The sequence below is a fragment of the Moraxella oculi genome, from assembly GCF_023336735.1.
GTDB classification, from domain to species: domain Bacteria; phylum Pseudomonadota; class Gammaproteobacteria; order Pseudomonadales; family Moraxellaceae; genus Moraxella; species Moraxella oculi.
In genome coordinates, this window is sequence record NZ_JAMBAQ010000012.1 from 1 (window position 1) to 57,671 (window position 57,671).

General features: G+C 42.6%; 51 protein-coding genes, 1 tRNA gene and 1 riboswitch. Of the genes, 27 read left to right on the forward strand and 25 right to left on the reverse strand.

Annotation, left to right across the window (positions count from 1 at the left end; translation table 11 throughout):
• The first annotated feature begins 22 nt into the window (after positions 1–22).
• A tRNA-Asp gene (locus M2R47_RS06585) sits at positions 23–99 on the forward strand.
• Positions 100–213: 114 nt separating this feature from the next.
• Here M2R47_RS06585 and metG read toward each other — a convergent pair.
• The 10 genes from metG to mrdA form a co-directional block, all read right to left on the reverse strand.
• Positions 214–2,256: a methionine--tRNA ligase gene (gene metG / locus M2R47_RS06590; protein WP_249100694.1), complete on the reverse strand. Its 2,043-nt coding sequence runs from the start codon at positions 2,254–2,256 to the stop codon at positions 214–216.
• Positions 2,257–2,403: 147 nt separating this feature from the next.
• Positions 2,404–2,784: a stringent starvation protein B gene (locus tag M2R47_RS06595; protein ID WP_249100697.1), complete on the reverse strand. Its 381-nt coding sequence runs from the start codon at positions 2,782–2,784 to the stop codon at positions 2,404–2,406.
• A 31-nt stretch (positions 2,785–2,815) separates the two neighbouring features.
• Positions 2,816–3,463 carry a glutathione S-transferase N-terminal domain-containing protein gene (locus M2R47_RS06600; RefSeq protein WP_249100700.1) on the reverse strand — a complete coding sequence of 216 codons (648 nt, stop codon included), beginning with the start codon at positions 3,461–3,463 and terminating at the stop codon, positions 2,816–2,818.
• Between the two features lie 208 nt (positions 3,464–3,671).
• Positions 3,672–4,394 carry a cytochrome c1 gene (locus M2R47_RS06605; RefSeq protein ID WP_249100703.1) on the reverse strand — a complete coding sequence of 241 codons (723 nt, stop codon included), beginning with the start codon at positions 4,392–4,394 and terminating at the stop codon, positions 3,672–3,674.
• Complete coding sequence (locus tag M2R47_RS06610) at positions 4,394–5,611, reverse strand: cytochrome b (RefSeq protein WP_249100706.1); 1,218 nt, start codon at positions 5,609–5,611, stop codon at positions 4,394–4,396. The genes M2R47_RS06605 and M2R47_RS06610 overlap by 1 nt, the downstream gene beginning before the upstream one ends.
• 23 nt (positions 5,612–5,634) lie before the next feature.
• The gene (gene petA, locus M2R47_RS06615) at positions 5,635–6,219 is read right to left on the reverse strand and encodes a ubiquinol-cytochrome c reductase iron-sulfur subunit (RefSeq protein ID WP_249100856.1); all 585 of its coding nucleotides are present in this window, start codon (positions 6,217–6,219) and stop codon (positions 5,635–5,637) included.
• A gap of 450 nt (positions 6,220–6,669) precedes the next feature.
• Entirely contained in the window at positions 6,670–7,056 is a 387-nt protein-coding gene (gene rpsI, locus M2R47_RS06620; protein WP_249100709.1) for a 30S ribosomal protein S9, read from the reverse strand.
• Positions 7,057–7,066: 10 nt separating this feature from the next.
• On the reverse strand, positions 7,067–7,498 hold the full coding sequence (rplM, locus tag M2R47_RS06625) for a 50S ribosomal protein L13 (protein WP_249100712.1): 432 nt from the start codon (positions 7,496–7,498) through the stop codon (positions 7,067–7,069).
• Positions 7,499–7,709: 211 nt separating this feature from the next.
• Positions 7,710–8,312, reverse strand: coding sequence for a 16S rRNA (guanine(966)-N(2))-methyltransferase RsmD (rsmD, locus tag M2R47_RS06630; RefSeq protein WP_249100716.1), 603 nt, complete (start codon positions 8,310–8,312; stop codon positions 7,710–7,712).
• Positions 8,313–8,353: 41 nt separating this feature from the next.
• The gene (mrdA, locus tag M2R47_RS06635; protein WP_249100718.1) at positions 8,354–10,348 is read right to left on the reverse strand and encodes a penicillin-binding protein 2; all 1,995 of its coding nucleotides are present in this window, start codon (positions 10,346–10,348) and stop codon (positions 8,354–8,356) included.
• Positions 10,349–10,679: 331 nt separating this feature from the next.
• Between mrdA and M2R47_RS06640 the strand changes: the two genes are divergently transcribed.
• The 6 genes from M2R47_RS06640 (at position 10,680) to adk (ending at position 17,343) form a co-directional block, all read left to right on the forward strand.
• On the forward strand, positions 10,680–11,990 hold the full coding sequence (locus M2R47_RS06640) for a DUF445 domain-containing protein (RefSeq protein WP_249100721.1): 1,311 nt from the start codon (positions 10,680–10,682) through the stop codon (positions 11,988–11,990).
• A 214-nt stretch (positions 11,991–12,204) separates the two neighbouring features.
• Entirely contained in the window at positions 12,205–14,199 is a 1,995-nt protein-coding gene (locus M2R47_RS06645; RefSeq protein ID WP_249100725.1) for a heme lyase CcmF/NrfE family subunit, read from the forward strand.
• Positions 14,200–14,201: 2 nt separating this feature from the next.
• Positions 14,202–14,783: a DsbE family thiol:disulfide interchange protein gene (locus M2R47_RS06650; RefSeq protein ID WP_249100728.1), complete on the forward strand. Its 582-nt coding sequence runs from the start codon at positions 14,202–14,204 to the stop codon at positions 14,781–14,783.
• Between the two features lie 9 nt (positions 14,784–14,792).
• The gene (locus M2R47_RS06655; protein ID WP_249100731.1) at positions 14,793–15,275 is read left to right on the forward strand and encodes a cytochrome c-type biogenesis protein; all 483 of its coding nucleotides are present in this window, start codon (positions 14,793–14,795) and stop codon (positions 15,273–15,275) included.
• Positions 15,272–16,531 carry a c-type cytochrome biogenesis protein CcmI gene (gene ccmI / locus M2R47_RS06660; protein ID WP_249100734.1) on the forward strand — a complete coding sequence of 420 codons (1,260 nt, stop codon included), beginning with the start codon at positions 15,272–15,274 and terminating at the stop codon, positions 16,529–16,531. Before M2R47_RS06655 ends, ccmI begins: the two co-directional genes overlap by 4 nt.
• A 152-nt stretch (positions 16,532–16,683) precedes the next feature.
• Positions 16,684–17,343, forward strand: a complete 660-nt coding sequence (adk, locus tag M2R47_RS06665; RefSeq protein ID WP_249100736.1) for an adenylate kinase — start codon at positions 16,684–16,686, stop codon at positions 17,341–17,343.
• 46 nt (positions 17,344–17,389) lie between these two features.
• On the opposite strand, the gene M2R47_RS06670 is transcribed toward adk, so the two are convergent.
• Complete coding sequence (locus M2R47_RS06670; RefSeq protein WP_249100739.1) at positions 17,390–18,040, reverse strand: hypothetical protein; 651 nt, start codon at positions 18,038–18,040, stop codon at positions 17,390–17,392.
• A gap of 158 nt (positions 18,041–18,198) precedes the next feature.
• Here M2R47_RS06670 and M2R47_RS06675 point away from each other — a divergent pair, with 158 nt between their 5' ends.
• Positions 18,199–18,618, forward strand: coding sequence for an HIT family protein (locus M2R47_RS06675; RefSeq protein WP_249100742.1), 420 nt, complete (start codon positions 18,199–18,201; stop codon positions 18,616–18,618).
• Between the two features lie 86 nt (positions 18,619–18,704).
• Here the strand turns inward: M2R47_RS06675 and M2R47_RS06680 are convergent, their stop codons facing one another.
• Positions 18,705–19,478, reverse strand: a complete 774-nt coding sequence (locus M2R47_RS06680; RefSeq protein ID WP_249100744.1) for a ferredoxin--NADP reductase — start codon at positions 19,476–19,478, stop codon at positions 18,705–18,707.
• A 196-nt stretch (positions 19,479–19,674) separates the two neighbouring features.
• On the opposite strand from M2R47_RS06680, the gene tsaA reads away from it, so the two are divergent.
• The 4 genes from tsaA to M2R47_RS06700 all read left to right on the forward strand — a co-directional run bounded on the left by tsaA (position 19,675) and on the right by M2R47_RS06700 (position 23,684).
• Entirely contained in the window at positions 19,675–20,412 is a 738-nt protein-coding gene (gene tsaA / locus M2R47_RS06685; RefSeq protein ID WP_249100747.1) for a tRNA (N6-threonylcarbamoyladenosine(37)-N6)-methyltransferase TrmO, read from the forward strand.
• A 55-nt stretch (positions 20,413–20,467) separates the two neighbouring features.
• Positions 20,468–21,563 (forward strand): peptide chain release factor 2 gene (gene prfB / locus M2R47_RS06690; RefSeq protein ID WP_249100750.1). Its coding sequence is split into 2 segments (ribosomal slippage): positions 20,468–20,539 and positions 20,541–21,563, totalling 1,095 coding nucleotides; the frame shifts between segments, so codons are not numbered across the junction.
• A gap of 17 nt (positions 21,564–21,580) precedes the next feature.
• Positions 21,581–22,063: a DUF302 domain-containing protein gene (locus M2R47_RS06695; protein ID WP_249100753.1), complete on the forward strand. Its 483-nt coding sequence runs from the start codon at positions 21,581–21,583 to the stop codon at positions 22,061–22,063.
• Positions 22,064–22,169: 106 nt separating this feature from the next.
• Complete coding sequence (locus M2R47_RS06700) at positions 22,170–23,684, forward strand: acetyl-CoA hydrolase/transferase family protein (protein WP_249100756.1); 1,515 nt, start codon at positions 22,170–22,172, stop codon at positions 23,682–23,684.
• A 175-nt stretch (positions 23,685–23,859) separates the two neighbouring features.
• Here M2R47_RS06700 and M2R47_RS06705 read toward each other — a convergent pair whose 3' ends face one another.
• Positions 23,860–24,390, reverse strand: coding sequence for a tRNA (cytidine(34)-2'-O)-methyltransferase (locus M2R47_RS06705; RefSeq protein WP_249100758.1), 531 nt, complete (start codon positions 24,388–24,390; stop codon positions 23,860–23,862).
• A 179-nt stretch (positions 24,391–24,569) separates the two neighbouring features.
• On the opposite strand from M2R47_RS06705, the gene M2R47_RS06710 reads away from it, so the two are divergent.
• The gene (locus tag M2R47_RS06710) at positions 24,570–24,716 is read left to right on the forward strand and encodes an entericidin A/B family lipoprotein (RefSeq protein ID WP_249100761.1); all 147 of its coding nucleotides are present in this window, start codon (positions 24,570–24,572) and stop codon (positions 24,714–24,716) included.
• 97 nt (positions 24,717–24,813) lie between these two features.
• Here M2R47_RS06710 and hemW read toward each other — a convergent pair whose 3' ends face one another.
• From hemW to M2R47_RS06730, 4 genes are all read right to left on the reverse strand, one after another.
• Positions 24,814–26,019: a radical SAM family heme chaperone HemW gene (gene hemW / locus M2R47_RS06715; protein WP_249100764.1), complete on the reverse strand. Its 1,206-nt coding sequence runs from the start codon at positions 26,017–26,019 to the stop codon at positions 24,814–24,816.
• A complete protein-coding gene (locus tag M2R47_RS06720; protein WP_249100767.1) occupies positions 26,019–27,281 on the reverse strand; it encodes a DEAD/DEAH box helicase in 1,263 nt (420 codons plus the stop codon). The genes hemW and M2R47_RS06720 overlap by 1 nt, the downstream gene beginning before the upstream one ends.
• 24 nt (positions 27,282–27,305) lie before the next feature.
• Positions 27,306–27,770: a hypothetical protein gene (locus tag M2R47_RS06725; protein WP_249100769.1), complete on the reverse strand. Its 465-nt coding sequence runs from the start codon at positions 27,768–27,770 to the stop codon at positions 27,306–27,308.
• A 125-nt stretch (positions 27,771–27,895) separates the two neighbouring features.
• Positions 27,896–28,105, reverse strand: a complete 210-nt coding sequence (locus tag M2R47_RS06730; RefSeq protein ID WP_249100772.1) for a cold-shock protein — start codon at positions 28,103–28,105, stop codon at positions 27,896–27,898.
• A 305-nt stretch (positions 28,106–28,410) separates the two neighbouring features.
• Here M2R47_RS06730 and aroQ point away from each other — a divergent pair, with 305 nt between their 5' ends.
• Positions 28,411–28,893, forward strand: a complete 483-nt coding sequence (aroQ, locus tag M2R47_RS06735; protein WP_249100775.1) for a type II 3-dehydroquinate dehydratase — start codon at positions 28,411–28,413, stop codon at positions 28,891–28,893.
• 154 nt (positions 28,894–29,047) lie between these two features.
• Here the strand turns inward: aroQ and gcvP are convergent, their stop codons facing one another.
• From gcvP to gcvT, 4 genes are all read right to left on the reverse strand, one after another.
• Positions 29,048–31,894 (reverse strand): aminomethyl-transferring glycine dehydrogenase, encoded by a 2,847-nt coding sequence (gcvP, locus tag M2R47_RS06740; protein WP_249100777.1) that lies wholly within the window; start codon positions 31,892–31,894, stop codon positions 29,048–29,050.
• A gap of 13 nt (positions 31,895–31,907) precedes the next feature.
• Positions 31,908–33,383 carry an HAD-IA family hydrolase gene (locus tag M2R47_RS06745; RefSeq protein ID WP_249100780.1) on the reverse strand — a complete coding sequence of 492 codons (1,476 nt, stop codon included), beginning with the start codon at positions 33,381–33,383 and terminating at the stop codon, positions 31,908–31,910.
• A gap of 169 nt (positions 33,384–33,552) precedes the next feature.
• Complete coding sequence (gene gcvH, locus M2R47_RS06750; protein WP_249100785.1) at positions 33,553–33,933, reverse strand: glycine cleavage system protein GcvH; 381 nt, start codon at positions 33,931–33,933, stop codon at positions 33,553–33,555.
• A gap of 545 nt (positions 33,934–34,478) precedes the next feature.
• The gene (gene gcvT, locus M2R47_RS06755) at positions 34,479–35,579 is read right to left on the reverse strand and encodes a glycine cleavage system aminomethyltransferase GcvT (RefSeq protein ID WP_249100787.1); all 1,101 of its coding nucleotides are present in this window, start codon (positions 35,577–35,579) and stop codon (positions 34,479–34,481) included.
• 248 nt (positions 35,580–35,827) lie between these two features.
• Positions 35,828–35,941, reverse strand: a riboswitch (glycine riboswitch).
• 115 nt (positions 35,942–36,056) lie between these two features.
• Here gcvT and M2R47_RS06760 point away from each other — a divergent pair.
• The 5 genes from M2R47_RS06760 to rplI all read left to right on the forward strand — a co-directional run bounded on the left by M2R47_RS06760 (position 36,057) and on the right by rplI (position 38,269).
• The gene (locus M2R47_RS06760) at positions 36,057–36,377 is read left to right on the forward strand and encodes a YcgL domain-containing protein (RefSeq protein ID WP_249100790.1); all 321 of its coding nucleotides are present in this window, start codon (positions 36,057–36,059) and stop codon (positions 36,375–36,377) included.
• 94 nt (positions 36,378–36,471) lie between these two features.
• Entirely contained in the window at positions 36,472–36,957 is a 486-nt protein-coding gene (locus M2R47_RS06765) for a hypothetical protein (RefSeq protein ID WP_249100793.1), read from the forward strand.
• A 172-nt stretch (positions 36,958–37,129) separates the two neighbouring features.
• Entirely contained in the window at positions 37,130–37,531 is a 402-nt protein-coding gene (rpsF, locus tag M2R47_RS06770; RefSeq protein ID WP_249100795.1) for a 30S ribosomal protein S6, read from the forward strand.
• A 17-nt stretch (positions 37,532–37,548) separates the two neighbouring features.
• Positions 37,549–37,776 carry a 30S ribosomal protein S18 gene (gene rpsR / locus M2R47_RS06775; RefSeq protein WP_049235696.1) on the forward strand — a complete coding sequence of 76 codons (228 nt, stop codon included), beginning with the start codon at positions 37,549–37,551 and terminating at the stop codon, positions 37,774–37,776.
• A 16-nt stretch (positions 37,777–37,792) separates the two neighbouring features.
• Positions 37,793–38,269, forward strand: a complete 477-nt coding sequence (rplI, locus tag M2R47_RS06780) for a 50S ribosomal protein L9 (RefSeq protein WP_249100798.1) — start codon at positions 37,793–37,795, stop codon at positions 38,267–38,269.
• 279 nt (positions 38,270–38,548) lie between these two features.
• Here the strand turns inward: rplI and M2R47_RS06785 are convergent, their stop codons facing one another.
• Positions 38,549–39,427, reverse strand: coding sequence for a hypothetical protein (locus tag M2R47_RS06785; protein ID WP_249100801.1), 879 nt, complete (start codon positions 39,425–39,427; stop codon positions 38,549–38,551).
• 137 nt (positions 39,428–39,564) lie between these two features.
• Entirely contained in the window at positions 39,565–40,878 is a 1,314-nt protein-coding gene (locus tag M2R47_RS06790; RefSeq protein WP_249100803.1) for an MFS transporter, read from the reverse strand.
• 155 nt (positions 40,879–41,033) lie between these two features.
• Here M2R47_RS06790 and M2R47_RS06795 point away from each other — a divergent pair, with 155 nt between their 5' ends.
• Positions 41,034–43,811: an autotransporter assembly complex protein TamA gene (locus tag M2R47_RS06795; protein ID WP_249100806.1), complete on the forward strand. Its 2,778-nt coding sequence runs from the start codon at positions 41,034–41,036 to the stop codon at positions 43,809–43,811.
• 70 nt (positions 43,812–43,881) lie between these two features.
• Positions 43,882–48,822 (forward strand): translocation/assembly module TamB domain-containing protein, encoded by a 4,941-nt coding sequence (locus M2R47_RS06800; RefSeq protein ID WP_249100808.1) that lies wholly within the window; start codon positions 43,882–43,884, stop codon positions 48,820–48,822.
• Between the two features lie 159 nt (positions 48,823–48,981).
• Here M2R47_RS06800 and hemP read toward each other — a convergent pair whose 3' ends face one another.
• A complete protein-coding gene (gene hemP / locus M2R47_RS06805) occupies positions 48,982–49,149 on the reverse strand; it encodes a hemin uptake protein HemP (RefSeq protein ID WP_089540655.1) in 168 nt (55 codons plus the stop codon).
• 272 nt (positions 49,150–49,421) lie between these two features.
• Here hemP and M2R47_RS06810 point away from each other — a divergent pair, with 272 nt between their 5' ends.
• The 6 genes from M2R47_RS06810 to M2R47_RS06835 all read left to right on the forward strand — a co-directional run bounded on the left by M2R47_RS06810 (position 49,422) and on the right by M2R47_RS06835 (position 56,309).
• Positions 49,422–50,429, forward strand: coding sequence for a thiamine phosphate synthase (locus tag M2R47_RS06810; RefSeq protein ID WP_249100810.1), 1,008 nt, complete (start codon positions 49,422–49,424; stop codon positions 50,427–50,429).
• A 112-nt stretch (positions 50,430–50,541) separates the two neighbouring features.
• Complete coding sequence (locus M2R47_RS06815) at positions 50,542–51,879, forward strand: glyceraldehyde-3-phosphate dehydrogenase (RefSeq protein WP_249100813.1); 1,338 nt, start codon at positions 50,542–50,544, stop codon at positions 51,877–51,879.
• Positions 51,880–52,049: 170 nt separating this feature from the next.
• Positions 52,050–53,261 (forward strand): Obg family GTPase CgtA, encoded by a 1,212-nt coding sequence (gene cgtA, locus M2R47_RS06820; protein ID WP_249100816.1) that lies wholly within the window; start codon positions 52,050–52,052, stop codon positions 53,259–53,261.
• Positions 53,262–53,395: 134 nt separating this feature from the next.
• Positions 53,396–54,463, forward strand: coding sequence for a uroporphyrinogen decarboxylase (hemE, locus tag M2R47_RS06825; protein ID WP_249100862.1), 1,068 nt, complete (start codon positions 53,396–53,398; stop codon positions 54,461–54,463).
• A gap of 227 nt (positions 54,464–54,690) precedes the next feature.
• Positions 54,691–55,512: an enoyl-ACP reductase FabI gene (locus M2R47_RS06830; RefSeq protein ID WP_249100819.1), complete on the forward strand. Its 822-nt coding sequence runs from the start codon at positions 54,691–54,693 to the stop codon at positions 55,510–55,512.
• Between the two features lie 119 nt (positions 55,513–55,631).
• Positions 55,632–56,309 carry a YoaK family protein gene (locus M2R47_RS06835; RefSeq protein WP_249100824.1) on the forward strand — a complete coding sequence of 226 codons (678 nt, stop codon included), beginning with the start codon at positions 55,632–55,634 and terminating at the stop codon, positions 56,307–56,309.
• A gap of 95 nt (positions 56,310–56,404) precedes the next feature.
• On the opposite strand, the gene tgt is transcribed toward M2R47_RS06835, so the two are convergent.
• Complete coding sequence (tgt, locus tag M2R47_RS06840; protein ID WP_249100828.1) at positions 56,405–57,538, reverse strand: tRNA guanosine(34) transglycosylase Tgt; 1,134 nt, start codon at positions 57,536–57,538, stop codon at positions 56,405–56,407.
• Positions 57,539–57,671: the final 133 nt, after the last annotated feature.

Genomic DNA, 57,671 nt, shown 5'->3' on the forward strand with positions numbered 1-57,671 from the left:
TCCGTTACCGCCCACCATGTTCGCAGCGGTAGTTCAGTTGGTCAGAATACCGGCCTGTCACGCCGGGGGTCGCGGGTTCGAGCCCCGTCCGCTGCGCCATTTTTTATCCCCAAGTCTCCCCTGTCTTGGGGTTTTTTTTGATTTTTTTAATGTATTCATTAAACAATTTACAATAAAAAAAACAGGGTGATGACCCTGTTTTTTATTGATTAATTAAGCCAATTTTGCACCAGCTGGTACGCCATCAGGCAATGTTATGACTGTCAGCTGCCCATCTTTTTCAGCAGATAGAATCATGCCTTCGCTTAATCCAAATTTCATCTTGCGTGGGGCAAGGTTGGTTACACAAATTACCGTTTTTCCAGTCAGTTCTTCTGGTCGGTAGAATTTTGCGATGCCGCTAAAAACATTTCTGGTTTCATGTTCACCGACATCTAAAGTGAATTGCAATAGTTTGTCTGCTCCTTCCACTTGATTGCACGCCAAAACTTTGGCGACTTTCATTTCTACTTTGGCAAATTCATCAATGTTGATGAATGTGGTGTGGTCATTGTTCATGTTGGTCTGTTCTTTTTTGGTGGTTTTTGTTGCAGGTTGCAAGCTTTCTTTAGAATCGTCTATCATCGCTTGTACTTTTTTAGGATCGATGCGTTGCATGAGTGGCTGAAATTCATTAATTGTGTGTGTTAATATGTCAAATCGTGCATCAAAGTTTAGGTGATTTGTATTTAAAAATTCTTGAGATGCCTTCGCCAAGTTTGGTAAAACTGGTGAGAGATAAACCATGATTTTATGAAATAAATTAAGACCGACCGAGCAAATCTCTTGAATTTCTATGTCATTTGGATTGTGTTTGGCAATCGCCCATGGTTTTTTCTCATCAATATATTGATTTGCCATGTCAGCAAGTGCCATGATCTCACGAATGGCGGTACTAAATTCTCGGTTCTCATAGTGTTTGATGATGCTGTCACCAGCATCAATAAAGTGCTGCATGAGAGGGTTTTGACAGTCTTTGGACAGCTGGTGATCAAACTGTGCATTAATGAATTTAGCACAGCGACTGGCAATATTCACTACTTTACCCACTAAGTCAGAGTTGACTTTGGCAATAAAATCGTCCAAGTTTAAGTCTGAGTCTTCTACTTTATCAGATAGTTTGGAGGCAAAATAATAGCGTAAGTATTCAGGATTTAAATGGTTAAGATAGGTTTCAGCTTTGATGAAAGTACCACGAGACTTGCTCATTTTTTCACCATTAACAGTCAAAAACCCATTCACAAATAATGAAGTTGGTGTGCGATAATTGGCACCTGTCAACATGGCTGGCCAAAATAAAGCGTGAAAATAGACGATGTCTTTTCCGATAAAGTGATACACTTCATTCGTACTATCGGCTTTCCAATAATCATCAAAAGTAAGTTCTGGTCGTTTGGCATTGATGTAATTTTTAAAACTTGCCATGTAACCGATCGGAGCATCTACCCAAACATAAAAATATTTATCTTCGGCGTCTGGGATTTTAAAGCCAAAATAGGGCGCGTCACGACTGATGTCCCACTCAGCAAGTCCTGCTTCAAACCATTCGTCAAGTTTATTTGCGATGGAGATGGGCAGTCTGCCCTCATCTCGTGTCCACTGTTGTAAAAATTCTTTGAAATTTGGCAGATTAAAAAAGTAATGATCCGATGTTTTTTCTACAGGTGTTGCTCCGCTGAGCGTGGAGCGTGGGTTTAATAATTCGGTGGCGTTGTAAGTTGTGCCACATGACTCACAAGAATCACCATACTGATCGTCCGTTTGGCATTTTGGGCAGGTTCCTTTAATGAAGCGGTCGGATAAAAACATTTGTTTTTCTGGATCGAATAATTGTGTTACAGGGCGAATGCTGATATTTCCTGCCTGCTGATTTGCCAGATAAATCTCTTTAGACAAAAGCTGATTGGTGTCTGAATGAGTGCTGTCGTAGTGATCAAATGAAACACCAAAACCTGCAAAATCTCTCTTGTGCTCTGCTTGTACATCCTTAATCAGTGTTTCTGGTGTGATGCCATTTGCTTCGGCACGCAACATGATGGCGGTACCGTGTGCGTCATCAGCACAGACATAGATGACATCATGACCCATGGAACGCATGGCACGCACCCAAATATCGGCTTGAATATAACCGAGCAAATGCCCCATGTGAATTGACCCATTGGCATAGGGCAGGGCATTGGTTACTAGGATTTTTCTTGGTTTACTATTGGTTGTCATGGCATACCTTACTGAATGCTGTGTTTGATAAAAATGTCGTTAAAAGTCATTAATTTTACCGTAAATTTGCCATAAAATCACGCAAAAAAATCAAGCCTTATTTAGGTTGGCTTGATTTTTGTGGAATGACGATGGGATTGATTTGCGTTAATCGACAAATTTTAATCCCGAGCCTTTTGTTGGTTGAGACTCACTTTCAATCTGTGCATATTCATTGGGATCGAAAAATAGCCCTTCACTTGGATCTTCTTTGGCATAAATGCCTAAAATTGCCGCCATCGGAATCCATAAATCTTGCGACACGCCGCCAAATCGTGCAGCGAATGAAATGGCATCATTGTCAATATGCAAATCTTTAGTGGCTTGATAAGATGCGGCCAATACCAATCGCCCATCAACGGCAAACTCTAAGGGTGCGACAACATCAGCATGCGTAGCATCAACCATGATGTAGGCAGTCAATTCATTATCTTCTAGCCATTCATGTAATGCACGAATGAGATAAGGTCTTTTTGGTGTTGTATTCATGAGTGCTCCATGTGTTGTTTTGAGTCCGGTACTATGTGTCCAAGCGGTCTAGGTAATTAACTCGGCTTTTTAGACTGTTTTTAAAACTTGGTCGTGAAAACAGTCGAGTCTGATACTGTAATAAGGGCTTACAAAGTTGAGTTGGTAACTCAATACCCATGCTTGGTAATCTCCACAGCAAAGGTGCTAAGATGACATCACACCAACCAAAATGATCTGATAAAAAATAGTCATGCTTTCCAAAAATTGGAGACAGGGTGATTAAAGAATCCTGAAGGGATTTTTTGGCGTGTGAAGCAGAGATTTTATCAAAGCTGTCTGGGTGAGTAAGTAGGACTTTACCTAAGGCAAGCCAATCGTTTTGAAGTCTCCATGCCAGCTGTCTGATGATGGCTCGTTCTTTGGGCGTGTCTGGCAACAGCTTGCCTGCACCGTGTCTTTCTTCCAGATACTCAAAGATGGTATTGAATTCGTACAAGGTAATGTCCCTTCCTACCAAAATAGGCAGTGTGCCATAGGGATTGAGTTCGGCAAGTTCATCTGGTCGCTCATCTTCAATAAAAGCAAGCTCATAGGACAACTGCTTTTCTTCTAGCAGCAACCTTATTGCATGACTGTCGTAGCCATCATCACCATACAGGATGAATTGTGTTGGTAGAAGATGAGAAAAGTCCGCCATGCGATTGGGTCAAGATTATTTAAATGCCCTAGTTTAGCAAATTTTTTAATACATGTGTTGATTTTTCTGACATTTTATGATGATCAAGAATTTTTTTTCATACCGACCGATTGGTATGTTAATTATTCGGTGATTTTCATCTGTTGATTGATGTAAAAGACATGAATAAAAAAAGCCAGCATGTTCACACTGGCTTTTTTGTTAGGGGTTACTTCACATCTTTCCAAAACTCTTTATTGAGTAGATATACTGGAATCAGTAAAATTAATAGGAATAAAATCACGAATGCACCATAGATTTTACGATCATGGCGGACGGGTTCTGCCATCCATGCCATGAAGTTCACTAGGTCGCCGATGCGTGCTTTGTACTCTTCTTCCCCAAGCTCTTTTTGTAGGTTGTGTAGTACATGTGGCATGGCAGCATTTGCCAGTACTAGGTTATTTGATCCCCAAGGGCGACTGGGGTCTTCATAGAATGATAGTAGGTAGGTGTATACCCAATCATCACCACGCAAGCGAGTTTCTAATGATAAATCTGGTGGCTGTGCACCAAACCATGATTTTTGCAATTCAGGATCGATACCAGCGGTAACATGATCACCAATTTGCTTTGCACTGACCATCAAGTATTTTTCCATCAGTTCTGGAGGAATGTCCAAATCTTTGGCAATGCGTGAATGGCGTACATACTGGGCTGAATGGCAACCAACACAATAGTTCATGAACATTGTTGCACCGCGTTGTAACGAGCCTTTATTCGTCAAGTCAATAGGAGCTGTGCTGCACTCTAAGGTAATTTTTGTGCCGTCAGCTTCGGTGTATTCTCCACAACCATGACCACCACCAGCCAAAGCTGATGGGCTTGATGCGATACCAGCACCTACTAAAAGCAGACCTGCACCTAGGGTTTTTAGGTTAAATGCTTTCATCAGTGACCTCCGGTTACGCGTTCTGGTGGTTGTTTGCATTTTTCAATTGATGTATAAAATGGCATCAATAAGAAATACAAGAAGTATAGAATGGTACAAATACGACCAACAATGGTGCCTGTCGGTGTGGAACTGACTCCGCCCAAGTAGCCTAGAATCAGAAAGCTTGCCACGAAGATGGCTAACGCAATTTTAGACAGAGTGCCTTTATATCGAATTGAGCGTACGGGCGAACGATCAAGCCAAGGCAGTACAAATAAAATGGCGATGGCACCAAACATCACAATCACACCAGGTAGGGCAGAACCAAACATGGATGGTGTTGCACGAAGCATGGCATAGTAGGGCATGTAATACCAAACTGGGGCAATGTGTGCGGGGGTTTTTAGAGCATTTGCTACTTCAAAGTTAGGTTTTTCTAGGAAGTAACCGCCGCCTTCTGGTGCGAAGAATACAACTGCAAAGAAGAAGATGAAGAACACCACAATGCCCACCATATCGTGTACGGTATAGTAAGGGTGGAAAGGTACACCATCTAATGGCACGCCATTTTTATCTTTTAACTTCTTAATATCGATGCCGTCTGGGTTGTTAGAGCCGACATGATGCAGGGCAACCAAGTGCATGAAGACCAGCCCAACCAAAATCAACGGAATAGCCACAACATGCAACGCAAAGAAGCGATTTAGAGTGATGCCTGAGATGATATAGTCACCTTTCACCCATTCGCCTAAAGCATCGCCAATAAATGGAATGGCAGCAGGTAGGTTTAGAATGACTTGTGCACCCCAAAAAGACATGTTACCCCAAGGTAATAAGTACCCAAAGAAGCCTTCAGCCATCAAGCAAAGATAGATTGCCATGCCAATGATCCATACCAGCTCTCGAGGTTTTTGGTAAGAGCCATATAATAAGCCTCGGAACATATGCAGGTAGACGACGACGAAGAAAGCAGACGCACCTGTTGAGTGCATGTAGCGAATCAGCCAGCCGCCTTTAACATCACGCATGATATATTCTAGTGAGGCAAAAGCACCTTCTGCACTTGGATTGAACATCATGGTAAGCCAGATGCCTGTTACCAGCTGGTTTACCAAGACCACCATAGACAAAACACCAAAGAAATACCAAAAGTTAAAATTCTTTGGTGCGTAATATTTAGACATATGGTATTCATAAGTCTCGGTCGCTGGGTAGCGTGCATCAACCCAACTCATAAATTTCTTAGCAATACTCATGATTAAGCCTCTCCAACGGTCAAGGTTGTGCCATCAATGCTGTATTCTGGAATCGGTAGATTCAGGGGTGCCGGCATGCCACTATAGACACGACCTGACAAGTCATACATTGAACCGTGGCAAGGGCAGAAAAAACCGCCAAACCAATCAGAACCACCCAGATCGGCTGCACCAACCTCAGGACGGAACATTGGGGCACAACCCAAATGTGTGCAGACACCCTCAACAACCAAAATGCTTGGCTCAATGGAGCGTGTTTCATTCTTGCAGTATTCAGGTTGAACAGAAGATTCAGATGTTGGATCGGCAAGCTTTGGGGTGACTTTCGCTAGATTTGCGACCATTTCATCAGTACGCTTGACAATGAATATGGGCTTGCCACGATATTTTACGGTAATCATTTGACCATTTTCAACGCTACTGATATCAGTAACAACGGCAGCACCGGCAGCTTCTGCTTTTGCACTTGGATACCAAGAGCGTACAAATGGGGTGGCGATCGCACCTACGCCAACTGCACCAATGGCAGCTGTGGTTGCGATTAAGACTCTACGGCGTTTAATATTCACGCCTTCGGCATGGCTCATTAAAACTTCCTCCAGAATAAAGAATGGGAAAAATCCCATACTGGGTGTGTGCATATTTGATGAAGGGAGTTGATCAAACATGCACATTTGCTGTGCCTATTTACTAGTTTTGAAAACATGTCTATTTTAAGCTATTTTTACTTTAAAATAAATTGTTATGTTGCTATCTTGTGAAAAAAAGTCGCAAAATTTTTAATGAATTAACAAAAAATGAGATTTTTTTTGTAAATATGATGAAATATCCAACCGTTAAAGTGGGAATTGATGCTTGATTCATCGAATCAGAACTAAGATTTTTTTACCAAAAGTTAGTATCGTTTTATGGGCTGCGTACTCAATTAATCCGTCATCGAATACTAGATGAGGCTTTTTAATTAAATATTGATAAGGACTGCATATGAAAAAACTCTCGAAAAACGAGAGTTTTTAAAATCTGCAAATCGTAATAAATTAACGCTTTGAGAATTGTGGGCGACGGCGTGCCTTGCGTAGACCCAGTTTTTTACGCTCAACCTCACGAGCATCACGAGTAACGAAACCAGCTGCTTTTAGAGCAGGTTTTAAAGTTTCGTCAGATTCGATCAATGCACGAGTGATGCCATGACGGATTGCACCTGCTTGACCGCTTGCACCACCACCAGTAACAGTGATATACAAGTCGTATTTGTCAGCTGATTCTAGCAATTCTAGTGGCTGACGAACAACCATGCGAGAAGTTTCACGACCGAAGTATTCGTCTAGTGATTTGCCATTGATGATGATGTTGCCAGTGCCTTTAGACAGGAAAACACGGGCAGTAGAAGTCTTACGGCGACCTGTACCATAATTGCGTTCCATGTTTGTCTCCTTAGATGTCTAAAACTTGTGGTTGCTGTGCTGCGTGTGGGTGTTCAGTACCCGCATACAGTTTTAGCTTCTTGATCATCGCATAGCCCAAAGGACCTTTTGGCAACATGCCTTTAACGGCTTTGAACAATACATCTTCTGGCTTGCGCGCTAGCAGTTTGGTGAAGTTGGTCTCTTTGATACCTCCTGGGTAACCAGTGTGACGATAGTACTTCTTGTCTTGAGCTTTTTTGCCAGTAACGGCAATTTTGTCAGCGTTGATGACGACGATGTAATCGCCAGTATCAACATGTGGAGTGTACGATGGCTTGTGTTTGCCACGCAGACGAGAAGCGATTTCGGAGGCTAGGCGACCTAGCGTTTTGCCTTCAGCGTCCACGACATACCAGTCATGTACAACTTCAGCGGGTTTGGCACTGATAGTAGTAGTCATATAAAACCTATTTAGTTGAGTTTGAGAGTGGACAAATAAAATCAAGCTGATGATTATTTGCTTTTGAGTTGGGAAACGAAGGGCTCTCAAAAAAACATCATGCATTATAGCCTAAATTTTGCCAGCATGCAATAATATTTGACAATAAAAATTTTGAATGTTTGGCGTTTGTTGGGTTTGATGAAATTTGTTGAGTTTGATGAAAAAAAAGTCATTCGACCGTTAATTGACCTAAAAAATTCATGCTTGGCTTAGTAAGGTATGCAAATATTTGACCGATGTTGGTGTGCTTTATGATGTCTAGTCCAAACTGATTGATTAATTCTTCTAAAGACTGATTGCTTTCTAGATAAATGAGTGAGTGAGTATGTATCAAGCGGTGCTTGATGATGAGTGTTAGAATTTGTGACCAAAGATTCAAATCGTATGGTGGATCAATAAAAATCACATCAAACGCTGTGTTTAGGGTGGGTAAGGCGTTCTGTGCGGTGTCATGAATGATACGAATGCTGGACTTGTTAAGTTTTAAGACATCGGCATTGCGTCTAAGTTCAGATGATTGGGCCTGATTGGCTTCAATCATGACGACAAAAGACGCACCACGAGACAGGCACTCAAAGCTAAGTACGCCTGAACCTGCACAGACATCAAGGACTGTTGCGTCTTGTAAATCACCCATTAGCCAATTAAAGATCGTCTCACGCAAGCGGTCTGGAGTGGGGCGTAATCCTTTGGCGTCAATAAAGCTGATGTTACGACGCTTGAATTGCCCACTGATGATTCTGACTTGATTGGTGGTTTTTTTTGTGTTCATTTTTTTATGGTTGATTTGACTTGACTGATTTTTCATAAATTTCATTGTGTTTTTTCGGTGGCTTTTTTGGCTTGCTCCGCCTGCTTTTCTTGTTCTTTGGCAGCCACATAAGCATTGATTTTTTTCTGCATTTTGGCATGCTTCTCAGCTCGAATGAGGTGCATCTCACTGTCGCTTGGTGGTAAAATCGGTTTCCTGTGGCGTTCAATCATCCAATAATCAAATAATGCACGCCCAATCGGTGCAGCAACTTTGCCACCGCCACCGCCATTTTCTACCAATATTGCCAATGCGATTTCAGGATTTTCAACAGGGGCGAAGCCCATGAACCATGCGTGATCCCAATGCCGTTCGTTTAAAGCGGCTTTGTTGTAGGATTTGCCTTGTGCGATGGATTTGACTTGAGCCGTACCTGTCTTTCCAGCACTGCGATACCGCGTGGTGTAGGCTGCTTTACCAGTACCAAACTTTAAAGTATCTTCCATGGCTTGGTGCATGCGTAGCCAATCAGCTTCTGTGCCATTGAATTTAACATGACTTGTGGGTTTGTCTGGAATTTCCACAGTTTTGGCACCCTCTGAATGTTTCAAAAAATGAGGTATGGTGATCAATCCTTTGCTGGCGGTAGTGGCGGTGGCAGCAGCAACTTGCAATGGCGTCGCCAAAAAGGCACCTTGACCAATAGAAACGGAAATGGTCTCACCAGGCAGCCAGTCTTTATGGTAGGTTTCTTTTTTCCATTTTGGTGATGGCATGAGTCCTGCTTTCTCATTGGGTAAATCAATGCCTGTTTTCTTGCCAAAACCAAAGCCTGTCATCCAGTCGTGCAAACGGTCAATGCCCATGGTGTATGAGTTTTTGTAATAATAGGTATCCACCGACATGATGATGGATTTTGCCATATTGACTGTGCCGTGTCCGCCTCGCTTCCAATCACGAAAGCGATGACTGTCGCCCGGTAAGCTAAAATAACCTGGGTCAAAGATGGTATCCTCCCACCCCATGATGCCATAATGTAGAATGCCCATTGCTTCAAAGGGCTTGATGGTCGATGCAGGGGGGTAGAGTCCTTGTAATGCTCGATTATAAAGTGGCTGATCAATATCGTCTCTGAGTGTGCCGTAGGCTTTTGATGAGATGCCTGAGATGAATGGGTTTGGGTCAAAACTTGGATTTGATACAAATGCCAAGACCTCGCCATTTCTAGGATCTAAGGCGACAATCGCTCCTCTTCTGCCATTAAGGTGATCAGAAGCAATCTTTTGTAATCCATAATCCAAGCTTAGATAAATGTCATTGCCAGCAATTGGAGCTTTGTTGTCGAGTCGTCGTAACACATCGCCATGAGCGTTGGTTTCGACTGATTGGTAGCCTGGCTCACCCAGCAACACATCTTCATACTGCTTTTCAATACCCAGCTTACCAATCAAATCTGTGCCGGCATATAGGCGTTGTTTTTGGGGGTCGGACTTGATGACTTTAGACTCTTTGTCGTTAATACGCCCAACATAACCAATGACATGAGCAAATAGATCGTCATAAGGATAGGTGCGAGTCAGCTTGGTCTGGATACTTACTCCTCGAAAAAAAGGTTTGCGTTCGCTAAATTGGGCAATTTGTGTTTCGTCGGGGTTGATTTTGACAGTAACAGGATTGTTTTTTGATTTATCAATGCGTGCCAAAATATCCGTCACTTCTTCATCAGTCAGGGCGAAGATGGGTTTTAGTAGTTGTAAGGTATGTTCGGCATTTTCTATCTCATCAGGAGAGATGACAACGGTAAACACAGGTTCGTTATCAGCCAGTATGATGCCATTGCGGTCATAAATATGACCACGAGAGGGGGGGTTGGAAATCAGCTTAATGCGATTGTTGTCGGCAGCGGTAACAAACTTACTGTGCTGGTTGATTTGGAGATACGCATAACGACCCACTAAAACGCAAGTGCCAAGTATGATGAGTAATGCCAAAACACCAATACGGCGGCTAAATACACGGCTATTTTGGTCGACATCGCTATTAATGGATTCTCTCATGGTGGGTGATTGGTGCGTTGGTATTTTTGTAAAGATGGAAGCGAAATTTGGCAAAAGGGTTGGTAAGTAGACGCAAACGCCATGATTGATGAGTTAAGCGTCAATCGTTTGAGTCAATCCAAACGAATGTATTTTAACATAAATTTAATCACAATTAACGGCTTTTTAAATAAATCATTGCTAAATTGGGTGGGGTGATTTGGGTAATGTCATGAGTTTAATTTAATAATTGAGTTTAATTTAATAATGATGCCATGTGTGATATGCAGAATCTTTGATACTGTGATATAATGTTAGTCGCTATGTCTTATCAATCTTGACTGTCTTTGATATGTTTAACACCATTTGGCAGGCTCTTGCTGCTCACCCTGAATTCATCGCCATGCTGACCATTCCGCCGGTAACTGCTTTTGTTACTTGGGCACATGTGTGGATGGCGTTAGAAATGCTCTTTCGTCCCATTCACTTTTGGGGCATTCGCATCAATGGACTGCCTTTTGGAATCAAAGGTTTGGGTTGGCAAGGTATTGTGCCTGCTAAGGCAGGAAAAATCTCTGGCATTATTGTGGATCAGACACTATCAAAACTGGGCAATCTGGATGAATTTTTTCAGGCGATGGAGCCAGAACAGATGGCGGACTTTATCACAGAAGCGGTCGATGAGAACTTAGAGCAGTTGATTGATGAGATCATGCACGAGCGTCATCAAGGTCTGTGGAACACCATGCCTTATGCGATTCGTCGCCGCATCTATGCTCATGCCCATAAAGAGCTGTCCGTCATCATGAAAGCTTTGGTGATGGAGTTGACTTACAATGTTGAGAGTTTGGTGGACATGCGTCATATGATTGTGCGCAAGATGGAAAGCGATCGTCAGCTCATGGTGGACATGTTCTTGCGAGTGGGTAAAAAAGAGATTAATTTTATTTGGAAGATCAGTGCGCTCATTGGGTTTGGGTTTGGCATCATTCAGATGGGCATTTTTTATTTTGTGCCAGAACACTGGACGGTACCTTTTTTTGCTGCCATTTGGGGTGCTTTGACAAACTGGATTGCCATTTGGATGGTGTTCAATCCTGTAGAACCTCGCCACATTCCTTTCATTCGTGTATTTCGCCAAGATGAGCAAGGCATTCGTTTTATGATGCCGCACATTCATCGTTATGCGTGGCAGGGTGGCTTTATGAAACGCCAAGAGGAAGTATCAAGTGTGTTTGCTGAAATTGTGGTAAAAGAACTTGTTACCTTAGAAAATATCATGAGTGAAATGATGTATGGTTCAAAAGCTGATGATACTCGCTCGCTTGTCAAAAAGCACCTGTATGGATTATTGGAGTCGCCAGTTGTAGCAACCAGCTTAAAAGTGGGTATGACCAGCCGTGAAATCAATGAATTTAAAGACATTATTATTGATAAGTCTATTGATGCGACCATGGTGCCAATCCGAGATCCTAAGCTCAACATTTCTCGTGCCAGTAAGATTTTTGGCTTGTTTGAAAGTCGCATTCGCGCACTTTCACCCCAAGAATTTCAAAATTTGCTCAGACCTGCATTCAAGGAAGATGAGATGACGCTTGTGGTACTTGGTGCGATTACAGGTCTGTTGGCAGGCTGGTTGCATTTAATGGTAGTGTTTTTTTAAAGTAAGTTTACGGCATTGGTATTTTTGGCACGCCACTTGAGTACTCATGACAAGGCTGTCTGTCAGCATGACTTCTGTTAAGAAGTGCTTGATTGGCGGCTTTTTGTGTGTTAAGAACTTGAAAAAAAGGTTTGGCGATTTGGCTGATTGGCGACTACTTTGTCGTGATTGACTGTATAACTGGACCGCCATTCACCATAAATAAGGTATGTTTATGCTAATCACAGAATTGGGTTATTTTGCGTTGCTTTTAGCACTCGTGATTGCACTGTTGCAGGCGATTTTACCTGCGATTGGTGTTGTCAAGCATCAGATTCATTGGCAGCGTTTGGCACCAAGCCTAGCAGTGGCACAGTTTTTGGCGATGTTGGTGTCGTTTGCTGCACTGATGATGGGCTTCATCTACAACGATTTTAGCTTGGTGTATGTCGCCAGCCACTCCAACAGTCTGTTGCCTTGGTATTATAAGCTGTCAGCGACTTGGGGTGGTCATGAGGGTTCGTTGTTATTATGGGTAACAATTTTGGCGGCGTGGTGCATGTTGGTTGCGGTGTTTAGCCGTGCATTGCCACTTGACATGCGTGCGCGCGTGCTGTCAGTGCTTGGCATGGTTCAAGTCATGATGCTATTGATGTTGATTTTCACATCTAGCCCATTTGAGCGTACCTTGCCAAATCTTCCTGTTGATGGTGTTGATCTTAATCCGTTACTTCAAGATCCCGGTCTGATTTTTCATCCGCCGATGCTTTACATGGGCTATGTTGGTTTGGCGGTGCCATTCGCTTTTTGTATGGCTGCTTTATGGGCTGCAAGACTTGATGCTGTTTGGACGCGCTGGTCTCGACCTTGGGCGGTGGTCGCATGGTGTTTTTTGACTTTGGGTATTGCGTTGGGTTCTTGGTGGGCCTACTATGAGCTTGGTTGGGGTGGTTGGTGGTTTTGGGATCCTGTAGAGAACGCATCACTCATGCCTTGGCTTGCGGTAACGGCACTCATTCACTCGTTAGCAGTTACTGAGAAGAGGGGTGTGTTTAAAGCATGGACAATGATGTTGGCAATACTTGCCTTTGCTTTGTCATTACTGGGAACATTCTTGGTGCGTTCTGGTGCAATCACCTCAGTGCATTCTTTTGCAGCCGACCCAACGCGTGGACTTGCCATTCTTGCGATTTTAGGGGTGGTTGTGGGTGGTGGTTTATTGATGTTTGCTTTGCGTGGGTGGCGATTGACCATTGAGAGTCGTTATGAATTAAAATCTCGTGAAACCGTTTTAATCATCAATAACATCATTCTTTTGGTAGCGACCCTAGTGGTGTTGTTAGGTACATTATATCCAATGCTGGCTGATGCTTTTAAATGGGGTCAAGTATCGGTAGGTGCACCTTATTTTAATGCGTTGTTTGTGCCAGCTTCATGGCTTCTGCTTGCTTTTATGGGCGTTGGCTCATGCTTGCGTTATAAATATGACAGTCGTCCGTTGTTGACAACACTTGCTGCCTGTGCTGTCAGTGCGTTTGTTTTGGGTGCAGTGATTGCTTATATGATGAGCATGCTAGAAGAGTATGCACACTTTGATAAAGAAGTGTATGTTACAGCAGCTTTATGTGTGTGGGTTTTGGCGTTCATGGTGCTGGATATTAAAGATAAAACACGCCATGCCAAGGATTTATTGTCAGGTCTTAAAAAACTGACACCAAGCTATCATGGCATGCAGCTTGCACATATCGGCGTGCTTGTAACTTCATTGGGGGTGGCGGGAGTGTCAGCGATGAGTCTTGAAAAAGATGTGGCGATGACGGTGGGGGATAGCACCCATGTTCAAGGCTATGATTTTTATTTGCAGGATTTTGAGGTGCTTAAAAGTGCAAACTATGATGCTACTCGTGCCACAGTTCAGGTCAAAAAAGATGATAAGATTGTAACCACACTTTATCCAGAGAAGCGTCACTATATCGTCTCAATGATGCCGATGACCGAAGTGGGTATTCATCCAAGTTTATTCAATGAGCTGTATATCGCCTTAGGCGAGCCAATCGCTGACGACTTGGGTAGATTGAGTAATGATACTTGGGCGGTGCGTGTGTATGTCAAGCCAATGGTACGCTGGATGTGGCTTGGGGCGATTTTAATGGCTTTTGGTGGGCTTGTTGCCATCATGGACAAACGCTACCGCATTAAAAAAACCAAATCAAACCATCAGGAGTGCTAATCATGAAGAAAGTACACAAACGCATTTGGATCTTTGTTTTGCCTTTGTTGATATTTTTGCTTGCGATGGTAATGTTTTATTTTCGCTTAGGTAAGGATACGGACATCAAGGTCAGTACGATGATGAATAAGCCTTTGCCAGCCTTTCACCTACCTTTGCTATCTGACACGACTCGCATGATGACAAATGAGGAATTGCCAAAAACTCCTTTTTTGCTGAATGTGTGGGGTTCGTGGTGTCCAACATGCAAAATTGAACATCCTTTTTTGATGCAATTGCACGCTCAAGGAGTGCCAATCATCGGTGTGAATTATAAAGATGAGTTGCCAGATGCACTGGGCTATTTAAATCAATATCAAGACCCATTCATCTATTCATTACAAGATTTGGATGGTAGCTATGCCTTGGATTTGGGATTGACAGGTGCTCCAGAAACTTTCGTTGTTGATGGCAACGGTGTGGTTTACAAACACATTTTGGGTGAAGTGGGTGAGATGAATTGGGCGAGTGAGATACAGCCATGCTTAAAAGCTGTGGGTGATGAAATGCTTGATGAAGATGCTAAAATTCGTGCATGTGGCTAGGAGTGAGGCATGAAAAAGACAATCTTGGCAGTGTTATTCTTGGGTGTAATGACATCAGCGTCGGCAAGTATTGAAATTTATGAATTTAAAACGCCAGAAGATGAGACTCGTTATCGTGCATTAATTGAGGAATTGCGTTGCCCAAAATGTCAAAATCAAAATTTGGCAGGTTCTGACGCACCAATCGCACTTGACCTAAAACAAAAAACCTATGAAATGATCAACGACGGCAGAAGCGATACAGAGATTCGTGATTATATGTTCGAGCGTTATGGCGATTTCATCAGTTATAAGCCGCCTGTGCGTCCATCAACTTGGATTTTGTGGTTTTTTCCGCCTTTGCTGTTGGTACTGCTGATAGTTGGGTGGCTATTAAAAGTTAGAAAGCCGCGCCAAAAGATTGAGAAGGACGATGTTCAACTGTTGACTGCTCACGAGGAGACCAAGCTTTCTGAAATTTTAACCGCACATGATAGGAAGAATGAACGATGACCCCAACTCTATGGTTATTTTTTACCTTATGTGCCACCTTGGCGGTGCTTGTGTCGCTGGTGGTGATTTATCCATGGTTCAAAGGTCGTATGGCGGATGATAATCGCTTAACGGCGATTAATGTTGAGGTTTTTAATAGTCGTATCAGTGAACTGCAAGCTGATAAAGAGGCTGGTTTGATAGAAGATGCTTATTATCAAGCACAATCCATAGAGCTTAAAAGGCAACTGCTGGCCGCCCAGACGCACATAAAATCTCACGCATCCGTAAGTGCAAAATCTCGCTTGATTGTGCTGATTTGGATTCCTTTATTGGCTGCTCTTGCTTATCTCATCACGGCTGATAGAACGCCTGTGTATGAGCTTTGGGTCGCACAAGATGCGGTAGGTAAGGTCGCAGATGACTTATTGACTGGTAAGATTGATACACCACCCAATTGGGCAACAAAAGACAGTTCGGCATTGATTTCTGCAATGCAAACCAATGTTTACTCTCATGCATACGATGCAAATCGTTGGATGCGTTTGGCAGAGCTATTTGGTGCTTTGGATGCCAAACCGCAATCATTAGAAGCGCTTGCAAGGGCTTATCGATTAAAGCCTAACGATGCTGATATTGCCATGACTTATGCACAGGCGAGTTTTTTTGTGAATAATGGGGTATTGGATGCTTCTGCTCGTGAGGCAGTGCTTGGTATTTTAAGAGCAATGCCAGATCATGAAGGGGCACAGATGATGATGGCGATGAGTGAGATGCGTGCGGGCGATTTTGCCAATGCTAAGGCATGGGTGCATAAGTTGCGGTCTAGTGTCGCTGCCAAACCTGGAGATAGAAGTGAGGCGTTATCCAGTTTGGATGCTTTGCTTGCTAACATCGAAGTTCAACAGACCAAAATCACGCAAGGTGTCCAAGTAACAATCACTGTCAATGATTCATTGCTTGTACAAATTGCTGAAAGTGATGTGCTGTATGTGTCGATTTCTGCAGCATCAGGTGGTGCGCCATATGCGGTAAAACGCTTGCCTGTCAATCAGATTAAGGGCGGTAAAGTAACCGTGAATCTAAGTGATGCGGATGCGATGATGCCTAATCGCACCTTGACTGTGGGGCGTGAAACTGAGTCCTTGGTGGTGAATGCACGCATTAGTCATTCTGGCGGTGCGGTATCAGAGTCTGGTGATTTTGCTGCCAATCCAGCACCACTCACCAAGACTGCTAATACTGCCATGCTTACCATCTCGCACATCATTCCTTAATGAAGATGATGAGGTATTTGAACATGCTTTATGTTGAGACAGTGATTAATATTGATGACTGTTCTCATCAGTGATGGGGTGTGTAAAAACCACTTGAACAATCCAGCCAAGTGGTTTATATTGACGAATTGTTTTTTGATTTGGAGAAAGCTATGCTACGCATTATTTTACTAGGCCCGCCTGGTGCTGGCAAAGGTACTCAGGCTCAACTGATTTCAAAGGAGTTTGACATTCCACAAATTTCAACAGGTGACATGCTTCGTGCTGCCATCAAAGAAGGTAGTGAGCTTGGTCAGATTGCCAAAAGTGTGATGGATGCAGGTCAATTGGTTTCTGATGAGCTGATTATTAATTTGGTAAAAGAACGCATCAGTCGGTCAGACTGTATCAATGGCTGTATTTTTGATGGTTTTCCACGCACGATTGCACAAGCACAAGCACTGGCTGATGCTGGGGTTGGTATTGATCATGTGATTGAGATCAGTGTCCCAGATGACGAAATTGTCAGTCGCATGTCAGGTCGTCGAGCACACCTGCCATCAGGTCGTACTTATCACATCACTCATAACCCACCTAAGGTTGAAGGCAAAGACGACATCACTGGCGAAGATTTGGTACAGCGTGATGACGACAAAGAGGAAGTGGTGCGTGATAGATTGGGCGTGTACCATGCTCAGACAGCCGCCCTAATCGATCACTATCAATCGTTGGTATCTTCTGGAAATGATGCACCAAAATACCATCAATTCGATGGCACAAAAGACATCAATGTCGTGCGTGATGAGATTTTTACTGTATTGAAAAATGACTGAACTTTCCCATGATAAAAAAAGACCTAAATCAGGTCTTTTTTTATCATTATTGATCATGCTTATGATGAGCCATGACTTTGTGTTGGATTGAGTGTTGTAGATAAGCCAATGCTTTTGGGTAGCGGCTTTTTAAGGTGTTTAGTGTGTGGGTAGTTGCCAGTGCGTGTGCGTTGGGCAGGCGTGTATAACCGTCGTTGGTGGCGATGGTAAACTCTTGATCGTCAAAGTCTATGCTGACGAGATTCTTGGTATGATTTTTATGCAATACATGCACATTGCCTGTTAACAAAAAATTATCCGCTTCTTGAATTAAACTTGTCATCAAATCATTGGTATGTATGCTTTGTGATTCTTTGGCGGTATTGGTGAACGACAGATGTAGTGCCAGCGGAAAATCATCACAGACGATGACGGTTGTGCCACTAATTTTGATGTGTGTGGCGGGCTTGATGGCATCTTCTGGTAAATCAAGCCAGCGACACGCCGTTTTTGCCGTTACTCTCTCATTCATGAGTTTGAGCATGGGTGGGGTGAGTGGTTTTTGGATTTTGATGTCATCAGGCAGACTGTCATAATGTGCCAAAAGCATCATTGGCAAATCTTTTGTGATGATGAGTTTGTCAATTTTGACATTGTGAGTGCGAAATTCAAAATCAGAAGTGGTGAGTATTTCTTGTAAGATGAAGGTGTTGCTCATAAGATGCGTTGATTGATTTTTATGCTTAATATATCACAAACTTACGCTGTTTTTGTGTAAAATTTCACAAAATAATTCTCAAAAATCTGTGTTAAAATATAAAATTCCTAACTTCTTGTTCAAATTTTGGATATTTTTATTAACGAGGGAGCTGACATATGTCATACGATGATGCCAATATTTTTGCTAAGATTTTGCGTGGAGAGATTCCTTGCCATAAGGTCTATGAAGATGATAAGACGCTTGCTTTTATGGATGTGATGCCACAAGCAGTCGGTCATGTACTGGTGATTGGTAAGTGCCAAGCAGTGGAGCTGACGGATTTACCACTGGAGTATGCTGTTGCCATCATTGCTACCGCTCAAAAGGTCATTCAAGCTCAGCGTAAAGCCTTGAATGTTGAGGGTCTGGTGCAGCTACAACTCAATCATGCCAAAGCTGGACAAAGCGTCTTTCATTATCACATGCACTTAATTCCTGCACATGTGCATGAGCTGGGTCGGCATGAAAGTGGTTTGGCAAATCAAGATGAATTGATGGCGTTGGCAAAGAAAATCCGTGAGCATATTGAAAGCTAGCTCACACTTAAGGACTGTGAACAATCTTTCACGATGAATCGCACTTGGCTGGAAGTGTGATTCATCGAAGAGGCGGTCTGATGTGATTAGCCCACAAAAGCACGCTCAACCACATAGTCGGCAGGTACGCCCATGCGAGGTGAAATGGTCAATCCAAAGTCGTCTAAAATGGCACAAGTGTCAGCATTCATGGCCATGCTACCGCAAATCATCACTCGGTCATCGTCTTTGTTGATGGGCGGAAGGCCGATGTCTTTAAAAATTTTGCCAGACTTTAATAAGTCAGTAACTCGACCTGTGTTTTTAAATTCATCTCGAGTAACAGTAGGGTAGTAGATGAACTTCTCACGAACCCATTCGCCAAAAATTTCGTCATGTGGTAACTGATTTTCAAAAAAATCACGATACGCCAAATCCTCGGTATGACGCACGCCATGCACCAAAATGACTTTTTCAAAGCGTTCGTACACTTCAGGTTCACGAGTTAATGATAAAAATGGTGCAAGTCCTGTGCCTGTTGCCAATAGATAGAGATGTTTTCCAGGCAATAAATCATCCAAAACCAATGTGCCAGTCGGTTTTTTACTGACCAGCAGCTCATCACCCACCTTGATGTGTTGCAAGCGACTGGTCAATGGACCGTCTTGTACTTTGATGGAGTAAAACTCCAGTTCTTCAGCCCAAGCAGGACTGGCAATAGAGTAAGCTCTGACTAACGGTTTGCCATCAACCATCAATCCAATCATGGCAAATTCGCCGCTACGAAAACGCAGAGAATCACTACGAGTGGTTTTAATGGTGAACAGACTGTCTGTCCAATGATGAACATGGGTAACGGTTTCGGTGATGAATTTTGACATAAGGTAACTTCCAAAATGAGAATGGGTTTTATTTTTGTGGAATATTCTACCATAGAATCGGCATGGTGTATAATTTGTGTTATGATAGCAATTTTTAGGGTTACTGGTCATTAACTTTTTGGCATAAGTAAGGTTGATGTCGGCATAACCAGCGGTCATCAATTTTAACATAAATTCACCACTCATCAAGTACTTCATGAACACGCACACACTTCCTATCATCGGTCGGCACCATTCCCCTTTATCACAGAAATTTGGCATTCCAAGACAGCCAAATTTGGTCGCTGTCAAAAGCCATATTTGCTTTTACCCACCCTTTAATAATCCTGATGCTTTTGTTGGTATTGATAGATATAGTCACTTGTGGGTTTTGTGGCAATTTCATCAGAATAAATCACAGAATAATTTTCGTCCGCAGGTGCGTCCACCACGCTTGGGCGGTAATGACAAAATGGGGGTTTTTGCCACACGCTCAATGTATCGGCCATCGCAGTTGGGCATGTCGGTGGTGGTGCTAGATGGGGTGGAAGTGCGTCATCATGAGGTGATTTTGCATATCATGGGGGCTGATATGATGGATGGTACACCAATCATAGACATTAAGCCTTATTTGGCATTTGTTGATGGAGTGGTGAATGCAAAGGGTTTTGATCGGCCGATCATGCGTCAAAGTATTTTTACACCCAGTGCCAAACGAGCATTTGATGGGCTTTGTCAAACCCAACACTTGACTGCAAGAGATGAACAAATCATTGGCGACTTGATTGCCCAAGACCCAAGACCAGCTTATCGCCAACATGAGATTGGCATCATCAATACCATGCGATACAAATCAACAGATGTGGACTTTATGATGAATGAGCATGGAGTGTTGTCTATTGAGTGTCTAAGGTTGATTGAGGCATCAAATGAAAGGGTCATTCTCAAAGTCTAGAAAATTTGCTATAATCTGACTTTATTGTTTTAAATTCATTAAAAGGTAATTCATCATGGAAATTGCTCCGTATCAAGATAAAATCAAAGACCTGACCGAGCGTGGTCAAGACCTGCGGAGGTATCTTTGACTTCGATGGTAAAAAAGAACGCCTAGAAGAAGTTAATTTGGAATTGGAAAATCCAGAGATTTGGAACGATCCAGAGGTAGCAACTAAAATCAGCAAAGAAAAATCCGTGCTAGACGGCATCATTGGCGTGATTGAAAGCCTTGAAGCAACCTTGGAGGATGCAAGTGCCATGCTTGAGCTTGCGGTTGAGGAAGATGACGAAAGCTTGCTTGCTGATGTTGAAAGCGAGCTTGACAGTGCTACTGCCAAAGTCGAAGACTTGGAATTTAAGCGTATGTTTTCAGGCGACATGGATGCTAATAATTGCTACCTTGATATTCAAGCAGGTTCGGGCGGTACAGAGGCTCAAGACTGGTCGGAGATGCTGTTGCGTATGTATTTGCGTTGGTGTGAATCGCATGGGTTTAAAGCAGAGGTATTGGAAGTGTCCGAAGGTGGTGTGGCAGGAATCAAGTCAGCGACCATCGCAGTCAAAGGTGATTATGCTTTTGGTTGGCTTCGTACAGAGATTGGCGTACATCGCTTGGTGCGTAAATCACCTTTTGATAGCAATAATGGTCGCCACACTTCATTTTCTGCTGTGTTCGTTTCGCCTGAGATTGATGATAATGTGGAAATTGACATCAATCCTGCGGATTTACGCATTGACACTTATCGGTCAAGTGGGGCGGGTGGTCAGCATGTTAATACCACCGATTCAGCCGTGCGTATCACACACCAACCAACAGGCGTGGTCGTGGCTTGTCAAAACGAACGCTCTCAGCATGCCAACAAAGACACGGCGATGAAAATGCTGCGTGCAAAATTGTATGAATTAGAAATGCAAAAACGCATGGAAAAGCAACAAGCTTTAGAGGACAGCAAGTCAGATATTGGTTGGGGTTCTCAAATTCGCTCTTATGTGCTTGATGATTCACGCATCAAAGACTTGCGTACTGGTGTTGAGACTTCCAATACTCAGGCGGTATTAAATGGCGATTTAGATAAATTCATCGTAGCGAGTTTAAAAGCTGGACTTTAATGATTGTTTGAGGTTTTATGAAATATAACTATTTATTTGCCATCATGAGTATATTTACTTTAACAGCATGTGCCCATCAGCCACATCAAAATTCTACAATGGTATCGTCTCAAAGCATCGCTCAACCTGTGGTGGTGCTTAATAGTACTTATGACTTTGCTACCACCAAAAGCAAAATTTTGAATGCTTTAAAGCAAAAGAACATGACGATTTTTGCTGAAATCGATCATCAGGCCGCTGCATCAGAAGCGGGATTGACGATGCAGCCGTCAACCGTGATTGTGTTTGGCACGCCAAAAGTTGGTACGCCATATATGGTCAAAGATCCGATATTTGCTTTGCAGTTGCCGTTAAAAGTGTTGGTTACTGAAGTTGATGGTGGCGTACAGGTGGTGATGAATCGTACAGAAGCACTGGTTCATGGCAGTCGAATTAGTAACGATGAGATTAAGGATACTCTTGGTAAGGCACGATTCTTGATTGAAAATGCCATCAAATAAACATGTCTAAATTTTAAAAAAGACTGTTTCTTTTGTTGTGATCTAGTGGTAAAATCAATGTGGTTTTATCTTTATTTATTTATCAATTTCTAACAAGGAGACAATGATGTCTATTGAACGCATTAAACATGAAGGCTTACGCCAAAAAGTCATGACTGCTGAGCAAGCTGCCGAATTTGTCAAGGACGGCATGAATCTGGCGATCACAGGCTTTACGGGTGCAGGCTACCCAAAAGCACTGCCAACAGCAATTGCCAATAAGGCGAAAGCCGCCCATGCAAAAGGCGAGAAATTTACTATTGGCATGGTTACTGGTGCGTCAACTGCCCCTGAATGTGATGGTGTGTTGGCGGAGGCTGATGCCATACATTTCCGTTCCCCATTCCAATCTGACCCAACGCTTCGTAATAACATCAATGCAGGTAAAACCGCCTACCAAGACATGCACTTGTCTCATGTTGAACAACAAATGCGACAAGGTTTCTATGGTAAATTTGACATCACCATCATCGAGGCGGCTGGCATCACCGAAGATGGCAAAATCATCTGTGCGATGGGTATTGGACATGCTGTAGAAGCCATCAAGAATGCCGAAGCTGTCATCATTGAAATTAATGCTGCTTTGAGTGAGGGTCTGGAGGGCATGCACGATGTGTATGCTGATGTTGGCCTACCACCACACAGAAAACCAATTCCAATCACAGGTCCATTTGATCGTATCGGTTCGCCTTACTTGGAGTGTGATACTGATAAAGTATTGGCTGTTGTTTTGACCAATGCTGGCGACCGTAACTCAAAATTCGCTGAGCCTGATGAAGTCTCAAAGCGTATCGCGGCTCAAGTCATTGATTTTCTTGATCATGAGGTCAAGGCAGGGCGTTTGCCTAAGAGCTTATTGCCACTACAATCAGGTGTGGGCAATGTCGCCAATGCAGTGATGGCAGGTCTGCTTGATGCACCTTTTGATGACTTGACTGGTTATACTGAAGTGCTACAAGATGGCATGCTTGATTTGATTTTGGCTAAAAAGATGAAAACCGCATCAGCAACGGCTTTGTCTTTTAGTCCAGATGCATTGGCACGCTTCAACGAAAACATTGAGTTCTTAAAAGATAAAATCATTTTACGCCCAATGGAAATCAGCAACAATCCAGAAGTGATTCGCAGACTTGGTGTCATTGGCATGAACTCTATGATTGAAGCGGATATTTATGGTAATGTGAACTCAACGCATGTCATGGGTACTAAGATGATGAATGGCATTGGTGGTTCGGGCGACTTTACTCGTAACGGCTTTTTCTCATTCTATGTCAGCCCATCTACTGCTAAAGGCGGTGCGATTTCTGCCATTGTGCCAATGGTTAGCCATCATGACCACACAGAACACGATGTAATGTTCATTGTAACAGAGCAGGGTATGGCAGATTTGCGTGGTAAAGCACCTCGTCAGCGTGCAAAGCTCATCATTGAGAATTGTTCACACCCTGATTATCGTGATATGTTACGCGATTACTATGACCGTGCTGAAAAAGCTGGTGGGTTGCAGACGCCACACATTTTGTTGGAAGCACTTTCATGGCATCAGCGTTTCGTTGAAACAGGCGATATGCGTATCAAGTGATTGCCGAGATGGCGACATGTTTCATATACAGCACCCTTTGAGGTGCTGTATTTTTTTTGGATTGAAAAGCTGATGCTTTTGAATTAAATTTAAAAAACAAGATGTCTGGTTAAGATGGCTTATTTCGACTTTTGGATTGCTTGGGGTTGGTGATGATTGAGAGAATTTTGGGTGATTAGGGACGACTACTTAGTCTGTGATAGCCGATGCTTTCACCCACATCACCGACAAATCCTTGTTGTCGCCATACTTCATACAAGCAAATAGAGACAGAGTTGGCAAGATTCAGGCTGCGAGATTGTGGTAACATGGGTAATCTGAGCCAATTCTCCTCACTAATGTCTTCACGCACATCAGCAGGCAGGCCATCAGTCTCTGAACCAAATACCATGGCAATGTCCGCTCCTTCTTCATGAACGAATGTGTGATGATAGAATGAGTGGCTAAATTTGGTGGTCAAAGCGACGATTTGATTGATGCCAAGTTGGGCTAATGACTGGCGACACGCTTGCCAATTTTCATGAACATGCACCTGTGCGTACTCATGATAATCAAGTCCTGCACGCTTTAGTTTGGTGTCATCGAGTTCAAAACCTAAGGGCTTAATCAGGTGAAGTTTGGCTCCTGTGTTGGCACACAGACGAACGATGTTACCCGTATTATTGGGAATTTTTGGAGAAAATAAGACGATGTGAATGGTTGACATGGTTTGTTACTTTTTTAGTGGTTGATGGATTTTGTGGCTAAAAAGCATGAATTTTTTACATTTAGTTACTTAAAGTTGCATTTCGCTACACAAATAATCATTAAACTGGGTTAAGATGAAATGAGGTTCTTTTAGGACTTGATTTACCAATTTGATAAACGCAATTTAAGGAAAACATCATGAAAAAGTTACTGATTGCTGCCACTGCGGTTGCCTTTGTTCTTACTGGCTGTAACACCATTAAGGGTTTTGGTAAGGATGTTTCGAAGGCAGGTGATGCCGTTACAGACAGTGCAAAAAAAGTTGAGAAAAAAATTAAGCAATGATGGCTTTTTTATCTCATGATGTCGAAGTGTTCACATTTCGACATTTTTTTATGCTTATTTATCGCATCAATCATGGTCATTAAGTATGGAGATGGTCTTATAAAAAGGCACGCACCAGATGATTCACATAACGAAAACCCATTGCCGTTGGACTTAATAATGTGGCATCATGCACCATCAGCCCTTCATGCTGCAATGGCAATAATTCATTATCAATACTACTGACCAAAAGTCCTGTTCGCTCTTCAAACATCTGTGTTGTTACACCATGTCGCAATCTAAGAGCATTCATCATGAACTCAAACGGCAGATTTTCTTCAGCAATTTTTGTGAAGTTGATCATTTTTGGAGAGTTTGATGGTGAAAAGTTTAGATAATCTTTTGGCAAACGAGATTTACTAAACCGATAAATGCCATCACCAAAATCATCATGCTGTCTTAATGTTACCTTGCCATGTGCTCCTGCACCGATTGCCAAATAATCCCCAAATTGCCAATAATTCAGATTGTGTTGGCAGGCTTTGTCTTTTTTGCCCGCCCATGCCGACACTTCGTAATGACGAAATCCCCATGCTGTCAGTAACTGCTGTCCAGCTTCTTCGATGTTTTCAAGCGTTTCATCATGCGGTAAATTTGGTGGCATGCGATAAAATGCGGTATTAGGTTCAATGGTAAGTTGATACCAAGAAAGGTGGGTTGCTCCTGCCATCATTGCCTGTTCTAAATCTTTAATCGCAAGCTCTACCGTCTGATTTGGCAGACCGTGCATCAGGTCGACATTGATGCGATGAAATCCTGATTGCTTGGCATTAATGATGGCATTAATCGCCTGTGTTGGATTGTGAATGCGTCCTAATGCTTTTAATGAGTCGTGATCAAAGCTTTGCACACCAATCGAAAGGCGATTGATGCCAATCTCCAAGTAGTCGTCAAATGGGGCATGTTCTACTGTACCAGGGTTAACCTCTAGGGTGATTTCATAATCTTTTTCAAATTCAACAAGATTTTTTAGTGCGGAAAACAGTCGTTGAAACTCTGCCACTGGGAGCAGTGAGGGCGTGCCGCCACCAATGAATATTGAATGAATTTTGCGTCCTTGTATGAAAGACTGTTGGCTGATTAAATCTGCAATCAATGCATCAACATATTCACCAAATGGTGTGTCTGACATGACGCCTGCTTGACTTATGGGTAAAGCATGTGAGTTAAAATCACAATAGGGGCATTTTTTAACACACCAAGGAATGTGAATGTAGAGTGATAAGGGGATATTGGTAGGGGATAATTGTAACAGTGGATTCATTATTTACTTGCCAAATCATTATTAAAATCCAACTGGTCGGTTTCTTTACCAACAGGAGAACGCTCACCCTTTGATTGAGAAACAAATTGAGTCAGCTTAAATTGCGTCTCAAGATGTTTTTCAAGTGCGGGGAGATTAAAAGCGTCATTTTCACTCACAAAACTGATGGATATGCCAGCATGTCCAGCTCGTCCAGTGCGTCCAATGCGATGCACATAGTCGTCGGGCATTTCTGGCAGGGTGAAATTAATGACATGAGTTACATCATCCACATGAATGCCTCGTCCTGCCACATCGGTTGCCACTAAAATGTTGACTTCTCCATCTTTAAAGCGTTGTAGATACCGTTCTCGCTTTTGTTGAGAGACATCGCCTGACAGCATGGATACTTCAAACTGGCGGCGTAAATTATCATAAAGACGCTTGACTTGATCTTTGCGATTGGCAAAAATGATGGTTTTTTTAACATCATCATCGGATAAAATTTCACGCAATGCTGCCATTTTTTCACGCTCAGTCAGTAAATAAAACTGCTGATCAATGGCTGTGTTGGTTTTGCTTTCAGGGGTGATTTCTACAAAAGTAGGATGATATAGCCAGCGATATGCCAAATTCATGACATCGGTATTAAATGTCGCTGAGAATAACAAGCTTTGGCGATGGGTGTTGGTGGGTAGGTGGCGTACAATTCTTTTAATATCGGGGATGAATCCCATGTCAAGCATGCGATCAGCTTCATCAAGTACAAAGACCTCCACTCTATCTAAGAACAACATCCCCTTATGCACCCAATCAATGATGCGACCAGGAGTGCCGATTAAAATGTCAAGTGGTCTGCGTTCAAGCTGCTTGGCCTGTTTTTCAAAATCCACGCCACCTGTTATGCATAAATTATAAAAGTTGCCAAACCTCGTCAGCTCACGACAGTCAGAAAAAATCTGCTGAGCCAGCTCACGGGTTGGTGCCAAAATCAATGCACGCGGCTCACACAAAAACCGCTTTTCATCTTTTGTAAAAGGACGCTTGAGTAGCGACTCAATGATGGTAATCAAAAAAGTCGCTGTTTTGCCTGTTCCTGTTTGTGCTTGTCCTATCGCATCTTGGTTTGCCAAAGTATGAGGTAGGATTTGTGATTGAATGGGTGTTAATTTTTCAAAATTTAACGCACGCACAGACTTTAAAATCTGATCTGATAATGGTAAATCAGTAAAATATTCAAATGCACCGCTTTCATGATTGGGCGTGAGTGTGTTAGAACTCAAAACTCATCCTTAAAAAATCATTCACTATTTGTTAGGGGTGTTTGCCTTACTTTCATTGCCCAAAAGTATGTCTAAGCACGCATGGGCAGCGTCAGCACTGGCAGCATGAACGAAATTTTGTTTTTTATCATCGGTCTGCTCAATTTGCTCTTTATAGATTTCATTCAATCCGTGTTGCCAAAATTCTTTAATGAAAGAAGTAACTTCATCATCACCAAACTCTTTGACCAGTGCATCAGAGGCTTTCTTAAATTGTGATTGAGCATCACTTTGACTGATGCCATCTTGACGCATTGCAGCGATGTTAAACACGCCGTCAACTACGATGTTGCAAATGCCAAACGCTGCTTTTTCTTTGTTGGTCGGTTCTTTTGCTTGTGTCGCAACAGTATTAGATTCAGTGGTGTTTGTTGTGCCACTGGCAGCGGATGCAGTCATACAGATGCTTGCAGTCAACGCACCCGCTAACAGTTTGTTTAAAATGTGCATAAATACCTCAAATATTAATAGTGGATTGATAAGAAGTGCTTATTATAGCAATTTATCAATGCTTTGCAAAATCACCACCACACAAACGATGGAGAATATGAGTAACAGATTTGCTTGAAGATGACTTAAAGTTTTGTAACTTCTTCTGCTTGCAGTCCTTTATCGCCTTCGGTAACAACAAACTCAACGGCTTGACCTTCTTTTAAAGAGCGGTAGCCTTCACCTAAGATTGAACGAAAATGCACAAAAACATCTTCACCTGTTGCACGCTGAATGAAACCAAAACCTTTAGAGTCGTTGAACCATTTGACAGTGCCTTGTTCACGAGCTGACATATTCTTTTCCTATAAAAATGCTTGACCGATACTCATCGCAAGCTTATTAACTGTGTTGAATCAGTATTGATTCCGACGCAGTTGCCATATTCGCTTTTTATGAAATTAAATAAGCTTGAATAAGACCTAACTGCTCAAATTATCATACCAATGATGAATTAAGAATACAAGCGTTTTTCATGCTTTATTAATAATTTCATCAGAAAAGTCTGAATGGTTGATGCACTTATTGACAATGCGTCCAAACTCTGTAAAAATCTGCCATAATCATTTAAACCATTGTTTTTCATCATCGTGGGTGAGGCATGATTAAGAATAGACCGCACATTTTACTATTAAATGGACCAAATTTGCATTTATTAGGCAAAAGAGAGCCGCACATCTATGGTTCTTTGACGCTCACTGACATTGAGTGTCGATTAAAACAAAAAGCAAGTAACCATGGCATACAACTGACTGTTTTCCAATCTAACCACGAAGGCAAGATTGTTGATAAAATTGGTGAGTTGGGTTTATTGGCGGATGAGGCCCTGCAATTTGATGGTGTCATCATCAATCCTGCTGCATTCACACACACTTCTGTCGCCATCAGAGATGCTTTGTTGGCAGCGAATAAGCCGTTTATTGAGGTTCATCTGTCTAATATTCATGCCAGAGAGCCCTTTCGTACCCATTCTTATTTTTCTGATCGAGCGGTAGGTGTGGTTTGTGGCCTTGGTGATTTGGGTTATGACATGGCACTAGATTGGTTTGTTCAATATTTTAATCAAAAATTAAGCTTGGTGTGATGAAAGGGTGGGTGCCACCATGATGACTAGACTGCTGATGTCATTTTTAAGTTAGCTACACGATGGCAAGAAATTGGTGATGACCCAATAAAAACATTGCCCAATAATCATTGAGCAATGTTTTTATTATGTGATGACATCAAAAAATGATTTTTTATGACTCGTAGTGATCAATGCTTGGACAGCTACAAATCAGATTTTTGTCGCCATACACATCATCCACACGACCGACTGTTGGCCAAAACTTATGTGCTTTGACATAAGGTAATGGGAATGCTCCCACTTCACGATCGTATGGTCTGTCCCACTCACCAATGATGACATCTTGCGTGTGTGGTGCATTCACCAATGGGTTATTATCAGCTGTCCAGCCGTCTGTGCCAGCTTTTACTTTTAAGGCTTCTTGTTTGATTTGTTTTAGAGCGAAGATGAAACGGTCAAGCTCATCTTTACTTTCGCTTTCTGTTGGCTCAATCATCAAAGTGCCAGCTACAGGGAAAGACATTGTTGGCGCATGGAAGCCATAGTCCATCAGACGCTTAGCAATGTCTGTTTCACTGATGCCTGTTTGTTCTTTAAGTGGACGAATGTCAATGATGCATTCGTGTGCTACGCGCCCATTTTTACCTGTGTACAGTACTGGATAATCATCTTTTAGGGATTGTGCAATGTAGTTGGCATTTAAAAGTGCTTGCTTGGTGGCTGACAACAGACCATCATGCCCCATCATTGTGATGTACATCCATGAGATGGGTAGAATGCTTGCTGAACCATAAGGTGCTGCAGACACGGCGGATTGATTGGTGGTTGCATTGAATACAGGATTGACACTGTGGCTGGCGATGAAAGGTGCCAAATGCGATTTTAGTCCGATAGGGCCCATGCCTGGTCCGCCACCGCCATGAGGAATGCAGAAGGTCTTATGTAGATTCATGTGTAGCACATCAGCACCGACATCAGCAGGTTGCATGATGCCTACTTGTGCATTCATGTTGGCACCATCCATATAGACTTGTCCGCCATGTTGATGAATCAAATCGCAGATATCACGAATGCCTTCTTCAAACACGCCGTGCGTTGATGGATAGGTGATCATCAATGCACCTAGCTTGTCGCTGTGTTTTTCACATTTCTCCTGCAAATCAGCAAAATCCACATTGCCATTGGCATCGGTAGCGACCACCACCACTTGCATGCCTAACATGTGTGCTGTGGCTGGGTTGGTTCCGTGTGCTGAGCGTGGGATTAGGCAGACATTGCGTTCTTCTTGATTGCAAGAGGCGTGGTAACGACGAATGGCCAATAAGCCTGCATACTCACCGCTGGCACCTGAGTTGGGCTGCATGGAGATCTCATCAAAGCCTGTGATGGCTTTTAATTGGTCCTGTAAGCTTGCAATCATCTCAATGTAGCCTACAGTATCTTCACTTGGGGCGAATGGATGCACATTGGCAAACTCATTCCAAGTAATTGGCAACATCTCACTGGTGGCATTAAGCTTCATTGTGCAAGAACCTAGGGAAATCATGGATCGGTTCATTGCTAAGTCTTTATCTTCTAATGATTTTAGATAACGAAGCATTTGATGTTCGGTATGATGACTGTTGAAAGTAGGATGGGTCAAAATGTCATCTTTGCGATTGAGTTCGCCAAGTGTGTTTTTAACCACATCAAGATTGCCAGTAACCCCAAAAATCTCACACAACTCATCGAATTCTTTTTTGTCAGACAATTCATGGAAGGATACGCCCACCAAATCATCTTTGTAAAAAAGATTGTAGCCTTTTGATTTTGCTGATTTGACAAGCTCGTCTGCTTTGTCGGTTTTAATAGTGATGGTGTCAAAGAACACATCGCTAACAGGCGTGAAGTCATTTTTGATGGCATCATAAAAAGCCACTGCCAAAGCATGGATTCGGCTGGCAATACGCTTTAGACCTGTTGGGCCGTGATAGACAGCGTACATGCCTGCCAAATTTGCCAAAAGTACTTGACTTGTGCAGATGTTGGAGTTGGCTTTTTCACGACGGATATGCTGTTCACGAGTTTGCAAAGCCATGCGTAAAGCGGTATTACCTTGTGCGTCTTTGGAAACGCCGATGATGCGACCAGGGGCGGAGCGTTTGTCCTTGTCTTTAAAGGCAAAATAAGCAGCATGTGGACCACCAAAACCCATTGGAATGCCAAATCTTTGCGTGCTGCCTAAGGCGATATCAGCCCCCATTTGAGCAGGGGATTTAAGTAGCACAAGACTCATGATATCGGTTGCTACGATGGCGTAAGTGTTGTTGGCTTTGACCTTAGAGATGACATCGGTCAAGTCCACCACATCGCCGTTCTTGCCGACATACTGGAAAAATGCTCCAAAGTAATCGCCATTTTTAGCAGTGGCAAAATCCCCAACCACCACCTCAAAGCCAAAATATTTAGCACGAGTTCTGATGACATCTAAAGTCTGTGGATAAGTGCGATCATCAACAAAAAATTGATTGGATTTGGATTTGCTACAACGCTTGGCCATCGCCATGCCTTCAGCAGCTGCCGTTGCTTCATCAAGCAAGCTTGCCCCTGCCAAATCCATGCCTGTCAAATCAATGCAGACTTGTTGGAAATTTAAAAGGGCTTCTAAGCGACCTTGGGCGATCTCAGCTTGGTAAGGTGTGTAGGCAGTGTACCAGCCGGGATTTTCAAGCACATTTCGTTGAATGACCGCAGGCAGGCGAGTGGGCGAGTAACCTTGACCGATATAGCTTTTGGCAACGGTAATTTTATCTGCCATTCGACGCAGTTTGGCAAGAGCGTTGTGTTCGCTCATGGCAGGTGGTAAATCCAAGTCTTTATTTAATCGTATTGACTGAGGAACGACGCTGTCCACAAATTCATCAAGCGTCTTAGCACCAACAGCACCTAAAAGTGCTTGTTGCTCTTCTTGGTTATTGCCCAGGTGTCGATGCACAAAGGCGTTTTCATAAAATAAGTCGGAAAAGGTGTTGAACGACATAAGTTATCCTTTTTTAGGTTAGGGTTGGATGGAAAGGGTGTTTTTTATTTGATTGATTTTTGAATGGACAAGCAATCAATTTTTTGCTAAGAATTGTCACTAGAGAATGAAAATCTTCTGCAATGTGGCTTGGATTGGATTCTTTTAGTGTTTTTTGATTATGAGAACCCCAAGTGACAGCACAGGTATCCACATTTGCGGATTTTCCCGCCATAATATCAAAGGTCGTATCTCCAATCATCATCACTCTTTGCAAAGAATGTTTGGAAATACCAAAAAAATCCAAAGCTACCAAAATACATTCTGGATTTGGTTTTGGCTTAGTAACTTGGTCTGCTCCAACCACAAAATCAATATATTTTTCAATGCCTAGTTGGTTGATATTACGAATGGCAACATCAGTTTTTTTGCTTGTAACAATAGCAATTTTTTTGCCTTGATTTTTTAATTCAATCAAAGATTCTTTCATATAAGGAAAAGCCTTAATATGATTTTCTGACTCTATTCTATATATGCTTCTAAATATAGAAAGTAATTTTTCAAAATTGGATAAGCTTAACTTATTCGCCCCCATTTCTTTGAAAGATCGCTCTATTGGTATTCCCATTAAGTGTACAATCTTTTCTGCTGTTGGAACAGGGAGTTTCATTTCTGAAAAAGCCCTTTGTGTAGATATAATTGCACATTCAGATGAGTCGGCAATGGTTCCATCAAAATCAAATAAAATATGAGTGTACTTATATATGTCTTTTTCCCAAAATTTATCAAAAAAAACATCATTATTATCTGGTAAAAAATAAGATTCTGGCAATGGTCTTGGTTTTCCGTGATTAAATAGTGAACCTAGACCTTCATACACCTCCATGCCATCATCATAATTTTTGGTTCTTTTCCCGATTTTCTTTTGCCAAGTAAGCTTATCATCAAAGTCTTTGTAAAAACAGTTTGAGCCTGATAATGTTTGCATTGCTAGTACAATAGATGAGCCAAGATTGCGTGATTTTCTCTTATCGTGAAACGGACTGCTGACATTGACAAACCAAATCTCATTATCAAAGCAATAAGCAAAGTTTGGAGATGACGAGTCTTTTGGAATATCTTTTATCCACTCGCTAGGGTCATATTCGTGTGCTTTTGTTAATGCATTCCAAGCAGAATCATGAGTGTCTTCAAGAGATTTTTCATCACTTAATTCCAAAAATATGATTAATGGCAATAATCCTTTTTGTTCTTTATTCTCCAAACTTCTTAGAATATCAAGATACTCTTGTATTATTTTAGACATTTTTAACCCAATATTTGGCTCATCATTTTCAATAAATCCGACTTTCGTTAATTGTTTTCTATGTGCAATCATGCCAAGTAAACAAGGAAAATCTTTTTTATTGATATTTTCATTAAACTCATGAAAAGATTTTAAAACCCAAGTTGGCAATGATTTTTTTGGTGTTGGAAAAAAATCATTGTAAGAGTATAAGTTGTTTGCCATATTACAATTCCCCATAATATTGATTGGGCATTATTGCATTTGTAGACGGTGCTATACAGATGCATTTATCTTGGCGTTTATTTAATACCCTACGCTAAAAATCAGTTATCTATAAACCAAAAATCAAAACAAGCGTAAATTTATAAAACTTACGCTTGTTTTTATCGAATTACAGACTTTCTTCGTACTCGTCCGCACTCATTAGATTGTCATAGTCAGCAGAGTTGGTGGGTTTGACTTTAAAAAACCACGCCTTGCCATAAGGGTCTTCATTGGCAAGCTCTGGGCTGTCCACCAGCTCTTCATTGATTTCAATGATTTCGCCACTGATGGGGGCGTAGACATCGCTGGCGGCTTTGACAGACTCTACAACGGCAATCTCTTGGTCGGCTTCTACTTCGCTACCCACCTCTGGTAATTCAACAAAAACCACATCGCCAAGCAAATCTTGGGCGTGGTCGGTGATGCCAACAGTGATTGTGCCATCAGATTCTAAGCGTAACCATTCGTGACTGGCTACATATTTCAATTCGCTAGGAATGTTACTCATAAAAAACTCCGTTAGGGTTAAAGTTAAAAATTAGATAAATTATTTTAAGAATTAGGAAATTTTTCAATTTGAAATATGGAATTTATATTCCTCTTTTCTCTAACTCTAAATATGGCAATATGGCTAAAAAATAACGCCTACATATGATGATGTAAGACAAAAGGATGTAATACATACAAGTATTTTTTGTCCTTTTGTTAGATTGATATACCATTCTGATAGTTTGTTTACCAAAATTCACTCCAAAGTAAAAAAGTCAATTAGAGGGAGTTCATAACTTGCTTATATTCAGTAACAGCTTCTTGATCAGCCATGCATTTTTGGTAAATTTCCAAATCGCAAATATAAGTATCAACTTCTGTTTGAGGGTTAAATTTATAAGGCTTTGTGCAATAATGTGTTGCAACACAAGCAATATTTTTTAATTTAAACAGCAAAAAAAATCACCAAAGTAACAATGCTGAATTTTAAAAATTTCCCCATTCTTATTTGAAATTAATTGTAAGGTATGATATTTATTTCATACCTTCAATTGTAATCAAAATTTAATCAAACTGCTTTTTACCATTTCTAACAAATGGTAATTTAAGCACACGCACTTCCACTTCTTTACCACGCATAATCACCTTTGCACGCTCGCCTGTAAAGTCAGCAGGCACACGGGCAATGGCGATGGATTGAGACAGTGTGGGAGAAAATACGCCACTGGTAGTAATGCCGTTGCCGTTTTCGGTAACGACTTCCATGCCTGCGCGCATGACGCCTTTTTCTTCTAACAACAAACCGACTTGCTTGACTTGAATGCCTGCTGATTTTAACGCAATCAAAGCCGATTTGCCAATAAAATCACGCGTGTCGTCTTTTAGGTCTACTGTCCATGCCATGCCTGCTTCAAGTGGACTGACTTCATCGGTCATGTCATTGCCATACAGATTCATGCCCGCTTCCATTCTAAGAGTGTCCCTTGCCCCAAGACCGCAAGGCTGAACACCTGCTTTGGCAAGCTCATTGAAAAAACCGACCGATGCGTCCGCTGGCATGACCACTTCCACGCCATCTTCGCCTGTGTAGCCTGTACGAGCCACAAACCAGTCATTGCCCAAATCAACGCCCACAAATGGTTTTAATGCGTTTACCTTGTCTGCCCATTCAGGCTTGACTGTCAGCATTTTTTCAACGGCTTTTGGACCTTGTACGGCAAGCATGGCCAACTCATAACGAGGTGTCAAGGTTACGCCAAACTCTGCTCCAACTTTGGCAAAATGTGCCAAGTCTTTCTCGCGAGTCGCTCCATTTGAAACGATGCGATAGGTGGTCTCATCTTCACTTGTGCGATAAGCAATCAGATCATCAATCACGCCACCTTCTTCATTAAGCATGGCTGAATATAAAGCTTTACCGACAAACGAAAGTTTTGTAACATCATTGGCAAGCAATTTTTGCATGAATGCTTTGGCTTGAGATCCTGCCACATCAGTAACCAGCATATGACTGACATCAAACATGCCTGCGTCTGTACGCACCGCATGATGTTCATCAATCTGTGAGCCATAATTAACGGGCAGTTCCCATCCACCAAAGTCAACCAATTTACCGTTGTGAGCGGCATGAGCATCAAAAAGGGGGGTGCGTTGTGGAGTAGACATTTTTAGTTTCCTTTACCTTATATATTAAGATGAGCTGATGACACCATCAGAATGCTTGCACTCAAATAAGATTGTATGGTCATGATCAAGCACATCATTTTAATCAACATTCAAAATTTAAGCAACCCATCTGTCTTGTTACCTGAGATTTTCGGTAAATGCGGTTTACCTTTTATTCTTCGGTGTTGCATGCCATTGAAATCTTAACAACTGCCATAAAATTTCCATGCAATCTCTCCAGATATTTCTACCAATTTTCAGTCCTTTTACCTGAGCGATTGTAGGGTTGAATTGACGCCTTCGGTGTTTTTTGCCTGTCATTGCGACAATGAAGAGCAAAAAATCTCTTCTGAAAATTAAATTTGTACTTATTATGAAAAATAATGATACAATTTACAAGTAAAATTTTTAAATTTTATGAAAAATTATCAGTAATTCCCATGAATTCAAATAAGTCAACAGATTGAGAGTAAAGTCATGCATTGCGATGTCTATAAATTTGCCAAAAATGAAGGTTGGTATGTCTATATTGCTCGTCCAAATTATCCCAACGATACTGATGAAATTCGTGATTGGCTTGGTGTGTTGCCGAGCGACATTCGTCAAAAGTTAGGGCTTGGTACTTTTGTGTTGCATTTGGATTTGGATGCGCGTGATAAGCTGGCAAGGGCAGACATTCATGAAGTCAAAGCAAAGCTTGCTGAACAAGGCTATTATGTTCAAGCACCGCCTGCGGATATATTGGCAGCACAGGCAGTGGCAAAAGCTCAAGCATTACAAGATAAGCAATATGACTGACTGTTTTAAAACATGCGTCATCATTCATGGGTGATATGACTTGGTTGATCTGTGTTAAAATAAAGTGAAGTTATTTAATTAAGAAGTATGTATTATGGATTGGATCAAAAACCTACCGTTAGATAGTGTCAGTGAACATTTGGCAGGATTGATTGTTTGGTGGTCAAACTTGGTTGCAGGCGTGCCAGATGAATATTTGCCACTTGTGGTGTATGTCATCGCATCAGTGCTTGTTTTATTATTGTGGATACCCATCATGCGTATCTTGCCTGTTGGTATTCGTGGCATCAGCTGGGCATTTTTAGCAGCGCTATTGTTCGCACCAGGTGGTGCTGCTGGAGAAGAGGGGGTGGTTGCCCCTGCCATCATTGGCGTGTTTCACTCTTTACTCATGAAAAATTTTGTCGAAGTGGTTGGCAGCTCTTTACCCATTTTAGCAACTTTTGCGGCGTTTTTGGTGATTGGGGCGATTTGGCAGCTATTGCGTAGCGTCATAGAAAAGGGGATTGCTAAAAATCAAGAGATGGCGTGGATTCAGCAAGAAAAGCAACGCTTAGCAAAATCTGAAACACTTAAATAGGTATTTGAGTATTGATGATAAATAAAGCCCTGAATGCAAGCATGCTAGGGGCTTGTTTTTTTTAAAAGAATGTGTATAATAGCTGACTTGTGATTTTTAATATTTCTTAAAATTTACATCTCCTTGCCGTCATTGGTCAAATGACGGCTGTTTTAATCCGTAGGGAGTCCTTATGAGACATTATGAAGTGGTGCTACTGGTTCACCCAGATCAAAGCAACCAAGTTGCCGACATGGTAACAAAATATCGTTCTATCGTGGAAGATAATGGTGGTGCAAATCATCGCTTAGAAGATTGGGGTCGTCGTCAGTTGGCTTATCCAATCAATAAAATCCACAAAGCACACTATGTGTTATTAAACATCGAGTGTAACGATACGACTTTGGCTCAGTTAGAAGAGTTGTTCAAGTACAACGATGCAATCATTCGTAGCCTAGTTATCCGCCGTGACAGCGCCATCACAGAACAATCGCCATTGGCGAAAGAAGCTGAAGATAAGCGTGCTCGTAAAGCCAACCGTCGTAACGATGTTCGCACTGTTGACAGTGAGAATGTTGCTACCGACAGCGAATAATTATAAGGAGAAGCTAAATGGCTCGTTTCTATCGTCGTCGTAAATTCTGTCGTTTCACCGCTGAAGGCATCACGCACATTGATTATAAAGATGTAGAGTTGCTAAAACAATACATCAGTGAAAATGGTAAAATCGTTCCTAGCCGCATCACTGGTACTTCTAACAAGTATCAGCGTCAGTTGGCTGTTGCGATCAAACAAGCTCGCTATTTGGCTTTGTTGCCATATACCGACAACCACAAGTAATTAACGGAGATCACCCATGCAAGTTATTCTATTACAGCGTGTCGTTAATCTTGGTAAACTTGGCGAGACAGTTGATGTAAAAGCAGGTTACGGTCGTAACTATCTTATCCCACAAGGTAAGGCACTGCCAGCAAATGAAGCAAATATTGCCAAATTTGAAGCTCGCCGTGCTGAACTTGAAGCGATCGAAGCTAAAGAATTGGCAGAAGCTCAAAATCGTGCCGATGCTTTGGCAGATGTGAATGTGATCATGCGTGCCAAATCTGGTGATGAAGGCAAGTTGTTCGGTTCTATCGGTACTAGAGATATTGCTGACGCATTGACCAAATCTGGTTTGGAAGTGGATCGCGTGGAAGTTAAGTTGCCAGAAGGCCCATTCCGTCAAGTTGGTGAGTATAAAGTTACCATTCAACTACACCACGATATCTCAGCTGAAATTTTGGTAACCATCTTGCCTGAAGATGCACCAATTGCTGATGAAGATGAAGAATAATCTTTAAGATGATCCAAAAGATCACCCAAAGATTAATAAACCCCTAAAGTGATGGCTTTAGGGGTTTTTTCATGATGTACCTGAATATGTTATCAGAAGGTTGGTTTGCAGTTGGCAGGTAATCAGATACGGTCTGGAATGGTCTGGAATTGTGAACATGTGCTGTCAAACATTGGAGGATTGAGGTCAATCTTGGCATGGAATAAAAATCTGTCTTTGGGCATAAGACACAAAGACAGATTTTTTTTGTACGGAAATGCTTGTTTGGCGACCTCATACTCATCTTTGTACTGGCTTGATATTGACGGGTTTACCATCATTTTGCCAAATGTAGTAATCACCTTGCTCAATGATTTGGATTTGTTGGGCGATTTGGGTGTTTGATGGGTATTGTGCTTGTAGTTTTTTTAGGCGACTTAGTGCCAGCGGTCTGTTGTCATTAAGCAGATCGGCTTGAGCCAGACTTTGTTCGGCCTCGACATACCCTAAAGAAGCTGCTTTTTCTAGATATTTTTTACCTTCTACAAAACCACCAGATTCACTTAGCATCATGCCAAATAGAAAGTTGGCTTCAGCATCTTTTGGTTTTAAGCGCAGTGCTTTTTGCATGTGTTTGGATGCACGCACGGAATAGTCTGTGCCGACATTAAGGTTGCGTGCGATGCCATTGATTTTTGCAGCACGCAATACGACATCAAAAGAGGCGTCTGGGGCACTTGCATAGGACTCTATCCAGTCTGATAAGTGCTTGATATTTTGCTTTGCAAGATATTCGGCGGTGGCATTTGGAAAGACTGTTGGATAGTGGCGAGCATTTGGTGAAATGGTACTGATAAAGTCATCGATGAGCGTGGTGTCGATGCGGAGTGATCCTGATTGATTGGCGGGTATGATAACGGTTGGTAGATGTTGGATATTGCTTAGTTGTGAGGTGGGTGTTGGTAGACCTTTAATGGGATTGGTGAGTAAATTAGCGGCCTCATTGTTGACAATCGTTGTGGTAATCTCACCACGCATCGCTGGGCTAAGAGGTTTATTGGCGTCTACTGACGAGGGTTCTATGGTGGGCAAAGAGGCGTTTGTTTTTTTTGGGTTGGCGTGTGCACTACTAAAGCCAATCATGGCTAAACTTAATGTAATGGCGGTGAGTTTCTTCATGAAATTTCCTTAATTAATTTGATTAATGTATTAAAAATGCTGTCAATAATAACAGACTTATCTTAATGGCTTGATAAATTTTTTCAAGCGTTTGTCGCAAGTTCATTGCTTAATTGTAACTTAACTAGATGGTGGGTTCATTGGTTTTTTGGGGTTCTACTGATTTTGTGATGTGAAAGTTTGCGATATAAAAAAATGCCAAAGAATGAATTGATGATGCCACAAACTAAGAAAAGTTGAGGCAAGCTTAGATGGACGAGTGTCAGGGTAATCATGGAAAAAATTGCTGAACCCACCATGAATATGGCATTAAAAATATTATTCGCACCAATGATTCGTGAGCGATGGCTGATGGGAGCGTATGCTTGCATGCAGGCGTATAAAGGTACAATATAGATGCCGCCAAAAAACCCAAGTAATAACAAATCAATAAAGACTCGCCAAACGCCACGCATTGACATCAACGCACTGATGTCTTGGGTGCTGACGGTGTTTGATGAAGTGATTCCAGATGATGAAAAATACAAATCGATGGCAAAAAGACTAAGCCCCATGATGCCAATTGGCAACAAGCGGAGGCTGATTTGATTTTTAACCAAGATTTTGCACAGTAAAGACCCTAATGCCACGCCTACTGAAAAGAGCGTCAATAAAAAGATGGCCACCGATTCATCGCCATGCAAGATGACTTTGCTAAATTCTGGTGCCTGCGTTAAGAAGGTCGCCCCATAAAACCAAAACCAACTGTTGCCAATGATGACAAAAAACAATAAAGGCATTGTATATAAGTATCTGATGACATCAAAGCTTGTGCTAAAAATGTTCCAACGGATGGTTAAATCTTTAGCGTGTGATGGTGTCTTTGGAATGTATTTGGCGGCGATGTATCCTAAGATTGCTACCAATAAGGTGGTGATGATTAGCCAGATTGTGGCATCATTGAGCTGAGTGAGTAACCCTGCTGCCATCATGCCTGTTAAAATGGAAAGGCTGGTGCCTGTCTGAAACAGTCCATTGGCAGCGATCAACTCATCTTTGTGCATCGTTTCTGGCAGATAAGCGTATTTAATCGGACCAAAAAAAGTGGATTGAGTTCCCATTAAGAATAATGCCACAAATAACAACCAATAGATCTCAAACCAAAATCCCACAGCCGCTATGAGCATGATGATCATTTCTAACAGCTTGATGCTTTGAGTGAGTGTGGCTTTTTCATATTTATCAGCAATTTGACCTGCCAAAGCAGAAAATAAGAAATAAGGCAAGATGAACAGCATGGCTGCTAAATTATTGAGTGTGCTGATTGCCATTCCCATCTTCGTGGCGGCGACATAAGTCAGAATTAAAATCAATGATTGTTTAAAAACATTGTCATTAAACGCACCCAAAAATTGAGTAAAAAACATGGCGCTAAAATGGCGATGTTTGAATAAAGAAAATTGCGATGCCATGGTTGAATTCGATAATAAATGATTGTTAATATGGATTGATTTGTTATAATAGCAGGTATTTTTCGTTTGTGTTTATTTTTTAGGCATTCTGTTGATTTCTCTTGGGCGTTTTTTGGATTGTTGCAGACTGGCGGCATAAAATGATGGGTGGTAGCATGGTTGATTTTATTGAGGTTAGTGATCGGCGATATAAAAAATGCCTGTCTCACACAGCTTTATCAATGGCGTTGTGTTGTCTAAGTCAGCAGGTATGGGCAAGCACCGCCAAATCATCAACACCATCAACGACCAATCAGCCGACGCATGCCGTGCGAGCAGGCTTGATAGAAGATGTGGGTGATAAGTCAGCACAGGCGGTTGCTGATGTCTTACTCTACACCCCATCACAGATTGAAAGTCGTTTACAAAATGCTGCCAAAGAAAACCCACTCATTACAGCGATCACTGACGCATCATTGGTATCTCGTCTTAATGAAGACAGTCCAGCGTTAGGGTTGGACGCACCTTTGGCATCACCGCCATTGATCGATGATGCTCATGACGCTTTTGATGATGTTCAAAGTCATCTTACATCTGATCATGCCTTGGAAAATAAACAGTCTTATCATGACATGGATGGCATGATGAAAGAAGATGGCATTAAAAAGCCAAATGCCATCAAACGCTTATACGGCAGACTGTTTAAAGATGGTGTGGAAGAAGTAGTGCGTGTAGAAACTGAGTTTTATCATGCAAAAGGCATGTCAGCAGGTCAAGGTGCTTTGAATGATGCTTATCCGACCAATCAGCTTGTCAAGATGAGCCGAAACGAGCTAAAAAAAGAGCCGATTGCCAACATAAAGGCAATGCTAGAAGACATGACTGCTCAAAGCGTGTTGGATTTTAACAGTGCTTTGCCACGCTTACGCCAAGCAGTCAATGCGGCAGCACGAGCGGTGGGGTATTATGAGGTGGATTTTCAACTCACTGATGGGGGTGGTGGTAAAGTCAATGTCATCATCAATGATCTTGGCGGGCCTGTACGCATCTTAAATCAAGCTTTGGAAGTGCGTGGCGAAGGTGAGGGCGACCCTGCCTACCATCAAGCGATTGAAAACTCCCATTTGCATCAAGGAGATGTTTTTAATCACGGTAATTATGAAGCTGCCAAGTCTGCCATCATGAATGTCAGTGCTGAGAAAGGGTATTTTGATGGCAAATGGCTGGATAATTCAGTTGATGTGATTTTGCCAGACAATTTGGCGGATGTCAGTTTGGTGTATCGCAGTGGTGAGCAATACTCTTTTGGTGATGTGGTGTTTTTTACCCTTGATGAACAAACAGGGCAGTTAACCACCGATCCAAACAAACTGCCAGTTAAGCCTGAGTTGCTACAAAAACTGGTTACTTTTGAGATGGGTGATGCGTATAACCGAAATGCCGTGCGAGATTTGAGTAGTAATTTGCTGGCTACTGGTTATTTTAATGCTGTCAATACCGAGGCTGTGTTGCCAGAGAGCCAAACAGGGCGAGAGGGAGTGGTGTCTTTTGAGAACACCGACAAGCCAGACGAGAATGCCACTCAAACTGTGGATTTGGGTGATGGAGCGGTGGTTGAGGTTGCACCGATTGAGTTTAACACTTCCCAAGTCATTCAAGATAAGCTCATGCTGGTTACTCAAAAGGCTGAACGATTGTACAATATGCCAGAAGACCGCCTCCTTATCACAGATACACGCAAGCAATCTAAAAGCATTTTGGGGCGTATATCAGATGCGGTGAGTAGTGTGGCGAAGATGATTTTGCCTGATGAGTCTGGAGATGGATTTGATGCCACCGCCGATGTTCAAGTGCCAACTTTGACGAACAAAAAAACCCCGCAAGAGGTTCATGCTGATAAAAAAGTGCCACTATATGTCTTTGTTATGACTGATAAGCCAAGAGATGCACAGATTGGTTTGGGCTGGGGTTCAGATGGCGGGCCACGCTTAATTACCAAATATGAACATCACTTAATCAATAAGCAAGGTTATCAAGCAGGTGCGGACATTCGCTTATCCAAAGAAAGAAAAGGAGTCAGCCTGTACACGACCAAGCCAGTAAGCCATCCATTAAATGACAAGTTGCGTGCTTCTTTAAGTTATGACGAAGAAACGATTGGTGGTAGTAAGGGGACATTTGATTTAACCAATCGCACATTACAGCAAAGCTTAAGCCGCAGCATCACAAATGATGCTGGGTGGAATCGAAGCTACTCGTTGCGTTATCGTCTAGATAAGCTTGAGACGAGTGCACCTGACGAATTATTAAAAGACTTGCCAGTAAGATTCATTGATGGTAAACCGACCCAAGAGGCATTGCTGGCAGGTGTTGTATTGAGTAAGACGAATACAGATAATCCTGTCAATCCAATGCGTGGTTATCGTCAGAGATACTCACTGGAAGTTGGGGCGAAAGGCTTGGCTACCGATACTAATATGGCGATCGCTCGTATTGGCTTGGGCGGTGCGTATGCTTTTGGTGATAACGCTTATGGTAAGAATCGTGCGCATCAGCTGATCGGAAGTTTAAGCTTGGGGTATTTATGGGCAGATAGGTTTGATGCCGTGCCTTATAAATTGCGATTTTTTGCAGGGGGCGATCAGAGCATTCGTGGTTACAGTTATGACAGTTTATCACCCATGTCAGACAAGGGTTATTTGACAGGTGGGCAGATACTGGCAGTGGCAAGTGGCGAGTATAATTACGAGGTGATGAATGGCTTGCGTTTGGCGGCATTTGCTGATGTGGGCAATGCTTACGACAAGCATTTTAAAAATGAGACGAAAATTGGTGCAGGGGTTGGGGTGCGATATTCATCTCCTGTGGGTCAAGTGCGTGTTGATGTGGCAACGGGTGTTAAAGAAGATAAGCATTCTGTTAAACTGCATTTTTTCATTGGCACGCCGTTTTGATGAGCAAGCGCTTTTGGCAGAACATCATATGTTGCCTTATCTTTTTTACTACAAAATATCTACTTAAACCATGACTCAGCATTCTAATAACACTCCAAACAAACACTCCAAACCTACATGGCTTGTGTATTTGATCCGCACCATCATCGCATCTTTGGTGGCAATTGCATTGATGCTGGTATTGTTGTTTTATGCCATGGGAACACAAAGTGGCACGAAGTTTTTATTGGAGAAAATCGCTCTTGAAACTGGCACAGGTCTGACCTATACAGAAGGCAACCTAAGAGATGGTGTGTGGGTGTCTCAAGTGACTGTCGCTCAAGGTGAGGATGTTGAGATTCATATAGACCGAGCGTATGTTCAACTTGGTTGGCGGGCAATCTTAGCTCGTCAAGTGCATTTGGTAGATACGCAGATTGATAAAGTTGAGATTGTCAATAAGAAACCGCCCACAGGAGAGCCGTTTGACTATGCAACCATTAATTTGCCAGTCTCCATTAAGCTTGAAAATACCCATGCCAAGCAGATTGTGTATCGACAAGCCACCAAAGCCCCTGTTTATTTGCATGACATTCGCATCAAGCAAGGTCTTTGGTCAGGTACGAAAGTTCACTTGAATGGGGCGAGTATCCGTTATGATAATGCGTTAACGGTCAGCGATATTGATGGTAATATTGAGTTGGCTGGCGACTATCCACTGAATTTGCGTGCTGATGTGGCGGTGTCTGCTCTTAATAATGCTCATGTCGGTACTTTGCATGCACACGCCCAGGGTACTCTTAAACGCACGGTAGGTACGCTAAGCACTAAATATAATGATCATGACATCAAAGGTGAGTTCGTCGCGCAAGGCATGGATGATGATTCGCCATTTAGTGCCAAGCTTGAATTTGATGAAATATCACTCCCTTACGCCACCGAACAAAACATCATGCTTCATCACGGTACCATCACCGCTGAGGGTGTCGTCAGTCGTATTGAGTTGCGTATCAATACGGATTTGGTTGCCAAAGACATACCGTCTGGTCGGTATCGTGGTCGAGGTCTGATACAAGATGGTGGTATGGAGATTCCGTTTTTGCGTGCAGAAACGCCAAATGGTACTTTATTCGCCAAGGGTCAGATGTCTTGGGTGGATGATTTTGAATTGCAAGCGACTTTGAGTGGTCAAGGATATCAGGTGCGTGAAGCGTTGCCTGTTGAGTATCGAGAATATGAAGCGTATTTGCCACAGACTTTAACAGGAGAGTTGGGTATTGGTTATCATCTCAATGATGATGAAATGCGTCTTGATTTGCATCTGAATCAAAACGACGGTGAAGAGATCGCCGCCACGCTCGTTCAGTCTCAGAATGTCCCAAATGCACCTTGGCACATTGATGCTGATTGGCGCAATTTAGTGCGTACCAATGTGCCAAATTTAGACAGTATCAGATCCACTCGTGGGTCGGCAAACATTCGCCTAGAAGAGGGGTATGTGCATGTTGATGCTCATGGGAGTATTCAGTCGCTGTCAGTAGCACCTGCTGGTGATTATGCTGTTAAAGCAATCATTAAGAACGGTGATCGCATCCATTTATCAGATTTCCACTATCATGGGGTGGTGGGGGGATTGTCAGGCAAGGGAAGTATTGACTTGGCAACACCACAACGACCTTTGGCGTGGCAATTTGATTTAACAGCTGACAAACTCATGCCCAATGCTTATTTTAATGAACCAAATAAGACACCATTTCAACAAGTCTCTGGGCAGATTGTGGCCACTGGTAGAATGAGGGAGATGGCAGATGGCACTGGGGAGCATGACATTGACATTAAGCATGTCGATTTGATGGCAGGCTTGACCGACAATCAAACGACTGCAGTCAAAGGCTTGGGTCATGCTACTGTGCTTTTAAAGTCTGGCGAGGTGCGACATTTTGATGCCAGATTTGATGGAGATGTTCGACAGTCTTTCATGCCAAACATTGCAGAGACGACCATTGGGCTTGATGTATCTGGTGATTTGAATGCTGTGAATATCAGCAGACTTCATGCCAACACAGACTCTGGCAAGGTATCTGCGACAGGTAGGGTTGATTTGAGAGATGGTGTTGGCTGGGAGATTCAAGCAAAACTTGACGAGGTGGATACAAAAAAATTCGCTGGTGATGATGCCAACCTGATGGCTGTCATTACTGGCAATTTGATGACCAGCGGGCATTATCGTGATCAGACGCTTGTTGATGTGGTGGCAACATTTGATGGTCAAATCGAACATGACAGACTGCCTAAGGGTGAGCTTGGTTTGGACATTAAAGGAGATGGGCGAAAATATCACATTGATCGCTTGGATTATCGTGGTGGGGCTGGTCAATTGCAAGCTAAAGGGTTTGTGGACATTTCTGATGGCTATGCGTGGGATTTGATGGCAAATGCCAACCATTTTGATATTGGGGCATTCGTGGAAGATGTGCCTAGTGAGTTGACAGGTGATTTGCAGGTGCATGGTCATTGGCAAGACAGCAGTCAGCTCATCGCCATTGAACATCTCAACTTGCATGGCAGCTTACGCAATCAGCCTTTTCATGCCACGGGGTCCTTGGTGGCAGATTTGGCACTTCCTAATGACTTGGTGGGTTATTTTAATCAGCTAAAAACACAAACGCCAAAAAACATTGATGAGTTACTTGCTTTGCGTGGTCAAATCGACGAACAGGCGCGTCGCACTCAAAATATCATCAAGCATCTTAATGCAGATCGTTTATCCATAAAGCTGGGTGATAATGCCATTCATCTTGATGGTGATAAATCAGAGCTGACAACCAGTGTCTCCATCACTGATTTAAGCCAAGTGATGCCCAGCACAACAGGCGCTATTAAAGGTGGCGTGATTTTACTTGATGACGGCAACTCATTGCCAACCTTATATGTTGATATGGTGGCAGGTGGTGTGCGTACAGCAAATGTGGTGGTGCAAGAAGCACGAGTTTTGGGCAAGATTGTCAATCTGGGCAATGCTGACAGTCAGATGCTCATTGATGTCAAAAATATCATCGCCATGGGGCAGATCATCAAGATGGCACGACTTGATTTTCAGGGAGTGGAGCAAAAGCATACTTTGGCATTTAGTGCCGAATCTGCCGACAATCAGATTAGGGCTAAGGTTGAGGGCAGTTTGGATCGGATAAATGGTCGTTATTTGGGGGTGTTGAGTGATGGGGTGTTGCATTCTAGATTTGGACTGCTGACTCAGTCTCAACCGACGGAATTTAGTTATCAAATCGATGATGGCGGTATTGCTTTGGCTGCACATTGTTGGCAAAGCAGTGGTGCCAATCAAGCCAAAGCTGGTTCAATCTGTTTACAAGACACGCTACATTACTCGCCATCATCAGGCGATGTGGATTTGGTGATAAAAAACTTGGATACGACGGTATTCTCAGCAGTTTTGCCCAAAGACATTCGTTGGCAATCAACGCTCAATGGTCATGTAAAGGCATCTTGGCAACAAAATCAGCAGCCAAGCGTCAATGCAGCCTTATATTCTGATGATGGTCGAGTGGGACTTGACCAAGAAGGTGCTTACATACAGATGCCCTATGAGCGTATTGCTATTGTTGCTGACAGCGTGAGTGATGGATTGCGTTTGCAAGCTGATGTGGCAGGCTCGTTGGCTTATGGTCATGCTGATGTGGTCATAAACCCATACACTGATGACAAATCAATTGACGGTACTTTGCAGGTAGATGATATCAATCTTGCGGTGATTCGTCCATTCTTACCCAATTTTCAAACGCTGTTAGGAAAGGCAAGAATGTCAGGTCGTGTTGGCGGTACTTTAAAACGCCCATTATTTTATGGTGATGCCAGCCTAGAAAATGGAGCGGTAACACTTGTGGGCATGCCACTGAATTTAAATCACATCAATGCTGACATTGTGATTGATGGGACGAATGCCAATCTGAATGGTGGCTTCATGGCAGGTACAGGTGTAGGCGAGCTGGTCGGTGAAATGGATTGGTCGCAGTCATTATGGGCGAAGATGCGAATATCAGGAAGAGAGCTAGACATTACTCACCCCCCAATGCTGATGGCAAAAGCAACACCTGATATTGAAGTGTTGGTCAAGCCATTTGAGCAGTATGTGGACATTCAGGGGGTGGTTTCTGTGCCGAGTGCCATCATCAGACCACCTGAATCGACGGCAAATATTACCACGGAGTCTGCTGATGTTACCGTGCTTGATCGCCGTGCGATTGGTAATATTGATCAAGTCTTGGCAGTAGTGAAGCCCTGGAGTATTAATGCCAGCATTGGCTTGGATTTGGGTGATGAGGTAGTGTTTCGAGGTCTTGGTGCCAAATTACCTTTGGCGGGTGCTTTACATCTGACGCAGCAAGGTCAAGGAAACATGCAAGCAAAAGGTTTGATTCAAGTCGCTGAGCGCACCAAAGTTGATGGCATCGGACAAAATTTAGAATTAAACTATGCCCAGATTCGCTTCAATGGCGAGCTGCTTAATCCTCGCCTATCGATTGAAGGCGAAAAGCAGATCGAAGGTCGTACGGTGGGTGTGCGTATCAAAGGTACGGTTGCCAATCCTGAAATCACGGTGTTTAATGATGCAGGTTTGAATGAGCAGCAGGCGATGAATGCACTGGTAACAGGGCGTATCAGTGAGGCTGCTGATAGCCAGATTTCTGAGCAGGGCTTTCGTTCGCAAGTAACTAACAATTTGGCGGCGGCAGGTCTCAACCTTGGCTTTGCAGGCACAAGAAACATCACCAATCAAATCGGACAGGCGTTCGGTTTGGAGAGCCTGACCATTGATGCCTCAGGCAATTCAGAAGACACAAGCGTAAGCGTGACTGGCTATATCAGTCCAGACCTGTACATTCGCTACGGCGTAGGGCTATTTAATGCTGAATCAACATTATCCATGCGTTATCAGCTGACACGACGCATTTATGTTGAGGCGGCACGAGCAACTGAAAATACGGTGGACATGATTTATCGCTGGAAATTTTAACGCTCCAAGCAATGTGTTGCAATCAGCAAAAAAAATAATGCCACGATTTTGCGTGGCATTATTGGTTTTAATGTGAGATGATGTTAAATGGTTGCTTGGTGTTGTTGAGTGGTATTGAATTTGCCACCTAAGGAACACCAAGCTTGTGTCATTGATGGGTTATTTGGTTAAAATCAGACGATTATTTCGAGTTAGGCGTAAGCGATACTCTTCCCCTTGATGTTCGATACGCACCTCTTTGGTTAGAGCGAATAAATTTTGTGAGTGCAGGGTGGGCAAGCGAGTGGCCTCACGATTGCTAAAATAGCGAGCGATTGTCATAGTCATGGCGGTATTCCTTCTGTTGGTGGGTTGCGGGTTTTTTCCCGAGCCACTGTTGGCTGAAACTTTAACAAAAAACGCTTGATTGACAGCATGTCAACTCCATAAGCGTAAAATGATAATCTGTATAAAATGTTTAAAAATTACATCTGTTATTTATTATTAAATAACAACAATTATCATTTGTTAGTTATCATAGCAAATTTTTCTAAGATTGCAAACAATAAATGCAAAATTTGAGAATTTTTATCAACTTTCTGATAAACGGTATTAAAATCATGACAAAAGGTTATTCTCAGCATAAAAAAATCATTCAAGTGGCGGTTGCGGTCATTCAATATGAACAAGACGGTCAAGTTCAGTATTTGCTTGGTACTCGCCATGCCCATCAGCATCAAGGTGGAAAATTAGAGTTTGTGGGCGGTAAGATTGAGCAGCATGAAACAGCTAAGGCGGCACTCATTCGGGAGGTTCGTGAAGAGTTGGGTTTGGACATCGGTGAATGTGCCATCGTAAAAATGGGTAGGATTGGGCATGATTATGCAGAAAAATCTGTCTGTTTACACATCTATCAGGTGTCATTATCCAAAGCACAATATCTTGAATTTCAGCATAAAACCGTTGGGTCAGATGGTCAAAAAATCGGCTTTTATGATTTGGCATCTGTCGTGTCGCAAAAAGACGATTTTCCTGATGCAAATGCTCCAATATTCACCTGGCTTGGCTTGCCAAAGGTGGTGGTCGTCAGTCATGAATTGAGTTTTTTTAAAAATAAAACCGACTGGTTGGATTGTTATAAGAAAGTGCCTTCAGGCAGTACGCTGTTGATGCGTACCTTTGCAAGCACCCAAGCCAATGCATGGATGATGGCTGAGCTTGATGAGGCTGTGGAGAATTTGAAATTCGTCATTTCATGGCAAGATGCGGCACTGGGAAGAAAGAACATATTGGCAGTGCGATTGACACAAAATGAGCTGATGTCATTGGATTTAAAGAATTTGTGTTTACCAAACTCACCCATCATCGCCAGCTGTCATGATGACGCTGGCATCATCAAGGTGAATGAACTGGCGAAACAACACCCTGTCATGGCAATCACACTATCGCCTGTCAAGCCCACTCAAACACACCCTAACGCACCGCATCTGGGCTGGGAGAGTTTCGCCAAACTCGCTTTCATGTCGAATGTGCCAGTGATCGCACTTGGAGGGCTATCGCCGACTGATTTGAATATTGCACGGTCTTATGGGGCGGTGGCGGTGGCGGGCATTCGTGGATTTATCTAAGAAATAACCATATGTTAAATATAAATAATGATGGACATGATGGCGATTTTATTTTAAAATCGCATCAATTTGTTAAGACTTTCATTCCATTCATCCATCAAAGGAGTGCATCATGAGTATCTATCAAGATCATCTTGCTAAGCGTCAAGCCCAAGAAAGTGCGGCAGTTGAACTGATTGGTTTTTTGGCGAAGCTTGTCGCTAATAATGTTCGTATCTTATTTTTTGGTGAGCGTATCAGCTTGTCCGTGGCAGACATTTTGACCAAACATGCTAATGCAGGATTGGATGTGGCTGACACTTTGGCATTGGCACGCTCATTGGATGTGGCTGACACGACGATTGATTTTGGTCAAGCGATTCAAGCAGGAAAAGCAGCAGCAGACTTTACCAGTGGGCAACAACTACCTGCTACCGATGTGGTGCTGTATGGTTTTGGTCGCATTGGTCGTATTTTGGCACGACTTTTAATGAGTCGTCCTGCCAGTGATAAGGGCTTGCAATTAAAAGCCATTGTTGTGCGTCCAGCAGGTGATGATGACATTGCAAAGCGTGCCAGCTTGCTTGAAAGAGACTCGGTGCATGGCTGGTTTGACGGTAGTGTGGAGATTGATGCTGCCAATAATGGCATGATTGTGGGTGGTCGCTTTATCAAGATAATTCATGCTTCTGATCCAAGTGAGATAGACTATACGGCACATGGCATCAATGATGCCATCGTGATTGATAATACAGGTAAGTGGAAAGATGAAGCAGGCTTGGGTAAGCATTTGGCAAGTAAAGGAGTTGCAAAAGTGCTATTGACTGCCCCAGCAAAAGGTGATATTAAAAATGTGGTCTATGGTGTCAATCACAAAACCATTGGCGGTGATAAAATTGTATCGGCAGCAAGCTGTACAACAAATGCCATCACACCAACCCTAAAAGTACTGCATGATGAGTTTGGCATTGTTAATGGTCATATGGAGACCATTCATGCCTTCACGAATGATCAAAATCTGGTGGATAACCATCATAAGGCTGACCGCCGTGGTCGTGCCGCACCGCTGAATATGGTGATGACCAGCACGGGTGCGGCATCTGCTGTGAGTAAGGCGATTCCAGAGCTAAAAGGCAAATTGTCAGGTAATGCCATTCGTGTACCAACACCAAATGTATCTTTGGCAATCTTAAATCTAAACTTTGAAAAGTCCGTTGGCACGGCAGATGAGCTTAATGCTTTTATTAAGACCAAATCGCAAAGCCCACAATGGCAAGAGCAAATTGATTATTCAGACAGTAGCGAAGCGGTATCAACCGATTTTGTGGGTTCTGAGAAAGTAGCCATCTTTGATGCTAAGGCAACCATCGCTAGCGATAACCGTGCTACTTTATATGTGTGGTATGATAATGAAATGGGCTACAGTACTCAAGTCATTCGTGTTGCCGAAGAGATGGCAATGAATGCTTAATGTGATGTTAACATAAAAAACAAGCCAAGTGCTTGGTTTTTTTATGTTAAGTGGGTCATTAGTCCATGCCTAATGAATGAGTACTGGATTTTTATTCATCATGAATGATGCTAACATTACCTAAAAATTATGCTATAATATTGGGTTGTTTTAAAAATACAAGAGAAATTATGCGTTTTATTGATGAAGCTGTGATCAGTGTGAAAGCAGGCGATGGTGGCAACGGCATTGTCAGTTTTCGTCGTGAAAAATTTGTACCAAAAGGCGGTCCTGATGGCGGCGATGGCGGCAAGGGCGGTAGCGTGTATGTGGTGGCAGACGACAACACCAACACGCTGGTGGATTTTCGCTATACTCGTAAATTTGAGGCAAAAAGAGGCGAAAATGGTCGTAGTAAAAATTGTTCAGGCAGAGGGGCTGATGACATTCATCTTAAAGTTCCAGTCGGTACTACCATCATTGATACAGATCTTGATGTGGTGATTGGCGATTTAACCCAAGTTGGGCAGACGATACTGGTGGCCAAAGGTGGTGATGGAGGGTTTGGTAACACACGATTCAAAACCTCTACCAATCAAGCCCCAAGAAAAGCCATTCCTGGGTTTGCAGGAGAGGCGAAAAACCTAAAATTAGAGCTTAAAGTCGTGGCCGATGTGGGCTTGATTGGTTTGCCTAACGCAGGCAAATCCACTTTTATCCGCCAAGTGTCGTCTGCTCGCCCCAAAGTGGCAGATTATCCTTTTACCACGCTTGTCCCCAACCTTGGGGTGGTTGATGTGGGTACGCATCAGTCTTTTGTGATGGCGGACATTCCAGGATTGATTGAGGGGGCATCAGAAGGGGCGGGGCTTGGCATTCGTTTTTTAAAGCATGTGGCCAGAACACGCAGACTGCTTCATATCGTCGATGTTAAGCCCATTGATGGTTCAAATCCTGTGGAAAATGCTCGAATCATCATCAATGAACTGGAAAAATTTTCGGCTGAATTGTCTCAGTTGCCACAGATTTTAGTACTCAATAAAATTGATCAATTAGATGATGATGAGTGTGATGCTGTGTGTGAAAATATCGTGGCAGAACTCGGCTGGTCTGGTGAGGTTTTTCGCACCTCAACCATCAGTGGCATTGGTACAGATGAGATCAAATACCATCTGATGAGTGAGATTGAGGCTGAACAAGAGCGTGAGGCAGAGGATGCTGACTTTGCTCAAGCACAAGCCGAACGCTTCGCTCGCCTTGAAGAAGAGGTGCGTCATAACACCGAAATTCAAAAAGAAGCTTATCGAGCTCGCCGTAAGGCTGAAAGGGAGGGGGTAGTCGGTGATGATGACGATTGGAATGAAGAGGATTATGATGTGGCTGTAGAGTATGCACCTTATTGATTTTGATTGATTTGGTAGTGGGCATGCTGTTTTGATTGTGCTTGTTGCTCATAGGACAATATAGTACAATGATGCCCCAATCATCAGGACGGATTAGATCCTTATTCACAAAATTTTTGACAGGTTTTTATATGATGACAGCGTGCAACTTCCCTACTTTAAAAAATGATCGCCTGCTTCGTGCTTTGCGTTTTGAACCTGTGGACGCCACACCAGTGTGGATGATGAGACAGGCAGGTCGCTATCTGCCAGAATATAAAGCGACTCGTGCAGAAGCGGGTGATTTTTTAAGTCTATGCAAAGACACTGCTCGTGCCACTGAGGTAACTTTACAGCCGCTACGCCGCTTTGAGTTGGATGCGGCCATCTTATTTAGTGATATTTTGACTGTGCCAGATGCTTTGGGTTTGGGCTTGTATTTTGAGACTGGTGAAGGCCCCAAATTTAAAAAAACCATACGCACAGAAACGGACATCGCCAATCTGCCAAAATTGAACATGAGCGACCTTAGCTATGTGACAGATGCGGTAACAAGCATTCGTCATGCCTTGGCTGGTCAGGTGCCATTATTTGGTTTTAGTGGTTCGCCTTGGACTTTGGCGACTTATATGATTGAAGGTGGCAGTTCAAAAGAATACCGTCATGCCAAAGCAATGATGTATGCTCAACCAGAGTTGTTGCATGCACTGCTTGATAAGCTTTGTGATGCAGTAACTCACTATTTGGATGCTCAAATCATTGCAGGGGCGAATCTTGTGCAAATCTTTGATAGCTGGGGCGGTACGCTTGGTCATCGCCAATTTGTTACATTCAGCCATCAGTATAATCGCCGTATCATTGATGCCTTAAAAGCCAAGTATCCTGATGTGCCTGTAGTGATGTTTACCAAGGGTGGTGGTCTGTGGATTGAGGCACAAGCTGACAGTCAAGCAGATGCCTTGGGCTTTGATTGGACAATGCCATTGGATAAGGCTCGTGCCATACTGGGCTCTACTAAGGCAATTCAGGGTAATTTGGATCCTGCGACACTCTATGGGACACCAAAAAGTATTCGTCAGGCAGTACAAGACATGCTTGCTGATGTCTATGGGGGTGGCATTCATACAGGCTATGTGGCAAATTTTGGTCATGGTATTACCCAATGGGCGAATCCAGATCACGCTAAGATATTTGTTGATGCCGTGCATGAGTTTAAACTCTAAATACACTAAAAATCGTCCATAGGGGGCGATTTTTAGTGTGTTTTTCGTATTAAGCCCATCTTTGATTGTCATCAAGAATCATCAATCTCACCGTGCAAAATATTTACATGCTCAAATTTGCAATCAATAAAAACCATTTAAAAAAAGTTTACATTTGTACCATATTTTAGCTATTTTTTTAAAATCATGCTATAATTTGGCGGTCTTTTACCATCATAGGATGTATCATGTTATTAAAAGGTCAGCGTTTTGTTGTTACTGGCATTGCCAGTAAATTATCAATTGCATGGGCGATTGCTGAATGTTTGCACCGTGAAGGTGCCGATCTCATCTTGACTTACCCAAATGATAAGATTAAAAAGCGTGTCGATATGGCTGCTGAGGCTTTTGGGGCGGTGGCAGTCATTGAATGTGATGTTGGCTCTGATGAGTCAATCGGTGCTTGTTTTGATGAAATCACCAAGATTTGGGGTGTGGGTGAAGATCAAGGTGTGAATGGGATTGTTCATGCCATCGGCTTTGCTCCTGCCGATCAGCTTGATGGGGATTTTACCCATGCGACCACGCGTGAGGGCAGCAAAATCGCTCATGACATTTCCAGTTATAGCTTCGTTGCTCTTGCTAAGGCTGGTCGTGAACTGCTGGCCGCTCGCAAAGGTTCTTTGCTGACTTTGACTTATGAAGGCAGCATTTCTGTACTGCCAAACTATAATGTCATGGGAATGGCAAAAGCAAGTCTTGAGGCGTCTGTGCGTTATTTGGCAAGTTCACTGGGCGGTCAAGGCATTCGTGTTAATGCCATCAGCGCAGGTCCAATTCGTACGCTGGCAGCAAGCGGCATCAAATCTTTTCGTCGCATGCTTGATGTCAGTGAAAAAATCGCACCGCTGCAACGCAATGTCAGCCAAGAGGAAGTGGGCAATGCTGCCTTGTTTTTGCTATCGCCTTGGGCGAGTGGTGTGACAGGAGAAATCTTGTTTGTGGATGCTGGGTTTAATACCGTTGCCATCAGTGAACAGATCATGGTAATGGCAGGAGATGATGAGTAATTATCATCATCAACCACCATGTTGAATGTATCAAATAAAAGCACAAATCTTGGAGGTTTGTGCTTTTATTTTTAAACAAAAATGATTACAATGTTTTTTTATCATTTTTTTGATTAATCATGGATAAGATCCCTAATTGGGTGTTGTGCGGTGCGGTGGCATTGGCGTTTTGTGCAGGAATATTAAACACGACTGCATTGATGGGCTTTACGCATGTGTCAGCATCGCATGTAACAGGCAATATCAGCTCTTTGTCAGTATCTGTGTTGCATGAAGACTGGCTGAATGTCAGGTTGTTTTTAATGTCAATCGCTTCTTTTTGGATTGGTTCGGTGTTAAGTGGCATGCTGATCGGTGGCAGTGAACTTCATATCAATCGCAACTATGGCTATGCGATGTATTTGGAATTTTTGCTGTTATTTGCCAGTTTATTGCTATATATGAATGGCAGTAATCTTGGTCAGATGATGATTGCGATGGCTTGTGGATTACAAAACTCAATGGTGGCGACTTATAATGGCACGGTGGTGCGTACCACGCATTTGACAGGCATAACCTCTGATTTGGGTGCGATGGTGGGCAGTTGGCTGGTTGGTAGAAAATTAAATATTCAAAAAGTACTGCTGCAAAGTGCCTTATGGTGGGCGTTTTTTATGGGGGGATTTATGGCGGTTTTGCTGTATCGTCAAGTGGGTTATTTTTCCATGTTGTTGCCGATGGGTATTGTCCTTCTGGCAGCAATGAGTTATCGGCGTATGGCAAGATGGTCTGAGCGTTGCTGGTGGCTTAATGGTTAGCAGATGTTGCCATGTGCAATGTATTTAGAACAGCATGATGAACGAGCATGTATTTAAAAAGCACCCAACTTGAGTGCTTCTTTTGATGGTGTCTTTTATGACAGGTCAAGTGAGGGCACTGTCAACCCTTGTTTGGCATAAAAATCTTTGACAAATTCATCAAAACAATCATTTGCCAGACTTTGTCTGATGCCTTTCATGAGATTTTGATAGTATCTTAGATTGTGAATGGTATTTAATTGAGCGGCCAACATCTCTTTGCATTTATACAAGTGATGTAGATAGGCACGGCTAAAATTCTGGCAGGTGTGGCAGTCGCACTCTGCATCAAGTGGTGCTTGATCAAAGCGATGAATGGCATTTTTGATTTTGACCGAGCCTGTTGAGGTGAATAAATGCCCATTGCGTGCATTGCGTGTTGGCATGACACAATCAAACATGTCCACGCCACGCCTTACTGCTTCTACAATGTCAGCAGGCGTGCCTACGCCCATTAAATAGCGTGGTTTGTCGGACGGCATGAGATTGGGCAGATAGTTCAAGACATTGATCATCTCATCTTTAGGTTCGCCCACAGACAGACCGCCAATGGCATAACCATCAAACGGCATTGCCAACAACCCATTCAATGATTTTTCACGCAACTGCCGATACATGGAGCCTTGAATGATGCCAAATAAGGCATTTTTATTGCCTAGTTTGTGATGCTCATTGATGCAGCGTTCACCCCAACGCAAAGACAGCTCTAACGACTCATCTGCTTGTTGTTGTGTGGCAGGGTAGGGCGTGCATTCATCAAATTGCATGACGATGTCTGAATTTAAAGATTTTTGAATTTGCATGGAGATTTCAGGTGATAAAAATACTTTGGCACCGTCAATGGGTGAGCGAAAATACACGCCTTCTTCTTTGATTTTTCTCATCACGCCCAAGCTGAATACTTGAAAACCCCCTGAATCGGTCAAGATGGGTTTGTCCCAGCCGATAAAATCATGCAGGCCACCAAATTGGTCAATGACGGCAGTGGTGGGGCGTAACCATAAGTGAAAGGTATTGCCCAAAATGATGTCAGCACCAATGGCGTGAATGTCTCTTGGTAGCATGCCTTTGACTGTCCCATAAGTACCGACGGGCATGAAAGCAGGCGTTTGTACATCGCCATGAGTCAAATGAACGGTTCCCGATCTGGCACGAGTGGTGCTGTCTTTTTTATGAATAGAAAATTTCATGATGATACAATAATAAAATGAACAAACTTCCTATTATAACAGAAACATCCATCATAAATAAACTCATCAAATCAATCATGACGCAAGCTTTCTAAAATATAATGATAAGAGAAACAATATCTTTTGGTATTAT

Excerpts from the sequence above, each read along its gene's own strand:
- metG (WP_249100694.1), bottom strand. The coding sequence starts at position 2,256 with ATGACAACCAATAGTAAACCAAGAAAAATCCTAGTAACCAATGCCCTG.
- M2R47_RS06595 (WP_249100697.1), bottom strand. The coding sequence starts at position 2,784 with ATGAATACAACACCAAAAAGACCTTATCTCATTCGTGCATTACATGAA.
- M2R47_RS06600 (WP_249100700.1), bottom strand. The coding sequence starts at position 3,463 with ATGGCGGACTTTTCTCATCTTCTACCAACACAATTCATCCTGTATGGT.
- M2R47_RS06605 (WP_249100703.1), bottom strand. The coding sequence starts at position 4,394 with ATGAAAGCATTTAACCTAAAAACCCTAGGTGCAGGTCTGCTTTTAGTA.
- M2R47_RS06610 (WP_249100706.1), bottom strand. The coding sequence starts at position 5,611 with ATGAGTTGGGTTGATGCACGCTACCCAGCGACCGAGACTTATGAATAC.
- petA (WP_249100856.1), bottom strand. The coding sequence starts at position 6,219 with ATGAGCCATGCCGAAGGCGTGAATATTAAACGCCGTAGAGTCTTAATC.
- rpsI (WP_249100709.1), bottom strand. The coding sequence starts at position 7,056 with ATGGAACGCAATTATGGTACAGGTCGCCGTAAGACTTCTACTGCCCGT.
- rplM (WP_249100712.1), bottom strand. The coding sequence starts at position 7,498 with ATGACTACTACTATCAGTGCCAAACCCGCTGAAGTTGTACATGACTGG.
- rsmD (WP_249100716.1), bottom strand. The coding sequence starts at position 8,312 with ATGAACACAAAAAAAACCACCAATCAAGTCAGAATCATCAGTGGGCAA.
- mrdA (WP_249100718.1), bottom strand. The coding sequence starts at position 10,348 with ATGAGAGAATCCATTAATAGCGATGTCGACCAAAATAGCCGTGTATTT.
- M2R47_RS06640 (WP_249100721.1), top strand. The coding sequence starts at position 10,680 with ATGTTTAACACCATTTGGCAGGCTCTTGCTGCTCACCCTGAATTCATC.
- M2R47_RS06645 (WP_249100725.1), top strand. The coding sequence starts at position 12,205 with ATGCTAATCACAGAATTGGGTTATTTTGCGTTGCTTTTAGCACTCGTG.
- M2R47_RS06650 (WP_249100728.1), top strand. The coding sequence starts at position 14,202 with ATGAAGAAAGTACACAAACGCATTTGGATCTTTGTTTTGCCTTTGTTG.
- M2R47_RS06655 (WP_249100731.1), top strand. The coding sequence starts at position 14,793 with ATGAAAAAGACAATCTTGGCAGTGTTATTCTTGGGTGTAATGACATCA.
- ccmI (WP_249100734.1), top strand. The coding sequence starts at position 15,272 with ATGACCCCAACTCTATGGTTATTTTTTACCTTATGTGCCACCTTGGCG.
- adk (WP_249100736.1), top strand. The coding sequence starts at position 16,684 with ATGCTACGCATTATTTTACTAGGCCCGCCTGGTGCTGGCAAAGGTACT.
- M2R47_RS06670 (WP_249100739.1), bottom strand. The coding sequence starts at position 18,040 with ATGAGCAACACCTTCATCTTACAAGAAATACTCACCACTTCTGATTTT.
- M2R47_RS06675 (WP_249100742.1), top strand. The coding sequence starts at position 18,199 with ATGTCATACGATGATGCCAATATTTTTGCTAAGATTTTGCGTGGAGAG.
- M2R47_RS06680 (WP_249100744.1), bottom strand. The coding sequence starts at position 19,478 with ATGTCAAAATTCATCACCGAAACCGTTACCCATGTTCATCATTGGACA.
- tsaA (WP_249100747.1), top strand. The coding sequence starts at position 19,675 with ATGAACACGCACACACTTCCTATCATCGGTCGGCACCATTCCCCTTTA.
- M2R47_RS06695 (WP_249100753.1), top strand. The coding sequence starts at position 21,581 with ATGAAATATAACTATTTATTTGCCATCATGAGTATATTTACTTTAACA.
- M2R47_RS06700 (WP_249100756.1), top strand. The coding sequence starts at position 22,170 with ATGTCTATTGAACGCATTAAACATGAAGGCTTACGCCAAAAAGTCATG.
- M2R47_RS06705 (WP_249100758.1), bottom strand. The coding sequence starts at position 24,390 with ATGTCAACCATTCACATCGTCTTATTTTCTCCAAAAATTCCCAATAAT.
- M2R47_RS06710 (WP_249100761.1), top strand. The coding sequence starts at position 24,570 with ATGAAAAAGTTACTGATTGCTGCCACTGCGGTTGCCTTTGTTCTTACT.
- hemW (WP_249100764.1), bottom strand. The coding sequence starts at position 26,019 with ATGAATCCACTGTTACAATTATCCCCTACCAATATCCCCTTATCACTC.
- M2R47_RS06725 (WP_249100769.1), bottom strand. The coding sequence starts at position 27,770 with ATGCACATTTTAAACAAACTGTTAGCGGGTGCGTTGACTGCAAGCATC.
- M2R47_RS06730 (WP_249100772.1), bottom strand. The coding sequence starts at position 28,105 with ATGTCAGCTCGTGAACAAGGCACTGTCAAATGGTTCAACGACTCTAAA.
- aroQ (WP_249100775.1), top strand. The coding sequence starts at position 28,411 with ATGATTAAGAATAGACCGCACATTTTACTATTAAATGGACCAAATTTG.
- gcvP (WP_249100777.1), bottom strand. The coding sequence starts at position 31,894 with ATGTCGTTCAACACCTTTTCCGACTTATTTTATGAAAACGCCTTTGTG.
- M2R47_RS06745 (WP_249100780.1), bottom strand. The coding sequence starts at position 33,383 with ATGGCAAACAACTTATACTCTTACAATGATTTTTTTCCAACACCAAAA.
- gcvH (WP_249100785.1), bottom strand. The coding sequence starts at position 33,933 with ATGAGTAACATTCCTAGCGAATTGAAATATGTAGCCAGTCACGAATGG.
- gcvT (WP_249100787.1), bottom strand. The coding sequence starts at position 35,579 with ATGTCTACTCCACAACGCACCCCCCTTTTTGATGCTCATGCCGCTCAC.
- M2R47_RS06760 (WP_249100790.1), top strand. The coding sequence starts at position 36,057 with ATGCATTGCGATGTCTATAAATTTGCCAAAAATGAAGGTTGGTATGTC.
- M2R47_RS06765 (WP_249100793.1), top strand. The coding sequence starts at position 36,472 with ATGGATTGGATCAAAAACCTACCGTTAGATAGTGTCAGTGAACATTTG.
- rpsF (WP_249100795.1), top strand. The coding sequence starts at position 37,130 with ATGAGACATTATGAAGTGGTGCTACTGGTTCACCCAGATCAAAGCAAC.
- rpsR (WP_049235696.1), top strand. The coding sequence starts at position 37,549 with ATGGCTCGTTTCTATCGTCGTCGTAAATTCTGTCGTTTCACCGCTGAA.
- rplI (WP_249100798.1), top strand. The coding sequence starts at position 37,793 with ATGCAAGTTATTCTATTACAGCGTGTCGTTAATCTTGGTAAACTTGGC.
- M2R47_RS06785 (WP_249100801.1), bottom strand. The coding sequence starts at position 39,427 with ATGAAGAAACTCACCGCCATTACATTAAGTTTAGCCATGATTGGCTTT.
- M2R47_RS06790 (WP_249100803.1), bottom strand. The coding sequence starts at position 40,878 with ATGGCATCGCAATTTTCTTTATTCAAACATCGCCATTTTAGCGCCATG.
- M2R47_RS06795 (WP_249100806.1), top strand. The coding sequence starts at position 41,034 with ATGGTTGATTTTATTGAGGTTAGTGATCGGCGATATAAAAAATGCCTG.
- M2R47_RS06800 (WP_249100808.1), top strand. The coding sequence starts at position 43,882 with ATGACTCAGCATTCTAATAACACTCCAAACAAACACTCCAAACCTACA.
- hemP (WP_089540655.1), bottom strand. The coding sequence starts at position 49,149 with ATGACTATGACAATCGCTCGCTATTTTAGCAATCGTGAGGCCACTCGC.
- M2R47_RS06810 (WP_249100810.1), top strand. The coding sequence starts at position 49,422 with ATGACAAAAGGTTATTCTCAGCATAAAAAAATCATTCAAGTGGCGGTT.
- M2R47_RS06815 (WP_249100813.1), top strand. The coding sequence starts at position 50,542 with ATGAGTATCTATCAAGATCATCTTGCTAAGCGTCAAGCCCAAGAAAGT.
- cgtA (WP_249100816.1), top strand. The coding sequence starts at position 52,050 with ATGCGTTTTATTGATGAAGCTGTGATCAGTGTGAAAGCAGGCGATGGT.
- hemE (WP_249100862.1), top strand. The coding sequence starts at position 53,396 with ATGACAGCGTGCAACTTCCCTACTTTAAAAAATGATCGCCTGCTTCGT.
- M2R47_RS06830 (WP_249100819.1), top strand. The coding sequence starts at position 54,691 with ATGTTATTAAAAGGTCAGCGTTTTGTTGTTACTGGCATTGCCAGTAAA.
- M2R47_RS06835 (WP_249100824.1), top strand. The coding sequence starts at position 55,632 with ATGGATAAGATCCCTAATTGGGTGTTGTGCGGTGCGGTGGCATTGGCG.
- tgt (WP_249100828.1), bottom strand. The coding sequence starts at position 57,538 with ATGAAATTTTCTATTCATAAAAAAGACAGCACCACTCGTGCCAGATCG.